Source organism: Dyadobacter sp., from assembly GCF_039919315.1.
In the GTDB taxonomy this organism is placed as follows: domain Bacteria; phylum Bacteroidota; class Bacteroidia; order Cytophagales; family Spirosomataceae; genus Dyadobacter.
Genome location: NZ_JBDSFX010000017.1, coordinates 1 through 57,671, shown reverse-complemented (window position 1 = coordinate 57,671; position 57,671 = coordinate 1). Strand labels below are relative to the sequence as shown.

The 57,671-nt window shown below is 45.0% G+C and carries 54 protein-coding genes; 28 read left to right on the top strand and 26 right to left on the bottom strand.

The genetic code is table 11. From position 1 onward, the window contains the following. Nucleotides 1–73: 73 nt before the first annotated feature. From ABIO93_RS04485 to ABIO93_RS04475, 3 genes are all read right to left on the bottom strand, one after another. The gene (locus ABIO93_RS04485) at nucleotides 74–409 is read right to left on the bottom strand and encodes a hypothetical protein (protein ID WP_348064870.1); all 336 of its coding nucleotides are present in this window, start codon (nucleotides 407–409) and stop codon (nucleotides 74–76) included. 274 nt (nucleotides 410–683) lie between these two features. Beyond that, complete coding sequence (locus tag ABIO93_RS04480) at nucleotides 684–1,106, bottom strand: Hsp20/alpha crystallin family protein (protein WP_348064868.1); 423 nt, start codon at nucleotides 1,104–1,106, stop codon at nucleotides 684–686. A gap of 254 nt (nucleotides 1,107–1,360) precedes the next feature. After that, nucleotides 1,361–1,636: a SelT/SelW/SelH family protein gene (locus tag ABIO93_RS04475; protein ID WP_348064866.1), complete on the bottom strand. Its 276-nt coding sequence runs from the start codon at nucleotides 1,634–1,636 to the stop codon at nucleotides 1,361–1,363. Between the two features lie 408 nt (nucleotides 1,637–2,044). On the opposite strand from ABIO93_RS04475, the gene ABIO93_RS04470 reads away from it, so the two are divergent. The 5 genes from ABIO93_RS04470 (at nucleotide 2,045) to ABIO93_RS04450 (ending at nucleotide 5,458) form a co-directional block, all read left to right on the top strand. Further along, nucleotides 2,045–2,455 carry a hypothetical protein gene (locus ABIO93_RS04470; protein ID WP_348064864.1) on the top strand — a complete coding sequence of 137 codons (411 nt, stop codon included), beginning with the start codon at nucleotides 2,045–2,047 and terminating at the stop codon, nucleotides 2,453–2,455. Between the two features lie 17 nt (nucleotides 2,456–2,472). After that, nucleotides 2,473–3,171, top strand: a complete 699-nt coding sequence (locus ABIO93_RS04465; protein ID WP_348064862.1) for a hypothetical protein — start codon at nucleotides 2,473–2,475, stop codon at nucleotides 3,169–3,171. Next, entirely contained in the window at nucleotides 3,158–4,021 is an 864-nt protein-coding gene (locus ABIO93_RS04460) for a sensor histidine kinase (protein ID WP_348064860.1), read from the top strand. The genes ABIO93_RS04465 and ABIO93_RS04460 overlap by 14 nt, the downstream gene beginning before the upstream one ends. Nucleotides 4,022–4,026: 5 nt before the next feature. After that, a complete protein-coding gene (locus tag ABIO93_RS04455; protein WP_348064858.1) occupies nucleotides 4,027–4,683 on the top strand; it encodes a response regulator transcription factor in 657 nt (218 codons plus the stop codon). A gap of 94 nt (nucleotides 4,684–4,777) precedes the next feature. Beyond that, nucleotides 4,778–5,458, top strand: a complete 681-nt coding sequence (locus ABIO93_RS04450; RefSeq protein ID WP_348064856.1) for a type 1 glutamine amidotransferase domain-containing protein — start codon at nucleotides 4,778–4,780, stop codon at nucleotides 5,456–5,458. Nucleotide 5,459: 1 nt separating this feature from the next. Here the strand turns inward: ABIO93_RS04450 and rfbC are convergent, their stop codons facing one another. Beyond that, a complete protein-coding gene (gene rfbC, locus ABIO93_RS04445) occupies nucleotides 5,460–6,011 on the bottom strand; it encodes a dTDP-4-dehydrorhamnose 3,5-epimerase (protein WP_348064855.1) in 552 nt (183 codons plus the stop codon). 102 nt (nucleotides 6,012–6,113) lie between these two features. Here rfbC and pyrF point away from each other — a divergent pair, with 102 nt between their 5' ends. The 4 genes from pyrF to ABIO93_RS04425 all read left to right on the top strand — a co-directional run bounded on the left by pyrF (nucleotide 6,114) and on the right by ABIO93_RS04425 (nucleotide 11,749). After that, nucleotides 6,114–6,941, top strand: a complete 828-nt coding sequence (gene pyrF / locus ABIO93_RS04440) for an orotidine-5'-phosphate decarboxylase (protein WP_348064854.1) — start codon at nucleotides 6,114–6,116, stop codon at nucleotides 6,939–6,941. A 48-nt stretch (nucleotides 6,942–6,989) separates the two neighbouring features. Then, the gene (lysA, locus tag ABIO93_RS04435) at nucleotides 6,990–8,219 is read left to right on the top strand and encodes a diaminopimelate decarboxylase (protein ID WP_348064852.1); all 1,230 of its coding nucleotides are present in this window, start codon (nucleotides 6,990–6,992) and stop codon (nucleotides 8,217–8,219) included. A 163-nt stretch (nucleotides 8,220–8,382) separates the two neighbouring features. Beyond that, complete coding sequence (gene clpB, locus ABIO93_RS04430) at nucleotides 8,383–10,986, top strand: ATP-dependent chaperone ClpB (protein ID WP_348064850.1); 2,604 nt, start codon at nucleotides 8,383–8,385, stop codon at nucleotides 10,984–10,986. Nucleotides 10,987–11,197: 211 nt separating this feature from the next. Then, nucleotides 11,198–11,749: a type 1 glutamine amidotransferase domain-containing protein gene (locus tag ABIO93_RS04425; RefSeq protein ID WP_348064848.1), complete on the top strand. Its 552-nt coding sequence runs from the start codon at nucleotides 11,198–11,200 to the stop codon at nucleotides 11,747–11,749. A 63-nt stretch (nucleotides 11,750–11,812) separates the two neighbouring features. Here ABIO93_RS04425 and ABIO93_RS04420 read toward each other — a convergent pair whose 3' ends face one another. After that, entirely contained in the window at nucleotides 11,813–12,454 is a 642-nt protein-coding gene (locus ABIO93_RS04420) for a hypothetical protein (protein ID WP_348064846.1), read from the bottom strand. A 217-nt stretch (nucleotides 12,455–12,671) separates the two neighbouring features. Between ABIO93_RS04420 and ABIO93_RS04415 the strand changes: the two genes are divergently transcribed. Continuing rightward, nucleotides 12,672–14,168, top strand: a complete 1,497-nt coding sequence (locus ABIO93_RS04415; protein ID WP_348064844.1) for an ATP-binding cassette domain-containing protein — start codon at nucleotides 12,672–12,674, stop codon at nucleotides 14,166–14,168. Here ABIO93_RS04415 and ABIO93_RS04410 read toward each other — a convergent pair. After that, on the bottom strand, nucleotides 14,165–15,943 hold the full coding sequence (locus ABIO93_RS04410) for a cytochrome c peroxidase (protein ID WP_348064842.1): 1,779 nt from the start codon (nucleotides 15,941–15,943) through the stop codon (nucleotides 14,165–14,167). The two genes, ABIO93_RS04415 and ABIO93_RS04410, sit on opposite strands and share 4 nt — an antisense overlap. A gap of 62 nt (nucleotides 15,944–16,005) precedes the next feature. Next, a complete protein-coding gene (locus tag ABIO93_RS04405; RefSeq protein WP_348064840.1) occupies nucleotides 16,006–17,469 on the bottom strand; it encodes a hypothetical protein in 1,464 nt (487 codons plus the stop codon). Nucleotides 17,470–17,645: 176 nt separating this feature from the next. Between ABIO93_RS04405 and ABIO93_RS04400 the strand changes: the two genes are divergently transcribed. The 4 genes from ABIO93_RS04400 to ABIO93_RS04385 all read left to right on the top strand — a co-directional run bounded on the left by ABIO93_RS04400 (nucleotide 17,646) and on the right by ABIO93_RS04385 (nucleotide 19,702). After that, nucleotides 17,646–18,179: a dihydrofolate reductase family protein gene (locus ABIO93_RS04400; protein WP_348064838.1), complete on the top strand. Its 534-nt coding sequence runs from the start codon at nucleotides 17,646–17,648 to the stop codon at nucleotides 18,177–18,179. A gap of 114 nt (nucleotides 18,180–18,293) precedes the next feature. Then, nucleotides 18,294–18,806 (top strand): hypothetical protein, encoded by a 513-nt coding sequence (locus ABIO93_RS04395; protein WP_348064836.1) that lies wholly within the window; start codon nucleotides 18,294–18,296, stop codon nucleotides 18,804–18,806. Between the two features lie 25 nt (nucleotides 18,807–18,831). Then, nucleotides 18,832–19,419 (top strand): hypothetical protein, encoded by a 588-nt coding sequence (locus ABIO93_RS04390; RefSeq protein ID WP_348064834.1) that lies wholly within the window; start codon nucleotides 18,832–18,834, stop codon nucleotides 19,417–19,419. Then, nucleotides 19,412–19,702 (top strand): transcriptional regulator, encoded by a 291-nt coding sequence (locus ABIO93_RS04385; RefSeq protein ID WP_348064832.1) that lies wholly within the window; start codon nucleotides 19,412–19,414, stop codon nucleotides 19,700–19,702. The genes ABIO93_RS04390 and ABIO93_RS04385 overlap by 8 nt, the downstream gene beginning before the upstream one ends. A gap of 9 nt (nucleotides 19,703–19,711) precedes the next feature. Here the strand turns inward: ABIO93_RS04385 and porQ are convergent, their stop codons facing one another. Further along, entirely contained in the window at nucleotides 19,712–20,773 is a 1,062-nt protein-coding gene (gene porQ, locus ABIO93_RS04380; protein ID WP_348064830.1) for a type IX secretion system protein PorQ, read from the bottom strand. A 102-nt stretch (nucleotides 20,774–20,875) separates the two neighbouring features. Between porQ and ABIO93_RS04375 the strand changes: the two genes are divergently transcribed. The 5 genes from ABIO93_RS04375 to ABIO93_RS04355 all read left to right on the top strand — a co-directional run bounded on the left by ABIO93_RS04375 (nucleotide 20,876) and on the right by ABIO93_RS04355 (nucleotide 29,044). After that, nucleotides 20,876–22,435, top strand: a complete 1,560-nt coding sequence (locus tag ABIO93_RS04375; protein ID WP_348064828.1) for an acyl-CoA carboxylase subunit beta — start codon at nucleotides 20,876–20,878, stop codon at nucleotides 22,433–22,435. A gap of 164 nt (nucleotides 22,436–22,599) precedes the next feature. Next, on the top strand, nucleotides 22,600–23,874 hold the full coding sequence (locus ABIO93_RS04370; RefSeq protein ID WP_348064826.1) for a Gfo/Idh/MocA family oxidoreductase: 1,275 nt from the start codon (nucleotides 22,600–22,602) through the stop codon (nucleotides 23,872–23,874). Nucleotides 23,875–23,956: 82 nt separating this feature from the next. Continuing rightward, nucleotides 23,957–27,394 carry a family 16 glycoside hydrolase gene (locus ABIO93_RS04365; protein WP_348064824.1) on the top strand — a complete coding sequence of 1,146 codons (3,438 nt, stop codon included), beginning with the start codon at nucleotides 23,957–23,959 and terminating at the stop codon, nucleotides 27,392–27,394. 165 nt (nucleotides 27,395–27,559) lie between these two features. Further along, the gene (locus ABIO93_RS04360) at nucleotides 27,560–28,393 is read left to right on the top strand and encodes an ATP/GTP-binding protein (protein WP_348064822.1); all 834 of its coding nucleotides are present in this window, start codon (nucleotides 27,560–27,562) and stop codon (nucleotides 28,391–28,393) included. A 42-nt stretch (nucleotides 28,394–28,435) separates the two neighbouring features. Next, complete coding sequence (locus ABIO93_RS04355; RefSeq protein WP_348064820.1) at nucleotides 28,436–29,044, top strand: RNA-binding protein; 609 nt, start codon at nucleotides 28,436–28,438, stop codon at nucleotides 29,042–29,044. 56 nt (nucleotides 29,045–29,100) lie between these two features. Here the strand turns inward: ABIO93_RS04355 and ABIO93_RS04350 are convergent, their stop codons facing one another. The 7 genes from ABIO93_RS04350 to ABIO93_RS04320 all read right to left on the bottom strand — a co-directional run bounded on the left by ABIO93_RS04350 (nucleotide 29,101) and on the right by ABIO93_RS04320 (nucleotide 37,649). Continuing rightward, nucleotides 29,101–30,291, bottom strand: a complete 1,191-nt coding sequence (locus ABIO93_RS04350; RefSeq protein ID WP_348064818.1) for an MFS transporter — start codon at nucleotides 30,289–30,291, stop codon at nucleotides 29,101–29,103. A gap of 51 nt (nucleotides 30,292–30,342) precedes the next feature. Continuing rightward, entirely contained in the window at nucleotides 30,343–33,006 is a 2,664-nt protein-coding gene (gene mutS / locus ABIO93_RS04345) for a DNA mismatch repair protein MutS (RefSeq protein ID WP_348064816.1), read from the bottom strand. 86 nt (nucleotides 33,007–33,092) lie between these two features. Continuing rightward, a complete protein-coding gene (locus ABIO93_RS04340; protein ID WP_348064814.1) occupies nucleotides 33,093–33,689 on the bottom strand; it encodes a pseudouridine synthase in 597 nt (198 codons plus the stop codon). A 37-nt stretch (nucleotides 33,690–33,726) separates the two neighbouring features. After that, nucleotides 33,727–34,311 (bottom strand): Uma2 family endonuclease, encoded by a 585-nt coding sequence (locus tag ABIO93_RS04335; protein WP_348064812.1) that lies wholly within the window; start codon nucleotides 34,309–34,311, stop codon nucleotides 33,727–33,729. A 43-nt stretch (nucleotides 34,312–34,354) separates the two neighbouring features. Next, nucleotides 34,355–35,119 carry an exodeoxyribonuclease III gene (locus ABIO93_RS04330; RefSeq protein ID WP_348064810.1) on the bottom strand — a complete coding sequence of 255 codons (765 nt, stop codon included), beginning with the start codon at nucleotides 35,117–35,119 and terminating at the stop codon, nucleotides 34,355–34,357. Between the two features lie 20 nt (nucleotides 35,120–35,139). After that, nucleotides 35,140–36,972: a hypothetical protein gene (locus ABIO93_RS04325; protein ID WP_348064808.1), complete on the bottom strand. Its 1,833-nt coding sequence runs from the start codon at nucleotides 36,970–36,972 to the stop codon at nucleotides 35,140–35,142. A 44-nt stretch (nucleotides 36,973–37,016) separates the two neighbouring features. Further along, on the bottom strand, nucleotides 37,017–37,649 hold the full coding sequence (locus tag ABIO93_RS04320) for a hypothetical protein (protein WP_348064806.1): 633 nt from the start codon (nucleotides 37,647–37,649) through the stop codon (nucleotides 37,017–37,019). Nucleotides 37,650–37,792: 143 nt separating this feature from the next. On the opposite strand from ABIO93_RS04320, the gene ABIO93_RS04315 reads away from it, so the two are divergent. Further along, a complete protein-coding gene (locus ABIO93_RS04315) occupies nucleotides 37,793–38,302 on the top strand; it encodes a DUF4494 domain-containing protein (RefSeq protein ID WP_348064804.1) in 510 nt (169 codons plus the stop codon). 49 nt (nucleotides 38,303–38,351) lie between these two features. Here the strand turns inward: ABIO93_RS04315 and ABIO93_RS04310 are convergent, their stop codons facing one another. Next, nucleotides 38,352–39,092, bottom strand: coding sequence for a hypothetical protein (locus tag ABIO93_RS04310; protein ID WP_348064802.1), 741 nt, complete (start codon nucleotides 39,090–39,092; stop codon nucleotides 38,352–38,354). A 59-nt stretch (nucleotides 39,093–39,151) separates the two neighbouring features. Continuing rightward, a complete protein-coding gene (locus ABIO93_RS04305; protein ID WP_348064800.1) occupies nucleotides 39,152–40,525 on the bottom strand; it encodes an OmpA family protein in 1,374 nt (457 codons plus the stop codon). A gap of 153 nt (nucleotides 40,526–40,678) precedes the next feature. On the opposite strand from ABIO93_RS04305, the gene ABIO93_RS04300 reads away from it, so the two are divergent. After that, complete coding sequence (locus tag ABIO93_RS04300; protein ID WP_348064798.1) at nucleotides 40,679–41,491, top strand: UDP-2,3-diacylglucosamine diphosphatase; 813 nt, start codon at nucleotides 40,679–40,681, stop codon at nucleotides 41,489–41,491. Between the two features lie 7 nt (nucleotides 41,492–41,498). Here ABIO93_RS04300 and ABIO93_RS04295 read toward each other — a convergent pair whose 3' ends face one another. The 4 genes from ABIO93_RS04295 to ABIO93_RS04280 form a co-directional block, all read right to left on the bottom strand. Continuing rightward, on the bottom strand, nucleotides 41,499–42,251 hold the full coding sequence (locus ABIO93_RS04295; RefSeq protein ID WP_348064796.1) for a carboxypeptidase-like regulatory domain-containing protein: 753 nt from the start codon (nucleotides 42,249–42,251) through the stop codon (nucleotides 41,499–41,501). A gap of 192 nt (nucleotides 42,252–42,443) precedes the next feature. Further along, complete coding sequence (locus ABIO93_RS04290) at nucleotides 42,444–43,277, bottom strand: phosphatidate cytidylyltransferase (protein ID WP_348064794.1); 834 nt, start codon at nucleotides 43,275–43,277, stop codon at nucleotides 42,444–42,446. Then, on the bottom strand, nucleotides 43,249–43,470 hold the full coding sequence (locus ABIO93_RS04285; protein WP_348064792.1) for a DUF2007 domain-containing protein: 222 nt from the start codon (nucleotides 43,468–43,470) through the stop codon (nucleotides 43,249–43,251). Before ABIO93_RS04285 ends, ABIO93_RS04290 begins: the two co-directional genes overlap by 29 nt. 24 nt (nucleotides 43,471–43,494) lie before the next feature. Continuing rightward, nucleotides 43,495–44,460: a CPBP family intramembrane glutamic endopeptidase gene (locus ABIO93_RS04280; RefSeq protein ID WP_348064790.1), complete on the bottom strand. Its 966-nt coding sequence runs from the start codon at nucleotides 44,458–44,460 to the stop codon at nucleotides 43,495–43,497. 117 nt (nucleotides 44,461–44,577) lie between these two features. On the opposite strand from ABIO93_RS04280, the gene dusB reads away from it, so the two are divergent. The 4 genes from dusB (at nucleotide 44,578) to frr (ending at nucleotide 47,463) form a co-directional block, all read left to right on the top strand. After that, nucleotides 44,578–45,567, top strand: a complete 990-nt coding sequence (gene dusB / locus ABIO93_RS04275; RefSeq protein WP_348064788.1) for a tRNA dihydrouridine synthase DusB — start codon at nucleotides 44,578–44,580, stop codon at nucleotides 45,565–45,567. Beyond that, nucleotides 45,561–46,091: an acetyl-CoA carboxylase biotin carboxyl carrier protein subunit gene (locus tag ABIO93_RS04270; protein WP_348064786.1), complete on the top strand. Its 531-nt coding sequence runs from the start codon at nucleotides 45,561–45,563 to the stop codon at nucleotides 46,089–46,091. Before dusB ends, ABIO93_RS04270 begins: the two co-directional genes overlap by 7 nt. Nucleotides 46,092–46,154: 63 nt before the next feature. Then, on the top strand, nucleotides 46,155–46,874 hold the full coding sequence (gene pyrH, locus ABIO93_RS04265) for a UMP kinase (RefSeq protein ID WP_348064784.1): 720 nt from the start codon (nucleotides 46,155–46,157) through the stop codon (nucleotides 46,872–46,874). A gap of 28 nt (nucleotides 46,875–46,902) precedes the next feature. Then, nucleotides 46,903–47,463 (top strand): ribosome recycling factor, encoded by a 561-nt coding sequence (gene frr / locus ABIO93_RS04260; protein WP_348064782.1) that lies wholly within the window; start codon nucleotides 46,903–46,905, stop codon nucleotides 47,461–47,463. A gap of 73 nt (nucleotides 47,464–47,536) precedes the next feature. On the opposite strand, the gene ABIO93_RS04255 is transcribed toward frr, so the two are convergent. After that, nucleotides 47,537–48,529 carry a UDP-glucuronic acid decarboxylase family protein gene (locus ABIO93_RS04255; RefSeq protein ID WP_348064780.1) on the bottom strand — a complete coding sequence of 331 codons (993 nt, stop codon included), beginning with the start codon at nucleotides 48,527–48,529 and terminating at the stop codon, nucleotides 47,537–47,539. A gap of 37 nt (nucleotides 48,530–48,566) precedes the next feature. Then, nucleotides 48,567–49,883: a UDP-glucose/GDP-mannose dehydrogenase family protein gene (locus ABIO93_RS04250; RefSeq protein WP_348064778.1), complete on the bottom strand. Its 1,317-nt coding sequence runs from the start codon at nucleotides 49,881–49,883 to the stop codon at nucleotides 48,567–48,569. Nucleotides 49,884–50,095: 212 nt separating this feature from the next. Here ABIO93_RS04250 and ABIO93_RS04245 point away from each other — a divergent pair, with 212 nt between their 5' ends. The 3 genes from ABIO93_RS04245 to ABIO93_RS04235 all read left to right on the top strand — a co-directional run bounded on the left by ABIO93_RS04245 (nucleotide 50,096) and on the right by ABIO93_RS04235 (nucleotide 52,752). Continuing rightward, nucleotides 50,096–51,262: an acyl-CoA dehydrogenase family protein gene (locus ABIO93_RS04245; protein WP_348064776.1), complete on the top strand. Its 1,167-nt coding sequence runs from the start codon at nucleotides 50,096–50,098 to the stop codon at nucleotides 51,260–51,262. Between the two features lie 142 nt (nucleotides 51,263–51,404). Next, nucleotides 51,405–52,316 (top strand): stomatin-like protein, encoded by a 912-nt coding sequence (locus ABIO93_RS04240; RefSeq protein ID WP_348064774.1) that lies wholly within the window; start codon nucleotides 51,405–51,407, stop codon nucleotides 52,314–52,316. 1 nt (nucleotide 52,317) lies between these two features. Further along, nucleotides 52,318–52,752: an NfeD family protein gene (locus ABIO93_RS04235; RefSeq protein ID WP_348064772.1), complete on the top strand. Its 435-nt coding sequence runs from the start codon at nucleotides 52,318–52,320 to the stop codon at nucleotides 52,750–52,752. Nucleotides 52,753–52,945: 193 nt separating this feature from the next. Here ABIO93_RS04235 and pafA (ABIO93_RS04230) read toward each other — a convergent pair whose 3' ends face one another. From pafA (ABIO93_RS04230) to ABIO93_RS04220, 3 genes are all read right to left on the bottom strand, one after another. Beyond that, a complete protein-coding gene (pafA, locus tag ABIO93_RS04230; RefSeq protein WP_348064770.1) occupies nucleotides 52,946–54,604 on the bottom strand; it encodes an alkaline phosphatase PafA in 1,659 nt (552 codons plus the stop codon). Between the two features lie 71 nt (nucleotides 54,605–54,675). Next, entirely contained in the window at nucleotides 54,676–56,349 is a 1,674-nt protein-coding gene (gene pafA, locus ABIO93_RS04225) for an alkaline phosphatase PafA (RefSeq protein WP_348064767.1), read from the bottom strand. A 127-nt stretch (nucleotides 56,350–56,476) separates the two neighbouring features. Continuing rightward, a partial coding sequence (locus tag ABIO93_RS04220) for a pitrilysin family protein (protein ID WP_348064765.1) occupies nucleotides 56,477–57,671 on the bottom strand: 1,195 nt, incomplete at its 5' end.

The following is a 57,671-nucleotide window of genomic DNA, read 5'->3' as shown; positions in this document are numbered from 1 at the left end:
CCGCAAATCAAGCGCATGCCAATAATGATCTGTAATCAGGATCTTTATTGGCATGATATTTCGCCAACTTCTGCTACTGAAACTCCTTTTTTACCTGATCGTAAATAGAGTACACTTTGTCGACCAGCAGTTGACACTCCTTGTCACTCAAATGGTCAATCGTGTTGCTCACTGCATTGGACACCACTTTGCCCTCATCGCTCAGCTTCGCTCCTTTTTGCTTGATGACACTAAGTACACTTTCCCACTCATTAATGAGCCCCTCAGAAAAATATCTGGGCTCAATGATATTAAAATAAGCGGATTGTGATTTCAACTTTTGCTTGAGTCGGCCTGATTCTCCGGCAACTTTGAGCTCCTCGACCAATTTGGTAAGTTCAATGTAAGCGAAGATGTTTGATTTTTTCATAACGTTGAGATTGGAGGAGTAATTTAATAATCTGACTGCTAAGATACAGACATGCAACTCCTTTTTTTAACAAATATTAGAATCTTTACTTTATCTTAATATATTCTATTAGAACTATCCTATTAGCTCTTTCTATAATTTCTCAAGAGCGCCTGTTGAGCCCCAATGTGCTTTCCGCTCACATTCTCATCAAAATGCACATTAAATATTCATTAAAAAAACCCACCAGTTGTGACTAGTGGGTGACTTTGTTAAATGCAAATTTCCAAAATAATTACCAGCGCTCGATATCTACCTTGCGATGGTAATCCCCCTGCTCGTTTCCGAACGGCAGAAAGAGGACGAGATGACGTAATGTGTCATCATATTTGGCCGATATGTTCTCTATATCCACACCGTCGGGAATTACGAAGGTGTTAATGAAACGAACTGTTTTCCACTGCTCTTCGTCGGGAAGGTTGTCCTGTGAAAATATGGGCAGCAAATGGAATAATTTAAGGTTATTAGAATTTTTCTTCCCCTTTACTATCTCCAATTGCAGATCTTCTACCTCAATGCCAGGAATTTTCACAACCACTTCAAAACCCTCCGATCCTCTGTCAAGCTTGATAGCGGGCTCACTCATTCCACCGTTGATGGTATTGATAAAATCAATATTCATCAACATTTCCTGTGGTATTTTTAGTTTGCTTTCCATAGCTATTGCGTTTAAGATTCACAAGTTTCCTCATAAACGAAAAACTACGTGCCAAAGATCATTTTTTGATGAAATTCGAAAATAAAATATTTAAATCTATTACCACAACACCCTGTAAACAAACACGTTAAGCAATTTACACAAAAAGTTGGGGCGATAATAGAAATTTCTACATTCCCCAACTAGCGCCAAAATTACAGGCTGCATACCCAGTAGGAAGACATTTTGTCCTGATTTAGCCTATCAGCGATGAATTATCGGTCATTATGCCCCAGATTTCGATCGGGAGCCAGGATATCTCTTACTAATTGCTTCATTTCCTTAGGTTCAGGAAAATGCCCTTCTCTCTTTCTGTCCCAAATAACTTGCTCACCTATACTGATCATGTATCTGCCTGCGACCTCAGAGGGGACCAGCTGCACAGCATGCAAATCTTCGGTAAATGTGGTTAACAGCTCCTGTGCCATCCATGCCGCCCGTAAAAGCCAGCCGCATTTGGGGCAGTATTCAATCGTGATTGTAGGTTTCATAAGCCAAAATGGTCATTCCAAATTGTTAAACACTACAAAGGAATTAAAAAAGCCGTGAAGGATGTCCCTCACGGCTTTCGAATGTTAACCTAACCCTTTAATCTTGATGAGAAAGCCTTGATAAGTTTCCCCTAACGCTTTACAAATGTAGGCAGCAGCACAACCGCTTTTTAGAGTGGAAAACCCTGATTTTACAACCAGGTAAGCTTACAGCCCATAGCCGGTAATACTCCGCGAAGTAGTAAGTAGAACTACGTGATTACCAAAGCGATAGCAAAAGTAATAGTTGATTTGCAGCCAGTTACAAAAAGCCGTTAAATCAATTGGACGCGCATTGCTTGCCGTTGACTGAAGTAAAATTTAACTTTACTTATAAACCATTTAACTAAATTTTCAAAAATTTCAGTCATGCCACAGTACAGAGGAACCGAAGGCCAGCTTATTTCAGTAAGGGAAGCAAAAGCATTTGCAAAACGTCACCAGAGTAGAAGAGAGGATGTTATAAAGGGGGGCCACAACTATGTGGAAGCAGAATTTTTCGGCCTTGAAACTTTTCAGCAATTGCTAAAAGAATGTGGTGGCAAACCTGTTGGATTCCGGGTATATTATGGAGTGAGAGACGAAGACCACGATGGAGACGAGCCAGTTGTATGTGTGGACGGAGATGGCAAAGGCAAATCAACACCTAGACTTATCATTGTACCGGTAGATGCTCATGGCGTTGACCTCTCGGGGCTGATGAGTGTTGGAGGACATAAAGATATGCCAGAAGATGGCAAGGTACTGGTAAACGGTCCGATCTGTCCCCGCCATTGTTAAAATTTAATATCAATCAAATGCTTGAGAATTATGTCTCTTATTTCCAAAGACAACCTTTTGCAAGTATTCCAGTTTTCTTAACCCTCCTGCCGATTTTTCTGATCTGGCGAAGAAAAGCATATCAGGATAGAACGTTTCTAATCCTGCTCATTTATTTGATTGTTAAGTTCGGGATTGATTTCATTATGTTTGATTGGGCATCCGAAAAGCGTAACACCGTTATTTTTTACAATCTGGGCGTCCCGATCAGGTACATTCTAATAAGTTGGATGTATTATGATAAGCTGGAAGCAAAGGCGCAAAAGCTGTGGGTTCTTGTCATGATGCCAGTATTCGTTATGTTTTCAATCTGGGACATGATTGATACCAATCCTTCCCTACAAGACCTGCATAACCACAAAATGGTTTTGTATTCGACCACAGTCGAGAGTCTTTTAATGCTATTTTGGATACTGTTATATTTTTACAACACGATAAGAAGCTTAAAAATACCGAATCTGCTCAGCTACCCTTTCTTTTGGATCTGCTCGGGATTATTACTGTATTATTCAAGTTTCCTGTTTATTGCACCGGTTCTACATTACGCGTCACAATGGGAACAGTGGTTGGAAATAGGGTTTCTGTCCCATATTCCGTATATTTTCGAAAGCGTGAGCATTATACTTTTTAGCATTGGAATCCTTCAATTTCCAAACGGACCTTATGCAAAACAATGAAGAACTAAAACTGGCATTACTGATAGCATTGATTGCAATGCTAATGATGGCATTTTTTGTGATCTCTTTTGTGATGTACTACCAAAAAAAGAAGTTTGAGGAAGAAAAGAAGATCAATGACATTGAAAAGAACTACAACCGCCTTCTTTTGGACACCGCGCTCAACTCCGAAGAGACTGAACGAAGGCGCATTGCCCAGGATCTTCATGATGACATCGGCACCATGCTTTCTCTCACCAAACTTAGTCTGAACCAGTTAAGTAAGCTGGTAAGCAAATCCGGTGATGAAAAGGAAGAGTCTATCATGAAGAAGTCCCAGTCGCTCGTCGAGGAGACGATTTTGCATGTACGACGAATCACCAGAGATCTTGTCCCCACGACTTTGGAACGCTTCGGATTGATGGAAGCAATTGAAGAATTCATCCATAAGCTGGAAGAAGACAATAACCTGGTCATTTCGTTTCAATCTAATACGGAAGAATTCCCCAGACAGGGCCAAAAACTCGAACTTACCCTGTACCGAATTATGCAAGAGTTGGTGAATAACGCCATCAAGCATGCGAATTGCTCTAAAATCGAAATTTCACTGGAAGTAAATGATAAATTGATTGGTCTCAGAGTGACAGACAACGGCGTCGGATTTGATCCCGAAAAAATTAAGGAAAACAATCTGGCGGGGTTGGGTTTGTTAGGTATTGAAAGCCGCCTTGCCATTGTGAACGGGTTTGTCCAATATGATAAACCAAAAAAAGGCGGTTCGAGCGCTTTCGCACAAATACCGGTCATGCCGGTTTCTGAGAATAAACCTGAACCATTACATCCATTCCGCAGGGAAAAAGTGAATATTTGAAACTTATGAAAACGCTTAAATTAGGAATAGCTGACGATCACGAATTATTCAGAAAAGGCTTCATCTCCATGCTAAGTGGCATTCCGGACTTTGAATTCGTTCTGGAAGCAGCAAACGGACAGGAATTGCTGGACCGCTTACCAGCCAACACGCCGGACATCGTTTTCATGGATCTTCAAATGCCGGTAATGGACGGAATACAAGCAACCGAGGCTGCATTTGAGCGGTTTCCGAGCATCAAGGTCATCGTAGTTTCGATGTATAATGAAGACCGGTTCGTTATACATATGCTCGAAAAAGGCGTTCAGGGTTATTTATTGAAGGATACCAGCCCGGACGAAGTAGAAAAAGCCATTCGCAGGGTAGATGAAGAGGGTTTTTATTACAACGACTTTGTTTCCAAAGCCATGCACCGTAAAATGGTGACCCGGCAAGTGAATAAGCACCCTTTTTTCCCAAATGCCTGTAACGTTGCCTTATCTGCAAGAGAAAAAGAAGTACTTCAATTAATTTGCGACGGACTTTCCACTGCCGAAATAAGCGACAAACTTTTTATCAGCATCAGAACGGTAGAGGGTCACCGTTTAAGGGTTTTAGAAAAAACCGGTACCAAAAGCACAGCCGCCGCAGTAGCATTCGCATATAAAAACCAGCTGCTGTAATTCAAGCCCCTCTCCTTCCGTTTCATTCTGCTATTGTTCTGGAAACTACTATGATTTTATAGTATCTTTCCCGACGTAATATCTTCGTAGCGCCATGAAAATCCTAGTTGTTTGCACCAATCACGATATTTATCCTACCAAATCAGGAAAAACAGGGTTATGGCTGAGCGAGCTGACCCATTTTTATGACGTGATGGTCAAAAGACGTATTTTAATAGACCTTGTCAGTCCGTTGGGCGGGAAAATACCTATTGACGAAAGAAGTATGGACCTGAAAGATGAATGCAACGCGCTTTATTGGTCTGACGCCACATTCAAGCAAAAACTCGAAAACTCATTTTCTCCTTCTCAGGTCCACGCGGACGATTACCGGCTCATTTACTTCGCTGGTGGCCATGGCGCGATGTGGGACCTTGCTGAAAACGTAGCATTACAGCAAATTACAGCCCGTATTTACGAGAGAGGTGGAATGGTTTCGGCTGTTTGCCACGGCGTATCTGGGTTACTGAATGTTAAGCTTTCGGACGGTTCGGTATTAATACAGGACAAATACCTGACCGGGTTTTCTAATGTCGAGGAGGCCCTGGCGAGTTTCGTCAGTGAGGTACCCTTTTATCTGGAAGACAAGCTGAAAGAGCGTGGTGCGCATTACACCAAAGCCATGATCCCGTTCATGGAGTTTATAGAACTGGATGAAAGACTCATTACAGGCCAAAATCCAAATTCGGCCCGTAAAGTTGCCTCAAAGGCGTTAGAAGAGCTTTTTGAAAAATAACTCAGGCCTTGATTTTCAAGTCTCCGAAAAGTGATTTGAATGTAGGTAAGATAATATCTTTCTCCGACACAATCGGGTGCTCCACTCCCCAATCGATACCCAGATCAGGATCGCTCCAAAGTATACCTGATTCGGAAGCTTTATCATAAACATTGGTGCATTTGTAGCTAAAAATACTGTCTTCGAGCGCTACAAAACCATGCGCAAAACCTTCCGGAATGTAGGCGATATTATTAATGTCGCTGCGGAGTTCAAAAATCTCGTGTTTACCGAATGTTGGAGAATCCGGACGAATATCTACTGCCACGTCCAGCACACGGCCTGAAATGACCCTCACCAGTTTTCCCTGCGCAAAAGGAGCGTTTTGGAAATGCAAACCCCTTACAACACCTTTTTTTGAAAAGGACTGATTGTCTTGCACAAAATGGGTTGGCAAGCCTAATTTTAGAAACACCTGCTCATTATAGGATTCAAAAAACATCCCGCGCTCATCTTCAAAAACACGAGGGAAAATCTCAACTAAACCGGTAATGGAAGTTTCTCGAATCTGCATGGAAATATTTTTGTATTAGTTGGTGGTGCAAAGTTTAATCTTCGGGCAAATTTATGAATCTATTTATAGAGGTTGTAATTTCGGCGCAATATTTCCAAAATCATGACTTACGAAGAGCTTTTTCAACAAATTTCCAGCAAAAAATCCTACCTGTGCGTTGGTCTGGATACAGACATTAGAAAAATTCCAGCCCATTTGTTGAAAACGGCCGATCCTGTTTTCGAGTTTAACAAACAGATCATCGATGCCACTGCCGATCATTGCGTTTCTTATAAGCCAAACATTGCGTTTTACGAAGCACAGGGAGCAAAAGGTTGGGAAAGCCTTCAAAAGACGATCGAGTACATTCCGAAAACACATTTCACAATTGCAGACGCCAAACGGGGTGACATTGGCAATACATCCGGACTGTACGCACGCACCTTTTTCGATCCTGTCTCTTCCGGTTTGGATTTCGATTCCGTAACGGTAGCACCTTATATGGGCAGCGATTCCGTAAAACCCTTTCTGGAATTTGATAATAAATGGGTTATCCTGCTCGCATTAACTTCCAATTTGGGAAGTTCCGATTTTCAACGATTGGAATTTGATGGTTCCGCGCTATATGAACACGTTCTGCGTACCTCCCAAACCTGGGCTGGCGCGGATAGGATCATGTACGTGGCAGGCGCTACGCAAGCCTCTGAATTTCAGAAAATAAGGACCATTATTCCCGATCATTTTCTGCTGGTTCCAGGCGTTGGCGCGCAGGGCGGAAATCTGGAAGAAGTTTCCCGGTTCGGTATGAATGCACATTGCGGCTTGCTCGTTAATGCGTCCAGAAGCATCATTTATGCGGGTAATGGCCTTGATTTTGCGCAAAGAGCCAAAGAAGAAGCATTGGTTCTCCAAAAAGAAATGGAAACGTATCTTAACAAATATTGCAACTGAGAAAGCCTCCTTTAATAAAAATACTTACAGCTAATTCATTCATTTTCAATGCAACTTTCTGACCAACATACATATTCAATTCAGGGAATCGATCCACACCAACTAGTTGAACAATTCGGCAGTCCGCTTTACGTATACGATGGCGCTACAATCCGCCGGAAAGTGACCGAACTTCAGCACGCGTTCCCTGGCGTTAATATGAAGATCAAATATGCATGCAAGGCCAATACGAATCTATCGATACTGCGATTAATGCGTGAAATCGGTGTTGAACTGGATGTAGTATCCCCTGGTGAATTAGAAATGGGAATGATCGCTGGCTACGAGGGCAACCAGATTACTTTCACCCCTAGCGGCGTACCATTTGAGGAGGTGAAGGAAGCAGTGGAAGCAGGTGCGATCGTGAATGTGGACAGTATTCCGCTTTTAGAATGGTTTGGGCAAACGTATGGTAATACCAAACCATGCCTGATCCGCATTAAACCCAATGTAGCGGCTGGCGGGAACGTTAAAATCATGACGGCCCATGCCGACTCCAAATTCGGGATATCGGTACTTCTTTTGGACCAGATACTGGAAGTTGTAAAAAAATATAACATTAAAATCATCGGTCTGCACCAACATACCGGGTCTGACATTAAAGATGCAGAGCCGTTTTTGAAAGTAGCCGATATCCTGTTTGAAACCGCTAAACATTTCCCCGACCTCGAAGTCATTGATCTGGGCGGCGGCTTTAAAGTCTCCTACCTGCCCGGTGACGCCATTACCGATATGGATCTATTGGGCAAAAAGATTTCTGAAAGATTTGAAAAATTCTGTTCTGAGTATGGCAGAAAGTTACAGCTTTGGTTTGAGCCCGGTAAGTTTCTGGTGAGTGAATCAGGTTATTTGCTGGTTAAAACCACTGTTGTGAAGGAAGATCCTGCGCGTCATTTCGTTCACGTTGATTCGGGGCTGAATCACCTGATCAGGCCGATGATGTACGGATCTTACCATCATATTTTGAACGTTTCCAACCCTGCTGGCGAGGTTAAACCTTATAATGTAGTCGGTTACATTTGCGAAACGGATACATTTGCTTCCGACCGCGACCTTCCTCAGGTACGCCCGGGAGACGTTCTCGCCTTCCTCAATGCTGGTGCGTACGGATTAACCATGAGCTCCAACTATAATGCCCGTTTTCGCCCTGCGGAAGTTCTGGTAGACCATGGTGTTGCAAAACTCATACGCAGGCGGGAAACGTTGGACGACTTGCTGAAAACTCAAATAGAGATTTAGGACTCCTACGCAATTACCTCCTTACTACATTCCATACCGTTTCAGAAAACGCCATTTTGTCGCGTAATTTCTGAAAATGTGTATTTCTATGTCAAAATTTCCGCTTTTAGCCTTCGGCATGCGTTTTTGGTGGTGTGTATATCATTAAAAACCAGTCATCGCCATGAATTTTAACCAATATACAATCAAGGCGCAGGAGATTATTCAGCATGCTGCGCAAATGGCCCAGGGCAATCAGCAACAGGCTATTGAAACCGGGCATGCGTTGAAATCGATTCTAGAGGAGGATCCAAATACAATGTTGTTTCTTCTCAATAAATTGAATATCAGTCCCGAAGTTTTAGAAAACCGATTACAGAAAGTGCTGGATGGCTACCCACGGGTGAGCGGCGGGCAACCTTATCTGGGAAATGATATGGCTGCGGCCACCGGAAAGGCGCAAAACTATCTGAAAGAATTCGGGGACGAATTTATCAGTATTGAGCTTCTTATTTTAGGGATATTGAGCGGAAAAGATTCCACAGCTACCCTGATGAAAGAGGTTGGATTTAAAGAAAAAGAGCTGATCAACGCAATTAAAGAACTCAGAGGAAAAAATAACCCGGTGAAAGATCAAAATGCAGAGGCTAAATACCGTTCATTGGAACGTTACAGCAAAAATTTGAATGAATTGGCCAAAGCCGGAAAAATTGACCCGGTTATTGGTCGGGATGAAGAAATCAGGCGCGTCCTGCAAATTCTGAGCCGCCGTACTAAGAACAATCCGATCCTACTGGGTGAGCCTGGTGTGGGTAAAACTGCGATTGTGGAAGGACTCGCCCAGCGAATTGTGCAGGGTGATGTTCCGGAAAACCTGAAATCAAAAATCGTCGTGTCCCTGGATATGGGCCTTTTGATCGCAGGAGCCAAATACAAAGGTGAGTTTGAAGAAAGATTAAAAGCCGTCATCAAAGAAGTAACTGACTCAGATGGTGAGATCGTGCTCTTCATTGATGAGATACATACATTGATAGGTGCTGGCGGTGGTGGTGAAAGTGCTATGGATGCTGCCAATTTGCTCAAACCCGCATTGGCCCGCGGTGAATTGCACGCAATTGGCGCCACCACGCTGAAAGAATATCAGAAATATATGGAAAAGGATAAGGCGCTTGAACGCCGTTTTCAGGCCGTCATGGTGGATGAGCCTAACATTCCCGATGCCATCAGTATTTTGCGTGGTATCAAAGAAAAATACGAGCTGCACCACGGTGTACGAATTCAGGATGACGCGGTTATTGCTGCTGTGGAGCTTTCGAACCGCTACATCAGCGACCGTTTTCTGCCGGACAAGGCCATTGACTTGATGGACGAGGCCGCTTCTAAGTTACGCTTGGAAATGGATAGCGTTCCCGAAGAACTGGACGAGCTCAATCGCCGGATCATGCAGCTGGAAATTGAACGCGAAGCCATCCGTCGGGAAAACAACAAGGAAAAAGAGACCGTACTGAATAAGGAAATCGCTGACCTGAGCGAGGACCGCAATACCCTCAAAGCGCAATGGGAGAACGAAAAAGGCAAAGTCAATGAGGTTCGTACATTGAAGGAGCAAAGCGAGCAGCTGCGCCTGGAAGCCGAACAGGCCGAACGCGCGGGGGATTTCGGAAAAGTAGCGGAGATACGCTACGGCCGGATTCCCGAGGTTCAGAACAAACTCGAAGAACTTCAAAAATCCGAAAGTGCCCAAAGCCTGATGCAGGAGGAGATCAGACCGGAAGATATCGCCGAAGTAGTAGCCAAATGGACTGGAATACCCGTCAGTAAAATGCTTCAGAGCGACCGTGAAAAATTGTTGCAACTGGAAGATCACCTGCATCACCGTGTTGCAGGGCAGGACGAAGCCATTGAGGTCGTTTCCGACGCTGTCCGCCGTAGCCGGGCGGGATTGCAGGATGCAAAACGTCCCATCGGCAGCTTTCTGTTCCTCGGACCAACTGGTGTTGGAAAAACAGAATTAGCCAAAACATTGGCCGAGTACTTGTTCAATGATGAGAATGCAATGGTGCGGATCGATATGAGCGAATACCAGGAACGCCACGCGGTAAGCAGGCTGGTGGGAGCGCCTCCGGGATATGTGGGTTATGATGAAGGTGGCCAGCTAACAGAGGCTGTTCGCAGAAAACCATATAGCGTCATTTTATTGGATGAAATTGAAAAAGCACATCCGGACGTCTGGAATATCCTTTTGCAGGTACTGGACGAAGGCAGGCTGACTGATAACAAAGGACGTGTAGCGAATTTCAAGAACACGATCATCATCATGACTTCGAATATCGGTAGTCACATTATCCAGGAGAAATTCGCGGAAGATGAAGGTTGGAACCATACATTGGTCGTCGAAGAAGCGAAACAAGCCGTTTTGGATTTGCTCAAAGCTTCGGTAAGGCCTGAATTTTTGAACCGTATCGACGAGATTGTTCTTTTTGAACCATTGTCTATGAAAAATATCCGCAAAATCGTGGATATCCAGTTCAAAGGAATTCAGAAGATGCTTTTGGAGCAAGGAATCACACTCGATGCGACCGATGAAGCTCTAACCAAATTAGGCGAAGACGGTTTTGATCCCGCATTTGGTGCCCGTCCTTTGAAACGAGTGTTACAAAGACGAATCCTAAATGAACTTTCGAAAGGTATCCTCAGCGGACAGGTTGCGAAAGACTCGGTGATCATGATGGAACTCAACTCAAAAGGAGATCTGATCTTTGAAAACGTCGGCGGAGTGGAAATTTAAGTCCAGGTAAAATCATAAATCAAAGAGCGGCCAGGCGGCCGCTCTTTTTGTTTCTACACATTGGAGAATTCCCGAATTCCGATTCCACAACTGTGGTAAGCTTGCTACGGCTTCCCCGGCTCAGTTAATCGGAAAATACGTCTCCATTTTTGGCATAATTTTTGTACAATTATTTATCTAAATAATCTAACCCTTATAATTTTACTAATTCGTGGTACAATCACTAAATTCATTCAAAGTTGCAATTCTGGTTGCTGATGGGTTTGAGCAAGTAGAAATGGTGTGTCCCAGAAAAGTTCTAAATCAAATTGGTGCTACTACCCATTTAATTTCTCCCAATAAGGATTTTGTCAAAGGATGGAGTCATTTGGATTGGGGAGAAAAACATAGGGTTGATGTTCCGCTTGATATGGCGCGTGCAGAATATTATGATGCACTCTTACTTCCTGGTGGTGTGATGGGGCTCGACGCTTTGCGGATCAATTACAAAGCAATCGAGTTTGTGCGGTCATTTTTTAATGCTGGAAAACCGGTGGCGGCGATTTGCCACGGCCCACAGATATTAATTGATGCAGATGTGGTAATAGGGAGGACATTAACTTCATATGCCTCTATAAGGCACGATCTTGAAAATGCGGGTGCGATTTGGGTCGATCAGGAAGTGGTTACCAATAACGGTTTGATAACAAGTCGCACAACCGACGACCTGTCTGCCTTCACCAATACAATGGTCAGGGAATTCAGTATGGAACTGCATCATTAGCAGTCAAATAGCGCTTGTTAGAAGTAATAAGATTAGGAGCACCTCTTGGACGAGGTGCTTTTTTTACGACTTGATTTTTAGTCCCAGTCTCAGCATCTGAGCACCCAGCAACATCAAAGTCATGGCAATGAATGGGCCCAGATCAAAGTATCCGCTGTCCGCAGGAGGGTTAGGAAACGTCATGGTATTTAAGATCATCAATCCTATTCCCATCACTCCCAGCGCCAATCCCCACCATTTGAGAGCTGCAAGTTTTTGAACCGAAATGGCAAACAAAACCAGATATGTACTAATGAACATATCCCAAGCCACATCAATGCCCAGATCAATTAACCTGAGAGACTGCTTTATCAATTTTAAATTTTGACTTTCCGCGCTTTTCGCAGATAGGTCAATTCCAGTCTGAACGGCCATCTGAGCACTTAACATGATCGCACAAACCGTAAATGCAAGACTACCAAATACGAAAGCCAGATTCGCAATGTGAGACGGAAACCAAATATTTACATACTCCTTGATTGAAAACAAAAAGACGATACCAAGAATTGGAAACATCATTGCCAGAAAAAAGACGATCGGGTCCGGCAAAGAAGTAAACGCAATGATGAGATAGGATGTCACTGATAGCATACCCGCTACTCCCCCGATCATTGTCAGGTTTTTGTTTTCCTGAACTGTAAATAAGCCCTTTTGTATTTCTTGCATGATTAATTTAAAATAGTTGCTGAATCTTATTCGACAATTAAAATAACCATTGCATAGTACAACTTCCGACCAAGTTACCATCCGGCATATATGATCCAGTTAACGGGCGTCAACAAGACTAGAAATGCCCAATTGCCCATTTTATCAAAGCAGAATTCTTATTGCTCGTTAAGTTTCAAAGTTGATATTTGCAGTTTAAAATGTTCCCGAACTACCAATGACATTCATTTCGCTTCAAAACGTCTTCGTACGCAAATATGATTCAACCGTATTGTCTGACTTCAACTGGAATATCGAAAAAGGTGAGAACTGGGCGATAATTGGACCGAATGGTTCGGGAAAAACAGTTCTTCTTGATGTGGTCACAGGCAAATGGCCCGTGGCATCCGGGAAAATCGCGTACGGCTGGACAGAGGCATTGCGCGACACCATTGAATTGGTCTCTAATGATTACTCGTTCAACAGGATTGTGAGTGCCGGTGCCGAGTATTATCAGCAGCGTTTTCATGCCTATGAATCAGAAAGAGCCCCTACCGTCCGGGCAATTCTGACGGATCAGCTCAAACCGGTCGGTACCGTTGATGACAAATCAGTGAATTTGCTACCGTCCAAAGTTAGCGAAGAGGCGCTCCTGGAAGTGAGTGAGCTGCTATCCATTACGCATTTGCTCGATCATCCCTTTGTAACGCTATCCAATGGCGAAACACGCCGGATGCTTTTGGCCAAATCGCTCTTGAAAAAGCCAAAGGTACTGATGCTCGACAATGCATTTAGCGGCCTGGATGTACATTCACGCGAGGTTTTAAGAGATGCACTTGCTGCACTATCGACGCAAGGGATAACGATCATCATGGCTACGACCGCTACCGAAATCCCGGCCTGCATTAGCCATGTACTGGAACTGAATGATGGAAAAGTTGAAAAACAATCTCCTATTGCGGATTTCAAAGCCAGACTGGACAACATCCATTTACCGAAACCTGATCCCGCTAAACTTGCACATTTCGGTCATCCTGAATTCACAACATTCGAATACGCGCTGGATTTACGTAACATTAAAGTAAAATATCACGATCAGCTGATCCTGGCCAATGTAAACTGGAAAATAGCAAAGGGTGAAAAATGGGCCTTATCCGGCGCAAATGGCTCTGGAAAATCAACATTGTTGAGTATTATCACCGCTGACAACCCCCAAAGATTTGCCAATGATTTTGATTTGTTTGACCAAAAACGAGGTGGAATTGGCGCTTCGATCTGGGATATTAAACAAAAGATAGGGCACGTTTCGCCTGAGTTGCATCTCTACTTTCCACGCAATACGACTGTTTTTAAAACCATTGCTTCCGGATTTTTTGATGCGACGGGCGTCTTTTTCAAAAAATTGACTGGCATTCAGATCGAAAGAGTACATGAGGTTTCAGAACTGTTGCACGTGCACCATTTGATAGAAAAGGACTTTTCACAACTTTCAAAAGGGCAACAGCGAATGGTATTACTGGCCCGAGCACTTGTCAAAAACCCGCCGCTACTCATTCTCGACGAACCCTGCCAGGGACTGGACAGCGAGGCCATTGAATATTTTAAATCAGTAGTAGACGCGGTTTGTGATACACCTGAGAGGACACTCATTTATGTCTCACATTATCCACAGGAAATACCAGGCTGCGTGACGTATTTTTTGAAATTGGAGAAGGGGGTGGTGGTTGACATTTAATCCGTCAACGCCTGCATAAACTCAATAACCAACGCAATCTCCTTGGGCGACAGGTTCAATTTATCAGCCGCTAATGTCTGGTTAGGCACTTCCAATCCCAACCCTGCACCACCGCCCTCATTATAGAATTCCATTACTTCCTCCAAAGTACTGAAAGCACCATTATGCATGTAGGGCGCTGTTTTTGCAATATTCCGGATGGTAATGGTTTTGAAAGCATTTTTCCATTGTGGAAACTGGTTATGGACACCTCTTCCCGGATCGTGATCGAGCAATGGATGTTTCAAATCAGCATTGGCTGTAACGCCCAGCACTTCCGATTCCGTCCGCTGGTAATCTGGCGGCACGGTACCATTAAACAGAGGCACAAAATGACAGGTACCACATTTTGCTTTCCCCATAAACAGATTAAAACCATTCACCTGGTTATCAGTTAAAGCCTTTTTATAACCGCGCATATATTTGTCAAAAGGGGAGTTGAAAGGATTCAGCGAACGCACAAATGCGGCAATTGAATTCTGAATGTACACCGGTTGAATATAGTCCAGCTCAGGGTATGCTTTGGAAAACCGCTTTTTATAATCACTATCCGACCCGATAAGCCTCGCAATGTCGTCCATCGAACCGTGCATTTCAGCTTTGTTATGGATCACATCCGCGGCCTGGTCTTCCAGCGACGGAGAACGCAGATCATAAAACAATGCCTGTTGCAAAGCTGCATACATAATGGTTGGTGCATTCCTTTTGAGATTCTCATCATCAAAACCTTTACTCGTTTTCAGGCCATCCGTAAACGCCAACTGAGCCTGATGACAGGAGCCGCAGCTCGTTTTACCATTGCCCGAAACGCGCGGATCGTAAAACAATTTTTCCCCCAATGCGATACGGTCCGCCGTGGAACTGAACTTGGTATTGGAAAGCAAAGCTTCGGGATCAAATGCACTTTTATCAAACAAAGTAGCAGCGTCTCCCCGCAAAAGTCTGTGGTCTCTGATGAAGGAAATGCCTGCCAATTTCTGATTATCGTGTAAATTAAGACACAGGGGATTGATGTAGTCTGCAATGAATACCGCCCGGTTAAATTCATTGAAACTCTTACTATTTTTTAAAAAACTAACAGTCGCATTCGTAAGCTTTGTAAGTTTCTCATACTGAGGCAAAATGTCTTTATACGCATCAATATAATGCTGAAACGACCCTATAACTACCCTGCTTTCGGCGATAGCATTCCCCGATGCAGGTGTATCAAAGCCTGAAATTCCAAGCGTGATCAGGCGGAACATTTCAAGGCGCAGCGCATCCAGTATCTGCGAATCGGTCAGCTGAATGTCCTTCCACAATGTCTGGATCCGTTTCATATTCACCTGCGTTTTGCGGATATGGCGGATTAGCTCTTCTTCATCAATCGGCTCTTCGGTATAGATTAGTTCCTCAATCACTTGGAACCCGCCCGGCTCAAATACTGCGTTCTCCTCGTCCTCAATCTCGTCCAGTGGCGCACCATTCACCAGCCGGATCGTGGTAGGAAAAAAGTACTCAGCAAATGCTTCCGTTTTCTTGTATTGCAGCCGAATGCTAATGAATTTTTCCCGCAGCACTTCTTCCTTTTGCCTGGATTTAGCTAATCCCAGAAGCTCTTCATTCATCAAAATCAACGAATCGAGATCCTGATTAAACTGGCTGTAAAGCTGATCCTTCGGGCTCTTTTTAGGCTGGCAGTAATTCAGCAGCAACACACATATCAATGCCAGAACAATGCGTAAAAATTTTTTCATCGTATAATAAAACAAGGAAGGCCCTCCTGAAAAGGCCTTCCAATATGATACAGCAGTATTTGTTATTTTTTGATCCCTTGAACGATGACCGTCTGGCCACCTTCCTTATTGGTCGAAATGCCGCTTCCGTCGGCACCTTTGTATTTATCATCCTGCCAGGTATGCGGGTGCAGGTTGATCATAAATGTTTCCGGAATGCCTACTACATCCGAAATATCGATCATCGCGCCGTACTCCCAGGTGCTTAGTGAGTTGTTACCTACCGAGTTATACTTCGCATTGAACAATCCATCGTCGCGTCGGTGATGCATCTGCAGCATTGCTTTGCTCTGCTTGGTAGCAAGGTTATACTGCCAGATCGTACCGTCGTGGTCATTGTTTTTATAGAATGAATCACCGTCTTCCTGCACGTACACATAGTTTTCCGTTACGCAAATGTTGTCCGGGTTCACGATGAAGCCACCTGGCTTATCCTCACCGTCCATGATGATTTGCAACTTGCCGATCAATGGATTCGCAGCATCGAATTTCAGGTTGTAAACACGTCCCCACATATTCTTACCAGCTACCGGAGTTACTTTATCAGCCTGGCTCACGCCTGTTGCTGTGAAGTAAATGTCACGGCCTGCACCATTGCCGCCTTTTTTGTAATCAATATCTTCAACGCGTGCAAACTGGATCATTTTCTTGTCCACCGTCTGTGCCTGCAATTGCGTTCCGGTACTAGTCTTCACATCATCAAACGGCACAAATTCCACGTCGTACACCTGGCCTTTTACCATATCGGTCTCCACACTTTCCTGGTTTGTGCGGCGGAGTGCGTACAATTTACCGTTATTCAAGTCTCCTACTACGTCCGAAACGTAGGCTACAAGCTGCCCGTTGGTATCATCCTCTCCGATGATAATCACAGTTTTACCAGGAAAGGCATCCTTAGGCAATGGTACCGCATTTTCAGCATTCCATTTACCGAATGCACTCACAGTTCTTGTTTTGTTCTTTTTGTCGGCAGGAGCAAAAGGATCGATCGCGTGCGTCATCGACTCTGAGCTACTTTCACCGGCTGTGAGGAAAACAGGGCCGAAACCATGTTCCTGAGGTGTGGCCAAAGTAGCAGAGCATAACCGCCATTGTCCGCCTTCCGCGTCCACAATGTATTCACCCTTAATTGGTTTCAATTCCTTATCCAGGTAAACCCGTGATACCGAAAAGTGGATTTCATGATTGTTGATCATCACATAGCCTTCTCCATTCGGGTTTTTCACGAATGCACCGCCGTCTGGCTGGGCGCCGTAAATGAAGTCAGGAGAATCCTGCAGCTTGTCGTCAGAACTGATTAAGGTTGTGATTTTCAGGTCCTCAAAGCCTGGTAAAGTCCTGATCAACGAAGGGTTAACGGATCTGTTGATTAATTTCGCGGAAGTTACCGGCGGCTCGTGGTCTTTGATACAGCTGGTAAAAGTCATCGAACCGCAGATCAGTACGGCCGCGGCTGTCCTTTGAATGAGAGAAAAATTGTTGTTCATGGTGAGATAGTTTTGAAAGATTACAAAGCTAACCCCGCCATCGCTCACCAATTTTAACGCATCATTAAGCAATTGTGAACAAAAGATAATCTGAAAATAACATTCAAATCCTTCCAACTTTTTTCCTGCGAAAAGTATCCCCTTAACTGCCTCACATCACAAATCAACGAACACCAATGAGCAAAAAAGTGATTCTTTACATTGCCGCCAGTCTGGACGGGTACATTGCTACAAATGATGATGACCTTGGATTTCTGTCCATAGTCGAACAACCGGGACAGGATTATGGCTATGGAAAATTTATAGAAACCATTGACACAGTCATTATCGGAAGAAAAACCTACGATAAAGTGCTTTCAATGGGTTTCGACTATCCGCATGCCGACAAGAAAAGCTACATTGTTACCCGTTCCGCCAAGCCGGACATTGGTAACATTCAATTTTTCACAGGCGATCTCAAAGAATTGGTTACCGACCTGAAACAGCAGGAAGGCAAGGACATTTTCGTCGACGGTGGCGCCGAAGTAGTCAACCTGCTGATGCAACACGACCTGTTCGATGACTTCATCGTTTCTCTAATCCCTACTTTTTTGGGAGACGGTATCAGGCTGTTTAAAGGCGGGCGTCCTGCACAAAATCTCGAATTCATCAGTTCCGAAAGCTTCGAGTCCGGGCTGGTTCAGCTACATTATAAAAGGAAAATCGCTTAGAACCTGTCAGTTACGTCCGGCAATGTACTTGTCGGATATTTTTTATTAATTTGGTTTATATTATAAACTAGTTTACATTTGAAAAATCATTTAACTAATCAACTCTCTTTTCAAATGAAAAACTTATTACTCATCTGCATTTTGCTTGCTGGCCGTTCTCATGCCATAGCACAAGAAACTTCCAATCCGGCTATTGAAAAACTGGCCTTTCTGGAAGGTAAATGGAGCGGCCCGGCCTGGGTTTCTCTGGGGCCTAACAATTCGAAGACTTTGGCTCAAAAGGAGGACGTAAAATTAATGCTCAACAAAAATGTGCTGCACGTAGAAGGCATCGGGTCTGAAAATGGTAAGGAAGTTTTTCATGCATTGGGGATCGTTTCCTATAATAAGCAGACCGAAAAGTATAACTTCCGTGCATACCGGGAAAATGGGATGAGCACCGACGCCTATTTTATCCCAAAAGGTGAGAAATGGTTCGAATGGGGCTTTGATATGGGTAATGGGGCGAAGGTGAGATACAACATTCAGATCAACGAAAAAGGGCAGTGGCATGAGGTCGGCGAGTTCAGCCCGGACGGTAACAAATGGTACAAGAACTTTGAAATGACATTGGACAAAACAATATAATCCAGCAATCCTACTCTCAAAAAAGATGGAAACCGAGCACCCTATGACAGAAAAAGAAAGCCTTCTGGTCATTCAACAAATGATAACTGCCACCAAAAAAGGCATTAATGAAGATGGATACCTGTATCTGTTGTGGGGCTGGCTGGTCCTTTTCGCGACGCTCGGGCACTACGTGCTCATGACGTTCACCGATTTCAAATATCCGTTCATTACCTGGATGAGCATGCCGGTAGCGGGCGTAATTGCAGGAATATATTTCAGCAGCAGGACCAAAAAGCGCCGCGTTAAAACCTACGTCGATGAGTTTATGACCTACCTCTGGGGTGGCTTCCTGGTATCCATTATGCTAATGCTCCTGGTGATGCCAAAAGTTGGAATGGACAAGGTATACCCTGTTTTGATACTGTTTTATGGGATAGGCACATTCGCTTCCGGCGGTGCATTGCGGTTCCGGCCGCTCATTATCGGTGGCGCGCTCAACTGGCCCATTGCCCTGGCTGCATTCTTCGCTCCGTTCCAGCAGCAGCTGCTTTTATTGGGACTAGCGGTTATTTGCAGCTATATTGTGCCCGGCTATCTATTGAGGGCGAATTTTAAAAGACAAAATGTTTGAAGAACTTGATCCATTGCTTCACCAGCAACTGCGATTGGCGGTCATATCCTTACTGATGAATGTTCGGGAGGCTGAATTTACTTATATCAAAGAAAAAACGGGGGCGACAGCCGGCAATCTAAGTGTACAGATCTCGAAACTGAAAGATGCCGGATACATTGAGGTCCAAAAAAGCTTTAAAGAAAATTATCCGCAAACCATGTGCAGGATCTCCGCAGCGGGCACCACTGCATTTGAGAATTATGTAAAAGCGCTGGAAAAGTACATTAACATCAGCAAGTAGCCGCCTACCCTATTTCATTAGCTTGCTCGCCGGCTCCTTCACAAAGCCATTCTTCAAATTCATCACGACCGAAAGCGAGCTGCTTCCAAAACCCGGCACGTACTGCGCCCGACCATAACCTACTTCAAATTTTTTGATCCTCAACCACGCCCCGAACGAAAATCCTGCCAATGCTCCGCGATTGGTAAGCCGTAATTCCTGCCTCCGCAAATGGTCGTATCCAAGCAAAATCCGGAAGTTGGGATGTATCAATGCCTCGGCTCCCAGCGAAATATGGCGGCCTAGTTTTTCGGCGACACCAATTTTTCTCGGGATTCTTTTGCCATTGATATCATACTTAAAAAACAGGTTGGGATCATTGTAAACCATATCAAATTTGTTGAGATGGTGAACCGTCATAGAAACACGAATCGGCATATATTCCGGTTTGAATGTCAGCCCTAACCGTACATCCAGTGGTAGTAACGGGTCATTGACGGCATTATAATTTTGTTTCAAAAACCCAAGGTTCTTGACGACAAACCCAGCCGTGAAATCCTTTTTCGGATGCTTGAAAACCCCACCCCAATCCAAAGACAGCCCCCAAACATTGTAAGCCTCGACAGACGCTCCGACCAGCTTCAATGTCCCGCCCAAAGTGAATGCACCGATCGTATGTCCGTACCCAGCCGACAAGCCATAGTCAGCCGCTCTGAACTCCCCGATCACATTCCCAATGTCGTCGGTCTCCACCATCGTGCCATAATTCAAATACTGCAAACCCACTGCCCACACACCCGTTGATTTTTTGATACCATGTGCATACGCAGCGTTAACAAACCTGGTATCAGCCAGATACGGCATGATATTTACGGATACATTGCTTGCCTTGGAAGAGTCCAGCAATGCCGGGTTTTGAAGAAATAATGCAGGATCATTGCCGGGTAAGGTAAAATGACGGGCTCCGATGGCAGTACTTTTTGCCTGGGTTGGCAGTTGTAGAAAATCGAGTTTACTTCGCCCGCCGGTAGCCTGCGCCAACACAATCCCCTGACATCCAAACAGAAGCGCTGCCCACAAATAAACACACATTCCAATCGGCCTCATAAGAATGCAATAATTTCCCGAATCAGTAAAATGACGCTATATTTATAATCTGTACAAAAACAAATGTAACCATATCGTCCGTATTACATGGAATCAGTATCTGCCGCAACTTCAAAAAAAGAACTTTTAGACCAGAAAAATGCAGAAGCCGATTTGGGCGGTGGTGAAAAGAGAATACAGGCACAACATGACAAAGGAAAGTTAACCGCCCGCGAACGCGTGGCGGTACTGCTGGACGAAGGCTCATTTGAAGAGATCGGGAAGTTTGTGATGCACCGCAGCAAAGACTTCGGGCTGGATAAAGAACATTACCTGGGCGACGGCGTGGTAACTGGTTATGGAAAAGTGAATGGTCGCCTCACTTACATTTACGCACAGGACTTCACCGTTTTTGGCGGTTCACTTTCGGAAACACATGCCGAGAAAATATGCAAGATCATGGATCTCGCTATGAAAAACGGTGCGCCTGTCATCGGCCTGAATGATTCGGGAGGTGCGAGGATTCAGGAAGGTGTGCTTTCATTGGCGGGATATGCGGATATATTTTATAAAAATACATTGGCCAGCGGCGTGATCCCGCAAATTTCGGCCGTGATGGGACCTTGCGCGGGCGGTGCTGTATATTCCCCGGCCATTACGGATTTTATCTTAATGGTTGAAAACACCAGCTATATGTTTGTGACCGGCCCTAATGTAGTCAAAACGGTCACGCATGAAGAAGTAACTTCCGAAGAGCTCGGCGGCGCGATGACGCATGCTACCAAGTCCGGCGTCACCCATTTTGTGTCACCCAATGAGGTAGAATGCCTTTTAGCGATTAAAAAACTCCTCAGCTACGTCCCGCAAAATTGCGAAGATGACGCACCCAGATATCCCTACACGATGGGAAACGAGCTGCGGCCAGCATTAAATACCATTATCCCCGACAGCGCCAATCAGCCCTATGATATGCGGGATGTCATTTCAGAATTGTCCGATGCGGACAGTTTTTTAGAAGTACATCAACATTTTGCAGATAACATTGTTGTAGGTTTTGCCCGCATTGCAGGCCGGAGCATTGGTATCATTGCCAATCAGCCCGCGGTCCTGGCCGGTGTCCTCGACATCCACGCGAGCCAAAAAGCAGCCCGATTTGTACGCTTTTGCGATTGCTTCAACATTCCGTTACTGGTACTTGAAGATGTACCCGGCTTCCTGCCCGGTACCGATCAGGAATGGAACGGAATTATCACTAATGGCGCGAAATTGCTTTACGCATTTTGCGAAGCGACGGTACCGCGTATCACCGTCATTACCCGCAAGGCGTACGGGGGCGCTTATGATGTAATGAATTCCAAGCACATTGGTGCGGATATGAACTTTGCCTGGCCCAGTGCCGAAATTGCTGTAATGGGAGCCAGCGGCGCGGCCGAGATTATTTTTAAAAGAGAAATCGCCCAGGCTGAAAACCCGGAGGAGAAGCTTCAGGAAAAAATTGATGACTATAAAGAAAAATTCACCAATCCCTACCGCGCAGCTTATCGTGGTTATATAGACGAAGTGATTTACCCGGAACAAACCCGTGAAAAACTGATCAGAGCTTTTGAAATGCTCGAAAACAAAGTAGATGTCCTACCCCGTAAAAAGCATGGCAATATTCCGCTATGATCAGCCAATGATTACATAGGAATGTAAGTCGAAATGATAGGCATTATTGGGTAATTCTGAATTAATGTTCACGAACACGCAGCTTGTTTTGCTACATTCCAACTATTGTCATAATTTCACAACTACTTATTAATAATTTGTATTTCCTAAAATATCCTTAACCAATGAAAGAAAAGAAAGGCACCTCTGCGTCCAGGAGAAAGTTCATCAAAGGCTCACTGGCGACGCTGGCCACATTTTCAATTGTACCGCGTCACGTCCTCGGCAAGGGCTACATCGCCCCCAGTGACCAGTTGACCAAGGCCATTATAGGAACCGGCTCGATGGGCCGCGGACATATTCCTTATGCAGGTACCAAAGTGGTGGCATTGTGTGATGTCGACAAAAAGCATCTGGACATTGCAGTGGGCATGGTGGATAAGGGTGTAAAAACCTTTTCGGACTATCGCGAGCTGATCCAACTTCCCGAGGTGGACATTGTGCACGTGGCTACTCCTCCGCACTGGCACGGGATCATTGCCGCCGACGCAGCGCGTGCTGGTAAGGATGTTTGGTGTGAAAAACCGATGACTCGTACCATTGGAGAGGGAAAGCGTTTGGTAGAAGCCGTTCAGCAGCATGGTAGAATATTTCGCCTTAATACCTGGTTCAGGTTTGAAGATAATTTTTACGGCATGAAAACGACCGTAAAACCCATTAAAAAGTTAGTTCAGAGCGGCTTGCTAGGCTGGCCATTGAAAGTGACCGTGAGCAAGCATACCGGTTTTGACTGGAAATTTTACTGGGTAGGCAAAACCAACAATGCGCCCCAGCCCGTCCCAGCGGAACTGGATTACGAAATGTGGCTGGGCCCTGCTCCCTACAAGCCGTACAGTGAACACCGCGTTCACCAGACTTTCCGTGGATATTGGGATTATGATGGCGGTGGGCTTGGCGATATGGGCCAGCATTATATTGACCCCATTCAATATTTCCTCGGCAAAGACGATACCAGCCCGGTAAGTGTCGAAATTGACGCCCCACAACAGCATACCGAAGCCGTAGGCACCTGGCGACGCATTACCTACACCTATGCCGACGGTTGCCAGATCGTGCTCGATGGGGAAGCCAAAGATGAAAAGGTAGCCTACATTGAAGGACCGAAAGGAAAGCTTTATCAGAATTTCCAATCCGACATTCCTGATCTTGAAAAGAAACTGGCTGCTTTCCCCGACCCGGAACCGCAGGTAACTGACTTTGTAGATGCTGTTAAAAACCGTAAAAAGTTTGCCCTTAACGAGGAAAATGGCCACCGGTCATGTACTATCGTCAACATGGGACTTGCTGCATTAAGACTGGGACGCTCATTGAAATTTGATCCTGAAAAACAGGAATTCATTGATGATGAAGGTGCGAACCGTCTGATCAACCAGCCCATGCGCGGCCCCTGGACGATTTAGAAAACATCCTATTCTATTAAACCGAACTCAAAAAAGCTAACAGCTAATAGCTAAAAGCTGTATGCCAATAGCTTCAACCCAAATGAAAAGAAAATTATATACCATACTGGCCCTCTGCCTGATCGCAATGCAGGTTATGGCCCAGACAGACAACTCGTTGACCGCCAAGGTGACGGGGTTATTGTCCAAATTCCCTTCGCAGAATGAAGCCGCATTAAAAAAGAACATGGAAGAGCTTGCCCAGCTTGGCAAACCAGGCCTGGTGCAGATCGCCTCCATGCTGACGCCGCTTGGCAAGGGAGATAATACCAAAATTCAGTATGCATTGGGTGGTTTTACCTACTACGCGTCGCAGGCAGGCAAAGAACCATTACGTCAGGCAGCCGCCGAAGCTTATGGTGAGGCGCTTTCAAAAGTGAATGATCCAGACAGCAAAAATTTCCTTATTTATCAGATTCAAACTGTTGGTAAGGACGAGTCTGTGAATGTTTTGAAATCCTATCTGACGGACGAGAGACTGGCAGGACCAGCTTCCAGGGCTTTGGCAAGAATCGCCTCGCCAGCAGCCGGAGCAGCGTTATTGCAAGCATTGGCCGGAGCCTCGGGCGCCAGCCAGATCGCCATTACGGAAGCATTGGGAGCCAGCCGCTACAAAGAAGCAGCAGGTACCATTGAAAAAACTGCGACCAATAGTGACCTCAATTTACGCAAAGTAAGTTTGTACGCCCTTTCCGAAATCGGCGTTCCTTCTTCTGAACCTATTTTAGCGGCAGCAGCTCAAAAAGTGGCTTACGGCTACGATGAAGCCGATGCCACAGCGGTTTACATTAAATATCTCGCCAGACTTGCAGAAAATGGAAGTGCTCCCGCAGCTGAAAAAGCAGCCTTGGCGCTCATCAAAAATACCCCGGACGCAAAGCAAAACGCTACCCGTTCGTCTGCATTGAAAGTTTACGCTGACATTAAAAAGCGTGAATCTGTTCCGGTGCTGGTCAATGCATTGCAAAGTACAGACGCACAATATCGTGCTGCAGCTTTGAAACTGGGCCAGAAATACCTGATGGCCGACGGTACCACGCCGTGGCTGAATGCATTGAAAAAAGCAAAACCGGAAGTACAGGCTGAGATCATCACAATGCTGGGCCGCGCCGATTCGAAAGATGCATTGCCGGTTGTTCTGAAATCAATGAATGCAAAAGATCCGAAAGTGAAGAAGGCCGCTATCTGGGCTGCCGGTAAAATCGGCCAAGAGGCAAGTGTAGCAGGTTTGTTGTCTGTTTTAAAATCCGGTACTGCGGAGGATATTGCGACCGTCAAAAGCAGTTTGCTAACCATCAAGGGTGACAAACTCGTTGACCAGCTTGCTACTGCGTTGCCAGGTTTGCCAGCTTCGGCCCAGCCTGCGGTTATTGATGTACTGGCTGCAAGAGCTGCAAGTTCGAAATTAGCTGTTGTGTCGGCGCTTTTGAAAAGTACTAATCCTGAGGTCAAAAAATCGGCATATGATGCATTGAAATCACTTGCGACCAGCAACGACCTGCCTCAGCTGTTTACATTGCTGAATGCTAGCGGGAGTGCAGAAGAAATCACCGCGGTTCAAAAAGCGATCAGTGCGGGTGTGAAGGGTTCCGGTGATGTGACTGCCCAAAGCGATCTGATCCTGAAACAAATCCAGGCCTCTCCCGCTGACAAACAGGCGAATTACCTGGCGGTACTGGCCAGTATCGGTGGCAAAAAAGCATTGTCTTCTGTCGTTTCGGCTTACGGAAGCGGCGATGCGGCTATTAAAAAGGCAGCGATCCAATCATTAGCTTCCTGGACGGATGCCAGCGCGGCCAATGAATTGCTAGCCATCGCAAAGAAAACTACTGACGCAGAAGAGCTAAATGCCGCATTATCAGGATATGTAGCGGCTACTGCCAAGTCCCCGAAAACGGCTGCTATCAAGGTCATTATGCTGCGTGAAGCGATGGCATTGGCCAAAACCGATGCTCAGAAGGAGCTGATCCTGAAAGAATTATCTAAATATAGAACATTCAATGCATTGCTTTTCGCAGGCAAATACCTCGACAATGCGGCTACGCAGCAAGCGGCTGCACAAGCTGTGATGACCATCGCATTGGCCAACAAAAACCTGTACAGCGCCGAAATCCGTGAGTTGCTTTCCAAAACGGCGACCATACTGACAGGCAAGGATAGCGATTACCAAAAAGAATCCATCCGCAAGCACTTGTCGGAACTGCCGACTGGTGAAGGTTTTGTTCCATTGTTCAATGGAAAAGACCTGGCTGGTTGGAAAGGATTAGTTGAAAATCCGATCGCGCGTGGCAAAATGAGCCCTGATACGTTGGCTGCCAAACAGAAAAAAGCGGATGATGCAGCTCATAAAGATTGGTATGCGAAAGACGGCGAACTCGTTTTCTCCGGTCATGGCGATAACCTAGCTACTGTGAAGCAGTATGGCGATTTTGAAATGTATGTCGATTGGAAGATTCTGAAAGACGGCGACGCAGGAATATACCTTCGCGGCACACCGCAGGTACAGATCTGGGATACATCACGTGTGAGCGTAGGCGCGCAGGTGGGCTCAGGAGGACTTTATAACAATCAGAAAAATCCAAGCAAACCAAGCAAACTGGCTGACAATGCGATCGGTGACTGGAACACTTTCCACATTACCATGATCGGCGACCGGGTTTCGGTGGATTTGAATGGTGAGAATGTGGTGGACAATGTGGTACTGGAAAATTACTGGGACCGCAATCTGCCGATTTTCGCAAAAGAACAACTTGAATTGCAGGCGCACGGCAACCAGATCAACTACCGGGATGTGTACGTTCGCGAAATCCCGCGCCCTGAGTTTGCATTGCCTGAGGCTGAAAAGAAAGAAGGTTTCAAGCTCCTTTTTGACGGTACCAATATGTTTGAATGGGTTGGCAATAAAACCGACTACTTCATTGAAAACGGCGAACTGGTCGTTGATCCCAAAAAAGGCGGCTCCGGTAACCTTTATACCAAAGATGAGTACAGTGATTTCGATTTTCGTTTTGAATTCCAGCTTACACCGGGAGCCAATAATGGACTGGGGATCAGAACTCCAATGGAAGGTGACGCCGCTTATGTAGGAACCGAAATCCAGATCCTGGACAATGACGCGGATGTTTACAAAGATCTGCATGAGTATCAATACCACGGCTCAGCTTATGGTATTATTCCTGCCAAAAGAGGATTTTTGAAACCACTGGGCGAATGGAACTATGAAGAAATGCGCGTTCAGGGATCTAAAATAAAAGTAACATTGAACGGAACAGTAATTCTTGACGGAGACTTGGCGGAAGCCAGCAAAAACGGCACGGTGGATCACAAAGAGCATCCCGGACTGAGCCGTACCAGCGGTCACCTTGGATTTTTGGGACACGGGTCGGAGCTGAAATTCCGCAACATCCGTATCAATGACCTGACCAAAACGGTGGAGGCACCCGTAGTTTCTACCAAGAAAAAAGCGAAGAAGAAAAAATAGTCAGAGTCCGGTATCATGCCAAATGAAGACCAATTGATCTGGTACCGAATTAAATAGTAAAAAAAATTAAAAAATGCCCGGCTTAATCAGTTTGGGCATTTTTATTTAGCTTTGGTTAATGATCGAAAAATAACTTGAATTCGATCTCCTTACAACTCAAACCTTATGAAAATCAAACACATTCTACTTTCTACATTATTATCGGCTTTTACGCTGGTAACTGTTCAGGCGCAGCATACATTAACACAACTTTGGTCTACCGACGGCTCATTGCCTATTCCCGAATCTGTTCTTTACAGCGCTCAGAATAAAATACTTTATGTAGCTCTGATTGACGGTAAACCCGGAGAAAAAGATGGAAAAGGCGGCATCGCGAAAGTAGGACTGGATGGCAAAGTGATAGCCAATGATTGGGTAACAGGCCTGAACGCTCCGAAAGGAATGGGCATTATCGGTTCAAAATTGTATGTCGCCGACGTAACAGATGTGGTTGAGATCGATATCAAATCAGGTAAGATCCTGAAAAAACATGAAGTTGAAGGTTCAAAGTTCTTAAATGATCTCACGATTGACTCCAAAGGCAACATTTATGTTTCCGACTCCGATACAAAAAAAGTACATTTGATTAAAGACGGCAAGGTTTCTACTTATTTTGAAGACCTGACCCGCCCGAACGGATTGCTGGCAGTGGGATCAGATCTTTTGATCGCAGATAGCGGAACATTGAAAAAATTGAGTGCGACCAAAGAAGTTACTATTCTTGCCGAGGGCATGGATAAAAGTACTGACGGCATTGAGCAGGTAGCGCCAGGCGAGTACATTGTTTCTTGCTGGGCTGGCCACGTGTATTATGTAAAAGCAGATAAAACGACGGAAAAGTTGCTCGATACCAGCGCTGATCAAACCAATTCGGCTGATATAGGTTACGATCCGATCAAAAAAATCGTTTATGTGCCTACATTCATGAAAAACAGTGTGGTAGCTTATCAGCTAAAATAAATATCTTTATAACCTAAAAATTAATTAAACACAGGCGTTTCCATGGACATTTTTGTTGGGAGTCTTTCTTTTAAGTTAAAGGAAAGCGAACTGCGTGAAGCTTTCGAAAAATTCGGCACAGTGAGCTCCGCGAAAATTATCATTGACAAGATTACACGTCAGAGCAAAGGCTTCGGGTTTGTAGAAATGCCTGATGAAGAAGAGGCAAGGCTAGCGATTAGCCAGTTGAACGGAGCAGATATGTATGGAAGGCCGCTCGTGGTGAATGAGTCTCAGAAAAAAGAGGCTGGTGCAGCTCCAAGAGGCGACTTCAAAAAAGAAGGAGGATTTAGCAGACCAAGACCTACCGAGGGCGGAAGCAGTGACAGACCAAGTAGCAGCCCTGGATCATCCGGCGGCAGCTCAGGAGGAGGTTACAGCGGAGGCGGAGGATATAGTGGCGGTGGAGGCGGCGGATACAGTGGAGGTGGAGGTGGCGGTGACCGTTATAAAAGCAGTGGCGGAGATCGCGGAGGACATGGAGGCGATCGTGGAGGACATGGAAAATCAAGGTCTGACGATCGTTCCGGAAAAGGCGGAGCCGATTATAAGAAAGGCGGAGGCGGATCCAAAAACTATGCTAGAAGCATCACGGATGACGACGACGATTAATCAATCGTTAAGATATAAAAATCCCTGCAAGTGTTCGCTTGCAGGGATTTTTCATTTTATGCAGTTGCCTTGATTTTATTGTCTTTGAAAAACAGCACAAAAAGAACCAGTACCACAGCTGCAATCCCAGCGGGTACCATCCAGATGCTGGTCCAGTTTTTCACATTGTCGACTGTGTACATGTCAGCCACAATACCGGCCAGCCATGATCCAATACCCATTCCGATCCCGTAAGTGGCAATTGAAATCAAGCCCTGGGCGGAAGATCTGTATTTTTCACCAGCCTTGCTATCGGTATAAATCTGGCCCGTTACAAAGAAGAAATCGTAGCAAACACCATGCAGTACGATCGCGAGATAAAGCAGCCATTCGTTGTTTATATCTCCATATCCGAACCCGATGAAACGAATAATCCAGGCAATAAGCCCCACTACCAACATCCATTTAACGCCCAGGCGGGTAAATGCAAGCGGGATTAACAGCATGAAAACAACTTCGGAAGCTTGTCCCAACGACATTTTGTTCTCTACATTCGTCATACCCGAATCCGTTAGAGAAGGGTTGGCCATGGCGTAGTAGAACGACAGGGGAATGCAGATCAGCAATGAGGAGATGAAAAATATCGCAAACGAACGGTCTTTGAAAAGCGTGAATGCATCAAGACCAAGGATGTCTGAAAAGGATGTTTTTGTACTTGGTTTTGGAGGGGTATCGGGCAAAAAGAATGAGTATACACCCAGGAATGCCGACGCTACCATCGAAATTTTAAAGATCATCACATTATCCCCGAAGCCATAGTAGCCGATAATATTGGAAACAACGATCCAGGAAACGGTTCCCATAACGCGGATTGCAGGAAAATCCTTTTCAGAATTAGTCACTTGCTGCATGGCGATGGAAGTCGTGAGCGACATCATGGGTGCAAATGAAATACAGTAAGCCAGGATAATCCAGAAGAAGTTATCGGGATCGTCGACTCCTGTGAGGACAAAAAGAAGCGCTGCACCCGCCAGGCTTAAAACACCCAGTACCTTTTGCGCGGCAAAGTAACGGTCAGCGATCATACCCACGAAAAAGGGAGCAATGATCTGCGCAATTGAAAAGGCTGCGTAAGCATTCCCAACCTGCCCTCCTGTCGCCCCAAGGGCCGTGAACAGGTACTTGCTCATTTGCCCATACCACGAGCCCCATATAAAATACAGGAGGAACATCATGGCCATCAGCTGAAAACGCGTCGTATTTTTCATAAAAAGGTTATAGGAGATTGAATTTAAAATATAGTTGGATAATTCATCAGGTTAATTCTTCATCATTTTCTGAAACTCATTCAATTTCAGTAATGCTTCAATTGGTGAAAGTGTGTTGACATCGACCAATGTGAGTTTCTCTTTCAATTCCTCCATACGCGGATCCGCAGGTTCGAAAATACTTAGCTGGAAGTTGTTTTTAGGAATCTCCCTCACCCTTTTTTTATGCTCATGCGCCACATGGTCCTTTTCCAGGTGCTGCATAATCTCGCTCGCCCGCAACACGATTGGCTGCGGCATGCCGGCGATCTGCGCTACGTGAATACCAAAACTGTGGGCACTGCCTCCCGGTTTCAGCTTTCGCAGGAAAATAACCCTGTTGTCCACTTCCTTGACCGCGACGTTGAAGTTTTTGATCCGCGGAAAATCGTCTGCCAACTGGTTCAACTCGTGGTAATGGGTTGCAAAAAGTGTTTTTGGCTTGTAATCCGGCTGGCTATGCAGGTATTCGGCAATGGCCCAGGCAATGGATACACCGTCGTAGGTACTGGTACCGCGCCCGATTTCGTCCATGAGTACCAGGCTGCGGTCGCTTAGGTTGTTCAAAATGCTTGCAGTCTCGGTCATTTCAACCATGAATGTACTTTCGCCCCGACTCAGGTTGTCGCTGGCCCCTACCCTCGTAAATATTTTATCAACAAGGCCGATATGGGCTGATTTCGCCGGAACATAGCAGCCCATTTGTGCCATGAGCACGATCAGGGCAGTTTGTCTGAGCAATGCAGATTTACCCGCCATGTTAGGCCCGGTAATGATAATGATCTGTTGGGTAGTATCGTCCAAATAAAGGTCATTGGGAACATAGCTCTCACCCAGCGGCAACTGCTGCTCGATCACCGGGTGTCGCCCGTCCTTAATGTCGAGCTCCATGCCCTCTGTAATGACCGGTTTTATATATTTATTTTTCCGGGCCGTGGTTGCAAATGAACTCAGTGCGTCCAATGTTGAAATAACCAGGGCATTTTGCTGAATCGTGCTTACGTATTCCGCAGCAGTCATCATGATTTCACTAAAAATCCGGAATTCAATTGTTGAAATCTTGTCTTCCGCATTCAGTATCTTCTCTTCGTATTCTTTCAGTTCCGGCGTAATGTAACGTTCAGCATTCACCAATGTCTGCTTTCTGATCCAGTCAACAGGTACCTTATTCTGATGTGCGTGAGTCACTTCCAGATAATACCCGAAAACTTTGTTGTAAGCAATTTTCAATGAACCAATGCCCGTACGCTCGATTTCCCTGTTTTGAAGCTTCAACAGATAATCTTTTCCTTCATAAGAAATCGCATGCAGCTCATCCAGCTCCCCATTCACGCCACTTTTGATCATCCGCCCCTGATTAGAAAGTACGGGAGCATCTTCACGCAGTTCGTTTTCTATTTTTTCAACCAGAAAATCGCAGGGATTAAGCTGATCGGCATATTTTTTCAGGATGGCGAGAGCCGGGTTTAACCCTTTTTTGCCGGATCCCTTCTTCCCTGATTTTGTTTCTTCTTCCTCTAAAAGCCGGGATAGCAGATGTTGGATAGGTCCTATCTGTTTCAAAGATCTTTTGAGCTGAACCAGTTCGCGGGGATTGATCCGCCTCACCGCAACTTTGGAAATAAGGCGTTCCAGATCTCCTATTTGCTTTAAATACTGGATAACCGAATCATGCAGGTCGTCATTATTCAGAAAATGCTCTACTGTGTTGAGCCTTTCTTCGATCGGTAGCTTTTCTTTGAGCGGCAAAACCATCCATTTACGCAAAAGTCTCGCGCCCATTGGCGTCACCGTTTGGTCCAATATCTGAATCAGCGGCACGCCACCTTCCTGCTGCGGGTATACCAGTTCGAGATTTCTTACCGTAAAACGGTCCAGCCAAACGTACTTTTCCTCTTCCAGACGGGTAATGCGGCCGATATGCGCAATTTCCTTGTGCTCTGTTTCATGCAGATAATGTAGGATTACGCCAGCTGCAATGATCCCCATCGGCAGCAACTCAATTCCGTACCCTTTTAATGTAGTAGTCTGAAAATGTGTTGTAAGCCGCTCATAACCATAGTCATAGCCGAAGCACCAGTCTTCCAGCTGGTAAGTATGGTACTTTCCACCAAAGAGTTGATTGAATTCTTGTCTGTGTTTTTTGCAAAATAAAACCTCCGCAGGACCGAAACCTTGAAGCATTTTGTCAACATAGGCAGCATTTCCCTGCGAAGTCATAAACTCTCCGGTCGAGATGTCAAGGAATGCGATCCCGTACAAATTGTCCGGCCCTACATGTACTGCCGCCAGGTAGTTGTTTTTGCGGATATCGAGGACATTATCATTGTATGAAACGCCGGGCGTAACCAGCTCGGTCACTCCGCGTTTAACAATGCCTTTTGCTGTTGCGGGATCTTCCAGCTGGTCGCAAATCGCCACACGCTCGCCTGCACGAACCAGTTTCGGAAGATAATTATCAAGGGAATGATGTGGAAAACCTGCCAGTTCCTCGTGCGATCCGCCATTGTTACGACGGGTAAGGACAATACCTAAAATTTTGGAAGCCCGGATGGCGTCTTCTCCAAATGTCTCGTAGAAATCACCCACCCTGAAAAGCAGCAGTGCTCCCGGGTACTTGGCCTTAATCTCGTTGTATTGTTTGTTAAGTGGGGTTTCCTTATGTGCCTTTGCCAATTAGTAGCGGTATTTTAAGAACAGGTTATGTACAAAATTAACCCTTCTCTCCGGTTTGGCAAGAGCGCAATGCTGTTTTGGTAGGATCAATCGTAAAAGCGCCGTGCTTCTTTGGCCGTAACTTCCCATACGTCCCCTGGGTTAGGCAAATTCCCGTTTTTATCGGCCAAAGAAATTTTCCCGATCGACCAGCGGGCTAATCGCAGCGTGGGAAAACCCACAGCCGCAGTCATTCGCCTTACCTGGCGATTTTTGCCTTCATGCAGGGTAAGGGAAACCCAGGAAGTAGGGATATTTTTCCGAAAACGGATATGTGGATCTCTCTCCGGGAGTACGGGCTCCGCAATGGATATTACCTCGGCAGGAAGCGTTTGATACCGTTTACCATTAATGGATATCGCCACGCCGGAGCTCATTAGCTTGCACGCTTCGGTTGTGACATCGCCTTCCACCTGCACATAATACGTTCTGGTATGTCGGTTTTTAGGTTCGAGGAGCTTTGTTTTTAGAAAATTGTCATTGGTCAAAAGCAGCAAACCTTCGCTGTCTGCATCCAGGCGGCCAACGGGATAAATGTCTTTGGGAAATTCAAAATCTAGATCGGCCAATGTAGCATGGTCGCCCTCACGGCTGAACTGCGAAAGCATGCCAAATGGCTTATAAATGAGAAAGTAACGAAACAATGCGAACAGATTTATGAGGAAGCGAAATAATGATAAATCATTTGATCACCGCTCCGAGATTCAATGTAAAACCAGGAAGTACAGCTTCTCCTGAAAGCATTACCTGTAGAGATTCATGTATAACAACTGACTTATCAGCGTTGTAAACATATACTTTGTCTTCAAACCTGTCGATCAGCCATCCTAGCTGACTGCCGTTTGCGATGTATTCCGACATTTTGTCCAGCAGATATTTCAGACCATCTGATTTAGAACGGATTTCAATTACAAAATCGGGGCAGATTGGTGCAAATCCTTCTTTCTGATCTTGGGAAAGCATATCCCAGCGTTCCTGTCTGATCCAGGATACATCCGGAGAACGGACTGCACCATTGGGTAATGTAAAACCTGTTGAAGAATCGAAAACTTCGCCAAGGCAGTTTTCTTCATTCCATAAATACAACTGCCCGGAAACTCTCAAATTTAAATTTCCCGTAAATGATCCTGTCGGAGACATCAATATAATATTTCCTTGTGAGTCCCTTTCGAACTCTAGTGTGTCGTTCATTTGGCAAAACTGAAAGAATTCCTCCTCACTCATCAGGTCGCCCATCTTCAAAGTTACCGGCATTGGCATATCCATAACTACGCGTTTTTGATTCTTGCTTTTATCAAAAATACAAAATTTACTGTATTTCCAGCCATACCGGACAGTGGTCGGAATGCACGGCATCATTATACTGTCTGCTGGCTACAATCCGGTCCTGAATTGTGTTGGACACAGAAATGTAATCGATCCGCCAACCCTTATTATTACCTCTGGCGCCGGCGCGATAAGTCCACCAGGAATACTCACGCAGATCGGGATTTTTAAACCGAAAAGCATCGGTGTAGCCATTCTCAAACCATTTCGACATCCACGCTCTTTCCTCTGGCAAAAAACCCGATGACTTTTTATTCCGTACCGGATCGTGAATGTCAATTTCAGTATGCGCAATGTTATAGTCACCACAAATGATCAGATTAGGCCGCTCCTTCCGAAGTTCATCGACCCAATTATACAGATCGGCGAGGAAAGCCATTTTTACAGACTGACGAATGTCCCCGCTGGTACCCGACGGGAAATAGCAATTGAGTACCGTAATATCTCCAAAATCAGCCCTCAGGACTCTGCCTTCCATATCATAAGCCGGAATGGAACAGCCCGCAATAACCTGATCTGGCTTGATCTTCGAAAAAATAGCGACGCCGCTATACCCTTTTTTGACCGCCGCATGCCAGCCAACAAGCTCATAACCTAATGCTTCGAAACCCGAAAGATCAACGACGTCGGGCGTTGCTTTTACTTCCTGAAAACAGAGGATGTCCACGGACTTTGAGCTAAGCCATTCTAATAAGCCGTTTTTCAAAGCTGCCCGGATTCCGTTCAGATTGTATGTAAGTATTTGCATAATGATAAAGGATGGGTTCTTTAATAAAACAATACCTTTTTTCCCGTAGGCAATGACTGCCATTTCCCGGGCCGTTGCGGATCAGGTGACATGATCCAGGCATCGTAAGTCCCGGCGGGCAGTTTTATTTTATAAAGCGAGTACTGGTAGTTGTTACTATAATAAGTGGCTTTTTTCAAAAAATCCTGAGGCGAGTTTGCTACCGGTACTGCTGGTAAAACTATCGTATGTTGTTTCGATGCCAGCACAAAGTAAGAAGGTTTAAAATTTTCCTCGTCAGGAATTACCTGAAATTTGAAGTACTTGGCTGGCAGATTACTTTCTCCATTACGGTACTGAAATTTAGCGTCAAACTCACCTTTGAATGGTTGGCTAACCTTACCCGTTTCCGAAATCAGCTTTTGATGATCCGGAATTGAATAGTTCTGATAAAAATCACTCAGTCCAGATGATTGCAGGTTCTTGATCAGGTCGCGCATTCTGGTAGGGTGGTTCCAGAAAGGGATGTCGCTGAATTTCTCTCCTACTGTCAAAAAAGTATTGTAGTTGTTCCAGTAGTAACTGTCAATTGCCAGCTCGTCGTGCAGTTTCCTGATTTGAAAAATAGACAGATAGTAGCTGACAAAATTCAGGCCCATGAATGCAAGCATTGCTATACCGGCGACTATCCTTTTCAAACTTCTGAAATCCTTTACCAGGATGACCAAACACACATAGACCGTTGCCAGCAGCGCGATCCCGAATGTCATGTACCGCCTGGAAAACACATTCCCGCCATACATGAGGTAGTTATTGATCGGTCGGCTGATTACGAACATCGCGCCGGTGCCCATTGCGAACATTAATGCTCCCCACAAAAACCAATCGCTCCATAGGAGTTTCTTTTTGATCAAAATCCTGAATAGCCAACCCGCAAAAAGCACGCCTATTCCTGCTCCCAGTACCACACACCAGATCAGATCTGTATGAAAGCTTGAAACGAGTGGGTGCCGAACATCCAGGTATAGCGCATTTCCCCAAAAACCGAAAATGGATACCAGGTTGAAGATTGGATGCACCCACACTTTTTCACCGGGCGAAGAAACAAACTGGTAGTCAAAAAGGAAGTAGAAAAGAATGATAGCGACCATTGCAGCCAGCCACCAGAGCAAAAGCTTAAACCGCTTTTGGAACAACAATATCACTAAACCGATAATGAGGGTAAGTAAGCCACTACCGCTGGTGAATGTGGTGACTAATGCGGCTGCCAGTCCTAAGTACCAGCCTTTCTGATCGCCTCTTGACAGCCCGTAGGCCGATAAAAAGGCGAAAAATATCAGCGGCGTGTTCTGCAATGCTGCAATGCCCCAATATGCATTCTCAAAGAAGATCAGGTTGAAGATCATGTAGGGTACCGGGATAAAATAGTACCATGAAATATTCTCCTTTTTGAAAGAAAGAAACAAAAGATAAAGAATGCCCAGCAGAAAGAAATTACCCAGAAAGATCTGCAATTTAATGTTCACGGTGCCCGTGAAGAACACCATGAGCAACATCACGATCCTTTCAAAAGCAAATCTGTGCTGATTAACCTGCTCAAAAAGACTCTTGATCGCACTGAGAAAATCGGGTGCATGCTTTAAATCATAGATAGTTTCAAGTAGATTGAAATCGTCAGTGAGCGGAATATTGAGCACATATGCATCCAGCAGTAGATAAAAATAGACGATCGGAACAATGATCAGCCCCAATCCAGACCACTTTCTGACAACGACCAGATTCTTGAAGAAAAAAGTGGCGCCAAACAGCAAAAGCAGGACGACGACCAGCCCGAAATATTCAAGTAAATGAGGGTTATCTAAAAATAGCTTCAAAGCAATGCGTTGTACTTGTTATCAATGTAGGATTTCTTAGGGAATCAGCGAGACCCTGAAATCATTTTGCTCGTTATTTCTTTTTCAAATGTAATGTAGCCTGGATAGTCAACTTGCTTTCCGGCCAGATCGAGCGTTGGTTTCACTTTAACCGTAAATTTCGTTGGCTTTGCGTCTGATCTGCCTGTTAATGACATAATCATATTCACAAACTGGTCGCGGGTTTTGTTGTCGTTGAGTAGCTGATATGCATTCGCCTTCAATCTTATTGGTACTCGTGTGCTTCCGGTGCCTGGTAACACTTCAATCAGTTGGCTCAGGTACCCGTTAAATATTTCGCTATCCGATAGTAACACTTTATATTCCAGCTGATTGATCGCCGCGCGTCTCTTGGTAGGATTGGTAATGTCAAGGTTTACACGCAAATCAAGCGGTACATTTTTTCTCAAAAGCCCCATGGCCAATCCCGGGTACCGGGCCAGATCCAGGTCGCCGAAACCTTTGATATTTTTGAATTCACGAATATCAATTCCAGCGAGATACACGCTGTCGACCGATGCAATATCATATTTACAATCTCCGAAAGTCTTCGCTTCCGAAACCTGGCGACCAACCCCACAGCCCGCTAAAACGCCCATTACCAGGAAGATTGCAACAAAACAAATGTTCTTTTTCATTCTGAATGTATTTTTCGCAAGTTAAACAGTAGGTATCAGAACGCATACACGGATCGGGGATTATTACTTTAAGGTTTTATTTTTTTGCAAGCATTGACCCAAGCTTCTACATTTGCAGACTTTATAAACAACCAATAAAAATTATGGCGAGCTGGTATTTAGGGAAAATTCGGTATCAAAAGGAGGATGAAGCGGGAAGCCTGAAAACAATCAATGAAGTGTATCTCGTGGACGCGGTTTCGTACACGGAATCCGAGGCGAGATTATACAAACAGATCGTGACTGGTGCCAGTGATTTCAGCGTGAGCAGTATCACAAAGTTTCGTCTCGCGGACCTGTTCGCGTATGAGGAGGGAGAACAATGGTTTAAAGCGAAGGTGATCTATTTTTCGGTAGACGAAAAAAGCGGAAAAGAGAAGAAAATCGTAAATTATATGCTAGTCAATGCGGACGGAATTCAGCAGGCATTGGACAGGATCAATGAAAGCATGCGCAACTTCCTGATTCCTTACGAAACCACGGATATCACACTGACACCTATTCTGGATGTGTTCCCATATACCGCTGAGGAAGAAGCAGAACCGGTCATTCCGGCTAATATGAGGCCATTATCCGAAGTAATGGCGGAACGCACAGAAGCTGAAAATGCATAGAAAACTATTCATGAACCAGCATTCAAACAATGCTGGTTCATGAATTTTATCAGTCATTAACCTTCACTTCCTGGTATCCTTTTGTGATCGCTGTGAAAGGGTCGCGGCCAAAGCTGCTCAACTTCAATGTGGCATCTTTCGCATTCAATTCGGTGATCAGGTCGTTGGGTGGAAGGAGGTACATATAATCAAATGAGACTGGCAGACTGACCGTACCTTCCACAAATTCAATTCCATACAGCGCATAAATGCTAAAAGGCGTTTTGGTAAGCCATAATTTGTCCTTGGTCTCAGAAGTGGCGTAACTGAGGTCGTATTCCGCACTTTCCAGGTCAAAATCTTGACGCTTGTTGCCAGTTGGAACGCAATAGGTAATAAAATCTTCCTTTTGCTGCGTCTTGGTATCAGCATCAGGCTTGAATTCCTTCACCATTTCAGTCACTTTTATTTTCTTGCCTTTTTCGTCTGCACCGCAGTAAATGTACTTTCCGTCAGGAAATCCGATGATAAAATCATACGCTTTGCCGCTTTGACCGAAACTGCTTTCCTTCCTGAAACACATTGCCCCTGTTACCGGGTCCACGTAAATCTTCAATGTCCCTTTTGTCTTATCAGCCTTATTTTCATAGTCAAAAACAAGTGAATGGCTGAAATAATACTGACCATTTGCAGGCTTCCATTGAACAGCACGCTGCTTGTCCACCGCAATTTTCTTCACATTTTGCGCGCTTGCCCAAGTTGCAGAAAGCAACAGTGCAAACACTACTATTAAATTCAAGTACCTTCTCATCTTAGTTCGGTTTTAATGGCCGCAAGCTAGAAAGAGACACTTTAAAAACCATATTTGCATTACATTTTAACAAATTCAACCCGCCGGTTATTTGCTTTTCCTTCTGGCGTGGTATTGGGTGATGCAGGCTCCCCCTCCCCTTTTCCGTCGGTTTCCAATCTGGCGCTTTCTATTCCGAAGTCTTTCGATAATGCTGCCTTCACCGCCTCTGAACGCTTTTTAGATAATGATAAATTGCCTGAGTCATCCCCATCAGAATCGGTATGGCCAATGATTTTCACCTTGACATCTGCATTTTCAGTCAGTACATTCGCTATCTCTTTCAGCACGCCGAAAGACTCGGGTTTGATCGTGGCTGAATTGATGTCAAACAAAATACCAGTCGTCGAAAACTTGCCTTCGGTGATCAGTTTGCTGCGGGTATCAGGCGCTCCGACCGCTATTCTCAAATTATTGATGAAGTAGCGGTTGTCCCCTTCATAGGAATGGTTAGAAAAGCCTATGAAGTTATATTTCCGCTCGGGGTTGAATGCCCTGGGCAAATCCCAAACTTTATAATCGTCTACATATAATCTAAAACGTCCTTTTTGACGCCAAATGGACACTTTTACAACGTTATGGTCCGGCACGTGGAGAGCAGGAATGCTTTTTTCGTTTTTCATGAGCGAAGTAGATGGTTCATCAGTAAAGACATTAAAAAATGACATTCCCTCTGTTCCGCCGGCATTATATGGATGCAAACCTATTTCCATTCCATTGGCCTTGTCACCGTCATACCATTTCCATTTGGTGAAGTCTTTGGAAGCATTTGCTACTTCGGCAATGATAGTCCGGAGGAAGCCTGAATAAAAACTAAACTCAGAAGTGGTCGCTAAATTGAATTCAAGTGTAAAATTCTCTGGTAAACCATTTACAAATTCCGGATAAAAGACGCCCTCGGGGCCTAGCATCAACCATTTTCCTTCCGTTCCTTCAATAGTCACCACTTCGCCAGCAGAATTGGTATTCCATTTGGCAGGAAAATCGCCCACTGCATCCTGCGAAAAATCCTCCACCGCTACGACTTTCTCTCCCGGGATAAAATCAAACTTGCTGTAAGATTTCAATGTAGCTTTTACGGGTTTCTGAGCAGTTTCCTCATTTCCTACGTTTGCCGGTTGCTCACTTGCAGTACCCGCCTTGCCAGCTTCCGGATTTGTAGTACCATTGTTTTCATTACTTTTCTTATCCTTCTTCTTAAACAGATTTCCAATCCCTTCTTCAAGCGAATCAAAACCTTTGTCAACTGCCTGATCCACTTTTCGGTTAGCCCTGTTTTCAGCCTGTCTTTCCACTACTTTCCCCGGGTCATTGATTCGGATTTGGGCAAATGTCGTCATTGAACAAAGCGCCAGCAAATACGTAATGCCTGCTACTTTTTGGAGATTTCTCATAACCTGTGTGTTTAGAAGATTGAGCGTATTGACATTACAAATGTATATAATGAACTGAATATTATACGATTAAAAAGCACTACACGATGATGTGATATAATCGGGCATCATTTGCGAGGAAGATTGTAAATTGCAGTCCAATTGCAGCAATCCATGAATCCCCAATTCGAGCAAAAATCTATTACCCTGCAGCCTGGAAGGCGTGTTTATTTTTCATCTGATTTCCACCTCGGCGTGCCGTCGCTTCCCAAGAGCCGGGAGCGGGAAAAACTCATAGTACGCTGGCTGGAATCGATTGAGCATGATGCACAAACCATATTTCTGGTCGGTGATATTTTCGATTTCTGGTTTGAATACAAAAAAACAGTCCCCCGCGGCTTTGTGAGGTTACTGGGCAAATTGGCAGAGCTATCCGACAAAGGCATTGAGCTGATCATCTTCACAGGCAATCACGATATGTGGATGTCCGGCTACCTGACCGAGGAAGTTGGCGCAGCGATTTACAGAAATCCAGTAGGCTTCACATTCCATACCCATGCAGGATCAAAAACAATACTGATCGGGCACGGCGACGGACTTGGTCCGGGCGATAGTACTTATAAATTTTTAAAGAAGGTCTTCGAAAATCAGTTCTTTCAAACTATTTTCAGGATAGTCCACCCTGATGTCGGCATGTGGATTGCGATGGAATGGTCGAAAAGAAGCAGGATCGCTAATGTCAACAAAGGCGAGGAGCGATTTTTAGGAGCAGATAATGAATGGCTATTCCAGTATTGCCGCGAAATTGAGTCAAAACAACACCACGACTATTACATCTTCGGCCACCGCCACCTGGTACTCGATATGGATGTAAGCGCTCGCTCCAAGTACATTAACCTGGGAGAGTGGGTCAGTCAGCAGCATTACGCTGTCTTTGACGGAGAAATAGTAGCGTTATTGAGATTTACTCCGACGCCAATCCTTTAAAACGAAATTAGTTATTCCCGTTTTTCTTGGCATCATTATTAATCGGAACAGGCGCTATAAAATCCTGTTTGGTAATATTTTCTCTGGGAGCAGCATTCAAGTCTTTCCGCCAGTCTTTTTGTTTCAAATCACCTTTCTTAACCGATTTGATAAAATTAGCCCAGGCAAAAGGATTCAAGAATGGGAACGTGGTAGCAAAACCCTTATTGGCCGCAGATTCCCGACCGAAGAGTAGCTGGTCCATGGAATAACGGTAATTCGTTTGGGCATTATTAGGCACCTGCGCCGCCATTCTGTTAATATAGTCGGGATCAGTGCTCTTTGCCAATGCATCGCGGTCAGCCTGATCAGGTAATTTTAATGCTAGAAATGCTCTTTTGAATTCTTCCTCAGTCGAATAGGGATAGATCGTTACGCCTGAAAGTGTTACGACATCCTCACGCAAGGCTACAATGGCAGAATAGATGTCTGAGTTATAATTTCTTGGAACAACATGGTATTGCTTCTTGAAACCCACGTAGCTAAATACAATGCTATCGCCCGGAAACACCGGAATTGTAAATGAACCATCGCCTTTCGCCAATGTTCCGCGACCCGCATTGACAATAAAAATAGTAGCACCAGGTAGTCTTTCGGTAGATTTACCACCGACTACCACACCGGAAAATATGATTGCTTTCTGTTCACCCTGAGCATATAAATCCCGAACACCCAATATTCCCGCTAGCGCCAAGAAAAAAATTAAAAAACTCCTTTTCATTCGTTCCAGATTATGCTTCAAGACCCTTATCAATGTTCAATCCGGCCTGCGAAGATTAAGTTTACCAAGATTATTAATACGCTATTTTTCTTTCAAAACACTCATTGCGAACAACATATCAAAATCTGTTCCCAAGTTACAAACGACCCGATACCCTAGGCATTGCCTGTACTTACTATAAAGCTGCTTTGATCAGGAAAATAACTTCAAAAAAGTAACTATAAATGGTGCTGATAGCAATAATCCGTCGAAACGGTCTAAAAAGCCGCCATGACCCGGTATGCTGCTTCCCGAATCCTTAATGGCAATACTACGCTTGAACAAGGATTCGACCAGGTCGCCATAGGTTCCTACCACCACAATAATCGCTCCAATGCAATACCATTTCCAAGGTTCGAAGGTACGGAAATAATGCCCGAGGGCAAATGCAATGAATGCTGCAAACACTGCGCTGCCCATCGCTCCCTCCCATGACTTCTTAGGTGAAATGCGTTCAAATAGCTTCCTTTTCCCGAATTTGGTCCCCGCAAAATAACCGCCTATGTCCGAAGCCCACAATAACAAGAGACTCCCCAGGACGATTTCATAGTTATAAATTCCCCCACGCATGGCCATCACGATGATCAGCGCAAATGGCAAAGCGACGTAAATAATCCCCAAAAAAGTAAACCCTATGTTGGTAAAAGGTTTCAGGTCATTCTTTTTATAGAGCTTGATAAAGAAGATCATGGACAGCAATGGACTGATAATGAAATAGTTTTCAAATGCCACGATCTCTTGCTCTATCAGATACGCAAGTAATATCATTACTGTGCCACAGAATGTACCATAATATGTTAAAGGTTGGTTTCCGTCCAATCCAAGCAGTTTATAAAATTCCAGCTGGGTCAGGGAACTGATTGCGCAGAAGAGCAATAAAAATGTCCAGTCACTGTAAAGGATACAACTAATGATGACGAATACTCCGGCAAGCCCAGTAATGGTCCGTTGCTGTAAGTTATTCAGATTGTTTAAGCGCTTCTTCATTAGTTAGTATTGTTTGGGCCTGAGACAGGTCACTTGCGGGCACATGGACTTCACACATTCCAAAAATTGGATAACTGCTGTCCTTTTTATTTACGATTACAGCGGCAATTCCGTTTTGCTCCAATATTTCCCGTGCTATTTCAGCACGGATCATTTGCTCGCTCTGATATGCTTTGGCCCAATTCTCGTCCATTCGTATTTCTTTGATTAATTTAAATTAATGTTCAGTCCCCATCTGCACTTTGCGCGCTGCACCGGCCTGCCATATGGATCTCAAAATGCCAACAGTAAGGAATAATGATGAAATGATCAGTATTCCCGGCAATGTTTTAGTCTCTTCAATGTTGGTTTTCACCACGTGGATATTATGCAGGTACATCATTACCAGTACAAATCCGTTGTTTACAAAATGCGCCAGCACGGAAACCCACAAATTACCAGTCCAGTAATATAGGTAACCAAACAAAGCGCCCAACATCATTCTGGGAATAAAGCCGTAAAACTGAAAATGTATCGCACTGAAAATAGCTGCTGACACCCAAATAGCCAGGTGAATATTGCCCCAGTGCCGCGCCAGTTTGGTTTGAATAAGCCCCCTAAAAAGGACTTCCTCTCCCAGCGCAGGTAGTAATGTAACCACAAACAATGCAATCAGCAATTGTGAGAACTGGGTATACCCCGTCAGAAATGCGGTCATGACGGACAGCTGGTCCTCTTTCTCACGCATCCACATTTCCAGTCCCGACAATGCTTCCGGCAGTTTCATCGCCGCGTTCCACTCAATGAACTTGCTATTGATGGGGATAAATATCAAAACCAGGAGAAATGCCTCTATCCAAACCTTAGCCGGTTGTTTTTTATCCGAATTAAAATGCTGCAATGTACCGCGTTCAATGTAGAACCAATAAAGTAGTGATGGCAGCAGGTACGAGAAGAAATGGACAGTCCCTTGCAGGATCATCAATGCGTACCAGCCGTTCGGTACTTTGCTAGGGTCAGAAATAAGCAGGTTGAGCATACCTGAAACGCTGTCAGCGTCAGTGGAAGTAAAAATCGCGAGGATCATTACAGCCAAAATGTTACCCACAGCCATTCCAACAAGCACAAAGCCAATCAATACTAATAAACTGCCCCATGTGCCAGGTACTCGGGAATCCACCAGATTCGGGTTACTATTTTGCATAATTGGTGTAAATTTACAGTTTATTATCAATTTAAAAATACGGAGTTAACAAGTAAAACGTGACCGCAGGGGTTAAAACCCGCATTCAATTGACTTGAAAGCTTCTATGCATTTGAAATGGTTAAGATTGGAAATATTGAACTGAGTGATTTCCCGTTGCTGCTGGCACCGATGGAAGACGTGAGTGATCCGCCTTTCCGCGCTGTGTGTAAGGAAAATGGTGCGGATTTGATGTATACTGAATTTGTTTCTTCCGAAGGGTTGATCCGTGACGCGGCTAAGAGCGTGCAAAAACTGGATATTTTTGAATACGAAAGACCTGTTGGGATACAACTGTTTGGAAGTGACGTAGAAACGATGGGTTCTTGCGCTGAGATAGCCTCACGCGTCAACCCCGACCTGATCGATATCAATTATGGTTGCCCGGTTAAAAATGTGGCATGCCGTGGTGCGGGCGCAGCTTTGTTACAGGATGTCCCCAAAATGGTGAGAATGACGGAGGCTGTGATCAAATCCACTCATTTGCCGGTCACGGTTAAGACACGCCTCGGCTGGGATGAAAGCACCAAAAACGTTCAGGAAGTAGCAGAACGTTTGCAGGACATTGGTATCCAGGCACTTTCTGTGCATGGCCGTACGCGGGTTCAGATGTACAAAGGTGACGCAGACTGGTCCCTGATCGCCAGGATCAAAGAAAATTCCAGGATTACCATTCCTATTTTTGGAAATGGCGATGTGGATTCACCTGAAAAAGCAGTAGAATATAAAAATAGGTTTGGCGTCGACGGCATTATGATCGGCCGGGCCACAATCGGTAATCCGTGGATATTCAATGAGATCAAACATTTTGTGAAAACCGGCGAAAGGCTCGCGCCCCCTACTATGGAGCAGCGCGTGGATGTTTGCAAAAGACACCTTGAATTTTCTATCCGCTGGAAAGGCCCTGTGGCTGGCGTTTTCGAAATGCGCAGACATTATACCAATTATTTCAAAGGACTTGATCATTTCAAACCTTATAGAATGCGGTTGGTAGAGGCGATGACATGGGATGAATTGAATTTTGTTCTAAAAGAGATCACCAACGATTATAGTGAAGCGGTATGTTAAAAATAACTGTTGCAGATTCTGCCGAACCTGTCGAAAATTCCGGAGCAACGGAAACTTTTGACGTCCACCAGGAAAAAGAAGCGTGGTTTATCGGTGAAGATCTGTTCGACGGCGATATGGTAGCCCTCGATAGAAAACGCTTTCATGTGATCTGGAAGAACAAATCTTTTAATGTGGAGGTGATCGGGCAGGATGCTGCTCTTAAAACAGCTCACTTACTTATCAATGGCGTACATTACCACACCAAAGCGAAGGATCGTCTCGATCTTTTGTTGGAAGGTATGGGGTTGAGCAATGGCGCAGATCAAAAATTAAATAATATTAAAGCCCCAATGCCCGGATTGATCCAGTCGGTAGCGGTTTCAGAAGGGGACCTGATCAATAAGGGGGATACATTGCTTATATTGGTCGCTATGAAAATGGAAAATGTGATCAAGTCATCGGGAAGCGGCGTCATTAAATCATTAAAGGTATCATCCGGTGAAATTGTTGAAAAAAATCAGGTATTGCTGGAGTTTCAATAAATTACTTGTTAATCTGAACTTCCTACCCTTATTTTTACGGACGAAAACACCTACATCACCATCATGCCGGAACCAAAATATAAACGTATATTACTTAAACTGAGCGGAGAAGCGCTTAACGGAGGCGACAAAGGTCAGGTTATTGACTTTAACATCCTTGATAATTACGCCAGAGAGATTAAAAGAATTTCAGAAGTAGGCGTTCAGATTGCCATTGTTATTGGAGGAGGAAATATTTTCAGAGGCGCATCCGTTGAAAAATCCGGTATCGATCGCGTTCAGGGTGATCATATGGGAATGCTTGCCACTGTCATTAACGGCATGGCGATCCAAAGCTCTCTCGAAAAACATGGAATGAATACCCGGCTGATGTCTGCTATTAAAATGGAGCAGGTTTGCGAACCATTGATCCGTCGCAGAGCTGTCCGTCACCTTGAAAAAGGGCGTGTGGTGATATTTGGTGCAGGAACCGGTAATCCTTATTTCACAACCGATACAACTGCCGGATTAAGGGCGATCGAATCTGAATCCGAAGTAGTACTAAAAGGAACGCGCGTAGATGGTGTTTACACGGCAGATCCGGAAAAAGATCCTCTTGCCGTAAAATATTCTCAATTGACTTTTGATGAGGCCTTATCCAAGAACCTCAAAATCATGGACCTTACTGCCTTCACGCTCTGTAAGGAAAATAATGTCCCGATCATCGTTTTCGATATGAACAAGGCGGGTAACCTTTATGACCTGGTCATGGGAGAAGAAGTGGGAACGATGATCTCGAATTAATAGCAGTACAATATCTTATTTTAAAACAATGGAAGAAATAGAATTATATCTGGAAGACGCCAAGGATACCATGGAAGGCGCAATCAAACACCTTATTATCGAATTAGGTAAAATCCGCGCCGGGAAAGCATCTCCTCAGATGCTGGAAGGTCTTCAGATCGATTACTATGGTTCAATGACCCCTTTGCAGAATGTGGCTACCATTAACACACCGGACGCAAGGACCATTGCCATCAAACCCTTTGAAAGAAAAATAATCAATGATATTGAAAGGGCCATCCGTAATGGTAATCTGGGTTTTTCTCCTTCCAATGATGGTGAAATGATCCGGATATCAGTTCCCCCATTGAATGAGGAACGCAGGAGAGAACTGGCTAAGCGCGCTAAAAACGAAATCGAAACGGCCAAGATCAACATCCGCAACATTCGTCAGGATGCCAATAACTCACTTCGTAAACTGACCAAAGAAGGCATCGCCGAGGATTTGATAAAAATAAGCGAGGACCGTGTGCAAAAATTGACCGATGGGTTTATTTCAAAAGTAGAGCAAATATTCTCTGCCAAAGAAAAAGAAATCATGGAAGTCTAAAATTCAAGGTTTTTATATAAATAGAACAGCCCGCAAGTTTCAATTTGCGGGCTGTTCTATTTATAAATCTCTATTACTTAGCATCACTGAATCCTTCAAAACCTCTGTGATTGGACTCTTCATATAGTCTTTCAGTAGGCAGGTTACGGAAGTAATCATAAGTAATTTTCAGACCTTCCTGACGTGAAACCTTTGGCTCCCAGCCCAGAAGTTCTTTCGCCTTTGTAATATCCGGCTGCCGTTGTTTTGGATCATCCTGCGGAAGTGGCTTGTAAATAACCTTCTGGTCCGTTCCCGTCAGTTTGATAATTTCCTCAGCAAACTCTCCGATGGTAATTTCAGAAGGGTTACCAATGTTGACCGGCAATTCGTAATCGCTCATCAGCAAACGGTAAATACCTTCTACCAGATCGTCCACATAGCAGAATGCACGTGTTTGAGATCCGTCGCCAAAAACAGTGATATCCTCGCCACGCAATGCTTGCCCTATGAACGCAGGCAGTACACGTCCGTCATTGAGGCGCATCCTTGGACCATATGTATTAAAGATCCTTACAATTCTTGTTTCGAGATTGTGGTAGCGGTGATAGGCCATCGTAATGGCTTCCTGATACCGCTTTGCCTCATCATAGCAACCTCTCGGTCCGATCGGGTTCACGTGTCCCCAGTAGTCTTCCGTCTGCGGATGAACGAGCGGGTCACCATATACTTCCGAAGTAGAGGCAATGATGAAACGTGCATTTTTTACGCGTGCAAGACCAAGCAGGTTGTGCGTTCCCATCGCTCCTACTTTCAGCGTCTGAATTGGGATTTTCAGGTAGTCGATCGGGCTGGCCGGTGATGCAAAATGCATGATATAATCAAGCTCACCAGGCATATGCACAAATTTGGTAACGTCATGATGGTTGAACTCAAAGTTCGGGTCCGGCATCAGGTGCTCAATATTGCGCATGTCTCCCGTGATCAGATTATCCATCCCGATCACATACATGCCTTCCTTCAAAAACCGCTCGCAAAGGTGCGAACCTAAAAAGCCCGCCGCTCCGGTAATTAGTACACGTTTCATTAACTATGAGATTGATTAGATAATATATTTAATTTTCTCAGGCCGGAACCACTTTTTCCCTGCCGATGCTGTGATAGGTGTAACCCATTTCCTTCATCTGATCAAGTTCATAAAGGTTTCTTCCGTCAAAAATTACCTTATTTTTTAGCAACTTACCCATTTTTTCAAACTCGGGCGTACGGAATTGCGGCCATTCGGTGAAGATCATCAGGGCATCTGCGTCATCCAGTGCTGCGTAAGGTGTATGGCAGAAAGTAACCTTATCTCCCAAAATCCCTTTCACGTTGTTCATCGCTTCCGGATCGTAAACCGTCACTTTTGCGCCAGCTTCCAGTAGTACATTGATGTTTTCAAGTGCAGGAGCCTCGCGGATATCATCCGTATAAGGTTTGAATGCAAGTCCCCATACTGCGATCGTTTTTCCTTTCAAGTCTCCGTCAAAGTAGGCCTCAACCATCGGAAGAAGTTTTTTCTTCTGATCATCATTCACCGCCATTACCGATTCCAGAATGCGGAAATCGTAGTTATAATCCTTCGACGTTTTGGCCAAAGCCTGTACATCTTTCGGGAAACAGCTTCCACCATATCCGATCCCAGCAAAAAGGAATCTTTTTCCAATCCGGCTGTCCGTTCCGATACCACGACGGATATCATCTACATTGGCACCTACTTTTTCACAAAGGTTAGCAATTTCGTTCATGAAAGTGATTTTCATCGCCAGGAATGAATTCGCTGCATATTTGGTCATTTCAGCAGAGCGCTCATCCATAAATATTACAGGGTTACCCTGTCTTACCAACGGAGCGTACAGTTTCTCCATTACTTTCTTCGCCTTTTCAGAAGAAGTTCCTACTACAACGCGGTCAGGCTTCATGAAATCCTCAACGGCAACACCTTCCCTCAAAAATTCAGGGTTTGAAACCACATCAAAATCCACTTTAGCGTTTTTCACGATCGCTGCATGTACCTTTTCGGCAGTACCAACAGGCACAGTGCTTTTATCGATAATCACCGCGTATTTATCCAATATATATCCGAGATCGTCGGCTACTTTCAGGATGTACTTCAAATCTGCTGATCCATCTTCGCCAGGAGGTGTCGGCAATGCCAGGAAAATCACCTGTGCGTCTTTAATCCCTTCTGCAAGGTTCGTAGTAAATACCAGACGACCTTCTGCTACGTTACGATCAAAAAGCACATCGAGCCCCGGTTCGTAAATAGGTATCTCACCTTTTTGCAGACGTTCTATTTTTTTGACGTCAATGTCAACACAAGTAACCTGGTTGCCGGTTTCGGCAAAGCAAGTACCCGTCACTAATCCAACATAACCTGTTCCTACAACTGCGATTTTCATAAAATGTGATAATTATTATATAGCTGTTACGGTACTTATTTATTTATAATCAAAGAATTGTACTTTACCAAGTCCATGGTATTCGAACCTTTGCAAAAGTAATTTTTTTACGCGAATCTTCACCGCTCCCGCCCTCATTTGTTCGTTTGTGGTTAGCGAATTTGTTCGATTCTCATTAACATTGGCTAACACAAATATAATCATCAGCAATTATGGACATAGCAAAATCAGATTTAACTCAGAGCCAGCGGGAGGAAACCTGCGTTCTGATCAGGGAAACTGTAAAGGATTTTGCAGCGCACTATATTAAACCTAATATCAGGGCCTGGGATGAAAAACAGTACTTTCCCAAGGATGTCTTTCACAAGCTTGGCGATCTCGGGCTGATGGGAATGCTCGTTCCCGAGCGTTTTGGCGGCTCAGGGCTCGGCTATATGGAATACGTAACCGCCATTATAGAACTCTCAAAAGTAGACCCCTCAGTTGGACTTTCGATGGCTGCGCACAATTCATTATGTACAAATCATATATGCATGTTCGGCAGCGAGGAACAAAAACAGTCCTATTTACCAGGCTTAGCATCCGGCCAGCTGGTCGGTGCGTGGGGCTTGACGGAACCGAATACAGGCTCCGATGCGGGTAACATGCAAACGGTGGCCGTCAGGGACGGAGATGACTGGATTATCAACGGATCGAAAAACTTCATTACGAACGGAAAAAGCGGCGATGTAACCGTCCTCATTACCAGAACCGGTGAGCCGGGAGACAAACATGGCGCTACCGCTTTTATTGTAACGCAAGGGACGCCAGGCTATACCAGCGGCAGAAAGGAAGATAAGCTGGGCATGCGGGCTTCCGAAACCGTGGAGCTTTTGTTTCAGGATTGTCGGGTCCCTGACAAGCAGCGGCTGGGCGATGTGGGTGATGGTTTTGTACAGTCATTAAAAGTCCTGGACGGCGGCCGCATCTCCATCGCAGCCCTCGGGGTAGGGACTGCACTGGGCGCTTACGAGGCAGCATTGGCCTATTCCAAAGAACGAAAGCAGTTTGGCAAAGCGATTTGCGACTTTCAGGCGATCGCATTCAAGCTTGCCGATATGTACACCGATGTACAAGCATCCACATTGCTGACATTTCATGCCGCTGCTTTGAAAGATGCCGGTGAAAAAGTGACCCTGCCGAGTGCTGTGGCTAAATACCACTCATCGGAAACGGCCGTGCGCGTGGCCAATGAGGCCGTCCAGATATTTGGCGGATATGGCTTTGTGAAAGATTATCCGGTGGAAAAATTCTATCGCGACAGCAAACTTTGCACGATAGGCGAAGGAACCAGTGAAATTCAAAAAATGGTTATTTCAAAAGAAATATTGAAAGATTAACATTTCAACACGATCATCCCGTCCAATAACCATCCATCCCAATGATAAGCCGACGAGCCAGTTTCCGTCTCGTTGATCCAAGAAGTATAGGAAGCGAGACAGGTTATGGTTATTTTCGCAATACACCATAACCTGACTCATTATGACCCCACTCTTGGTATTGCTGGTCCTCGTTGTCCTGACCATTTTGATGACTGTAAAAGTCGTTCCGCAGCAAACTGCATACATACTGGAACGATTAGGCAAGTTTTATGCCGTATTACAACCGGGTATCAACTTTATCATTCCTTTTTTTGACAGGATTGCTTACAAATACACACTTAAAGAAACTGCCATCGACATTCCTGAACAGATATGTATCACTCGTGACAATGTGCAGGTACGCATGGACGGTGTTATTTTTATCCAGGTCATTGATCCCAAAAAAGCAGCCTACGGAATCGCTGACTACACTTTCGCTGTAATCCAGCTGGCACAAACTACTATGCGCAGCGAAATCGGAAAATTAGATCTTGACAAAACATTTGAAGAACGAATGACCATTAACCGTGCCGTGGTAGAATCCATTGACGAAGCGGCTATCGGCTGGGGTGTTAAGGTATTAAGATATGAAATCAAGAACATTACCCCTCCTCAGAGTGTGCTCATTGCCATGGAAAAACAGATGCAGGCCGAGCGGGAACGCCGGGCAGTAATCCTGCAATCGGATGGTGAAAAACAGGCTGCTATTAATGTTGCAGAAGGACAAAAGCAAAAAGCCGTACTCGAATCCGAAGGTTTGAGATTAAGGCAAATCAATGAGGCGGAAGGTGAAGCTGCTGCATTGCGCTCAGTTGCCGAAGCAACAGCTGAAAGTATCAGGCTGGTAGCCCAGGCCATTCAAATGGAAGGCGGAGCGCAAGCGGTTCAATTGAAAGTAGCGGAGAATTATGTAGAACAATTTGGCAAACTGGCCAAAGCAGGAAATACGCTCATACTGCCCGCAAACCTGGCCGATATGGGCGCCCTGATTGCCACAGCTTTAACTATTGCCAAATCAGAACCGAAAAAATAGTATGGATTTGTCGTTGCCACAGATATGGCTCATCGTTGGACTGATCATGCTTTTGGCAGAGTTAGTCAGTGTTTTACTGGTTTTTGTATTCTTTGCAACCGGTGCATTACTTACCTCGCTCCTAACAACCATAGGACTCTTACCGACTACCGAAAGTCAGATCCTGGCGTTTTCCGCCATCTCCCTGATCTCTCTATTAATACTAAGAAAACATGCACGCAGACTTCTGGAACGGCGTACAAACCCTGAGTACAGTGAGTTTGTCGGCGAAACGGCTATGGTTATCAAAGATATCCCCGGGAATGGCGAAGGCAAAATCTACTACCGCGGCGCGGAATGGAAAGCGCTTTCATCTAAGCATACCTCAATTTCGGCGGGAAGTAAGGTTGTGATTATGAAAACTGAGGGGATTTCGTTGGTGGTTGAGGAATCGTAGGTTGGCGATATTATTAATGTTTAAATGAAGTGATTGTTTGGCGTAGTCTGCGACTACGTCAGTGCGTAGGCCGGTCTCCGACCGGTACGTGAATTACGGTTTTTTGCAGCCGGTCAGAGACCGGCTAACGCTCGGACGTAGTCGGAGACTACGCCCAACATCCAACTCTTAACGTTATTATATATAACAAAAATCACTTCTTCAAAGCCTCCTCCACAGCATTCCCAACATTACCACTACCTGGCAAAATATGCAGTAACGACGAAATCGTCGGAGCAATGTCCGATACGTAGGTACGGCGCAGTGTTTCTCCTTTCTTAATTCCCCAGCCAAACATTACGAAAGGCACTTGTGTATCATAATTGTATGGCGTTCCATGAGAAGTACCTGTTGAGGTTCCATAAAACCAGCCCGGCAGGGAAAGGATCTGAATATCACCGCTCCTTTTGGCATTGACATTGTTCTTGTACAATTCCAGCTGATAGGTATTCAAAGGTGCTTTTCCCATATCCGACAGATCAATTACATCAGCTATGCCAGGCACTTTCAACGCGGCTTCCCGCACTACGCTGGTGGCTTCTGCCAACGTTATTTTTTTCTTTTTCAACAAATCATGATCCAGATAAAGCTGGTTATTGTCAGTCGCGATCACATATTTATCTTTCCCAAAAGCTTCATTCAATGCGTCGGTAACAGAAGCCGTCAGTACCTTTCTATCGACAAGGCCGGAAGGTAATTTATGCTCAGCGGCGAAACCCGGAACATCCACCACGCCGTGATCAGCTGTCAGGAAAACGGTATATTCACCCTTACCAACCCAGGTATCCAGAAAGTTGAACAGATCCGCGAATTCACGGTCCAGGCGCAAAAAATCATCCTGCTGTTCAATGGAATTAGGCCCTACCCTATGGCCGATTTTATCTGGTGAAGAAAAGCTGATCGCCAAAAAATCGGTATCCTTTCCTTTGCCCAGATTTTCCCCTTTGATAGCCTCAATGGCCATTTCCTTGGTAATCGTATTTCCCCAGGGCGTATCGGTAACTACTCCAAATGCGTCCCCTGCCAAACCAGCCAGTTCATAAGGAAAAACAGGTTTTTTCGATCCCGGCAATTTGCCTTCCCAAGCCACATCGTCGGGAGAGCTTTGCGTATAACCGTCAGCCGTTAACAACAATTCCCATCCTTTTTTCAGGTATTCAGACGGCATTTTCTTTGCATTATAGTCCTTCGCCCATTGTGGCAGGTCGTCCATATAGTAAGTACTGCTCACCCAGTTTCCTGTTTTGGAATCGAACCAGTAAGCTGCATTCGCCGCATGTCCAGCTGGCAGGATTGACCCTCTGTCTTTAATAGCTACGCCAATGGTTTTGGAACGAAAATTGGTCGCAATCCGCAGCTGGTCGGTCACGGTGCTGGTCAGCATATTGCGCGGCGACATTTTCCCTACTGTTGGATTATTACTGCCCACTGTTTTCACAGTACTGTCTTCCACACAATAAACATCCTGCTTTTTGATTGGATCAAACCATTCATTGCCTATGATACCATTGATAGCAGGCACCGAGCCCGTGTAAACAGACGCGTGCCCAGCAGCTGTGACCGTCAAAGCATAACTGTAATGGTTATTTCGGCAGTTGAAGCCTTCATTCATCATGCGTTTAAAACCACCTTCCGTATATTGATCATAATAGCGGTATAGATAATCGTAACGCATTTGATCCACCACAATGCCGACTACCAATTTGGGACGTACTAATGTGGAAGATTTAGGGGTAACTTTCTTAGTAGTCTGAGCATTTACCGAAAAAACAGAAACAAGCAAACACAATGTCCAGAAGGGTAATTTTCTCACGATTTAGGAATTTAAATAAAACAAAAAACAGGCAGGAAATTGATTAATCCTGCCTGGCAAAATGATTAATATTATTTTTTCAAAGCCTCTTCCACAGGATTACCCACATTGGCGCTCGGCGGCAGAATGTGAAGCAATGCAGAGATCGTCGGTGCAATGTCGGCAATGGTAGTGCGTCGCAAAGTTTCGCCCTTATTGATCCCCCAACCATAAAGCAGGAAAGGTACATGGGTGTCGTAATTATAAGGAGTCCCATGGTCTGTACCGGTGCCATAGGAAGCCGCAAACCAGCCTGGCTGGACGATCAGCTGCAAATCGCCGCTCCTTTTCGCATTGATATTATTCTTATACAGTTCAAGCTGGTAAGTATTGAGCGGCGCGCGGCCAATGTCTGTGAGATTGAGCACGTCGGCAACACCTTCAATAGGCAGCAATGCATTTCTCAGAACCTGATACGCATCAGCCACAGTGATCTTCTTCTCTTTCAGCAATTTATGATTCAAATAAATCTGATAGTTCTCGAATGCAGAAACATACTCACCTTCACCGTAAGCATCATTCAACGATTTCACAACAGCCCGTGTCAGCGTCGTGGAATTCATTAGTCCGGCGGGAAGTTTATGTTCCTTCCAAAACGCTGGAACATCCATGGCACCGTGATCCGCCGTTAGGAAAACGGTGTAGTTTCCATTACCAACCCAGCCGTCCAAAAATCCGAATAGCTCTGCAAAATCCTTGTCCAGTTTCAAATAGTTATCTTCCTGCTCAACCGAGTTCGGGCCGAATGCGTGGCCGATCCGGTCGGGCGATGAAAAGCTCACAGCCAGAAAATCTGTATCGTTTCCTTTACCCATATTTTCACCTTTAATCGCAGCAATGGCCATTTCCTTAGTCAATGTATTTCCCCAGGGCGAAGTAGTAAGCGGCAAATAAGCGTCGCCAGCCGTACCGGTAATGTCGTGCGGGAAAACCGGTTTTTGATCGGCAGGTAACTTTCCTTCCCAGGTCACATCATCAGGTGTACTCTGCGTGTATTGGTCAATCGGGTATAATGTATTCCAGCCCTTCCCCATGAATGCAGCAGCCATTTTTTTGCTGTTATAATCACTCGCCCACGTGGGTAACGACTGCATATAATAGGTACTCGTCACGAAATTGCCTGTTTTGGAATCAAACCAGTAAGCGCCGTTGGCAGCGTGGCCCGCCGGAAGGATCGAAGCCCGGTCTTTAATTGCCACACCCACCGTCTTAGACCTGAAATTGGTCGCTATCCTCAATTGGTCAGTGACGGTACTCGCCAGTAAGTTGCGCGGCGACATTTTCCCCACAGTTACATTGCTGCTCCCGACCGTTGCCACTGTACTGTCATCAGTACAATACACATTTTTGCCAGCGATCCGATCATACCAATCATTACCGACGATACCATTCACAGCCGGCAAAGCACCGGTATACACCGCTGAATGTCCCGCCGCTGTGACCGTCAATGCATAATGGTAGTGATTGTTACGGCAGTTGAAACCGTCATTTATAAGCCTTTTCAGCCCACCTTCCTTGTATTTATCGTAATAGCGGTACAGGTAATCGTAACGCATCTGATCCACCACAATGCCCACTACCAGTTTCGGGCGCGCCAATTTGGAAGGATTAGAAGTTGGCTTGGGCTTCGTCTGACCATAGATTGATGGGCTTAGAATCAATGCGGCCAGCAAAAATTTCATGGCCAGGTTGGGTATCAATTTCATTTTTGAAGCTATTGCGGTGATAGAGATTCCAATGTGAATACTGGGCAAAGATAAAGATGTACTACGTTTAAAAGCTGAAAACCGGCCTGCAATTTGCAGCCGGTTTTCAGTTACTTTCAAGTCCTGCTTATTTTTTCTCGCTTCCGCCCAGTGGTGCAGGGGCACCGGCAGCAGGAACGCCTTTTTTCGCTTTCGCAAAATCACCTGCCTTCACGATCACCAGCTTGTTGTAATCAATGTATTTATTGAATGCAGCCTTGATCTGTTCCGGCGTCAATGATTCAATTTTTTTCTCAAAATCCGCGTCCCACTGCATGGTACGGTTCAGGTAAAGATTGTTCGTCAATGTATTGGCCAGAGACACGTCCTGCGACCTCGCTACCTGCCGTGACTGCAAGTATCCCGACTTGGCGGCCTTCAATTCTTCTGCCGTAAATCCTTCCTTCAGAGCTTTGTCAATCTCTTCCTTAAATGCTGCTTCCAATTTTTCCGCATTTTGAGGTGCATAAATAGCATACGACATAAATGTGCCGTTTTTATCCAGCGAGCTTGCCGAGAACTGCGAACCCACACCATAGCTAAGCCCTTCTTTCTGACGGATTCTGGTCGCCAGTCGCGAGTTCAAAAATCCACCGCCCAACATGTAGTTGCCCATCACCAAAGCAGGATAATCAGGATCCGTATCCTGCAATGGCATTCCCAAACCCGCGACAAACATGGCATTAGCCTTATCGGGTGTTTCCAGCGATTTGTTCTCCGCTTTTACAGCTTGATAAGGCGACGCAATTCTTGTAAATGGCTTGGCGCTTTTCCAGGTGCCAAATTCGTCATTTAGTATTTTCTGAATCTGAGCTTTGTCAAAGTCCCCTACAACCGTTGCAGACGCATTGTTAGCTCCATAAAATTCTTTGTGAAACTCCTTGATCTGCGCAATGGTGGTTGCTTTAATACTCTCCACGTCCTCATCGAATGTTCCTACATAACGAATGTCGCTTTTTGGATAGGGTGTGACGATGCGACGGTATTGGTTAAATGCAATGGCCTGCGGCTCGCTTCTCTGCGATTCAATGCCCGCCAGTTCTTCCTGTTTCAGCTTCTCAAATTCATTTTCATCAAATGAAGGCGTTTTCAAGACTTCTGCAACCAGTTTCATCACTGCGGGCAGGTTTTCTTTGGTCGTTTCGATGTTAGCTCCTGCCTGGTTATTAGCTCCAAAGAAACTAACCCTCGCTTTCAGTTTATCAAACTCATCTTTCAGTTGCTGACGAGTTTTGGTTTTAGTCCCCTTATCCAGCATCGAACCCGTAAGGTCCGAGATAGTT

What these genes read in the sequence shown, in the direction of transcription:
- ABIO93_RS04315 (WP_348064804.1), top strand. Translation starts at nt 37,793, where the DNA reads ATGGCGAGCTGGTATTTAGGGAAAATTCGGTATCAAAAGGAGGATGAA.
- rfbC (WP_348064855.1), bottom strand. Translation starts at nt 6,011, where the DNA reads ATGCAGATTCGAGAAACTTCCATTACCGGTTTAGTTGAGATTTTCCCT.
- ABIO93_RS04240 (WP_348064774.1), top strand. Translation starts at nt 51,405, where the DNA reads ATGACCCCACTCTTGGTATTGCTGGTCCTCGTTGTCCTGACCATTTTG.
- ABIO93_RS04295 (WP_348064796.1), bottom strand. Translation starts at nt 42,251, where the DNA reads ATGAAAAGGAGTTTTTTAATTTTTTTCTTGGCGCTAGCGGGAATATTG.
- ABIO93_RS04360 (WP_348064822.1), top strand. Translation starts at nt 27,560, where the DNA reads ATGAAAATCAAACACATTCTACTTTCTACATTATTATCGGCTTTTACG.
- clpB (WP_348064850.1), top strand. Translation starts at nt 8,383, where the DNA reads ATGAATTTTAACCAATATACAATCAAGGCGCAGGAGATTATTCAGCAT.
- ABIO93_RS04320 (WP_348064806.1), bottom strand. Translation starts at nt 37,649, where the DNA reads ATGAAAAAGAACATTTGTTTTGTTGCAATCTTCCTGGTAATGGGCGTT.
- ABIO93_RS04350 (WP_348064818.1), bottom strand. Translation starts at nt 30,291, where the DNA reads ATGAAAAATACGACGCGTTTTCAGCTGATGGCCATGATGTTCCTCCTG.
- ABIO93_RS04385 (WP_348064832.1), top strand. Translation starts at nt 19,412, where the DNA reads ATGTTTGAAGAACTTGATCCATTGCTTCACCAGCAACTGCGATTGGCG.
- ABIO93_RS04415 (WP_348064844.1), top strand. Translation starts at nt 12,672, where the DNA reads ATGACATTCATTTCGCTTCAAAACGTCTTCGTACGCAAATATGATTCA.
- ABIO93_RS04290 (WP_348064794.1), bottom strand. Translation starts at nt 43,277, where the DNA reads ATGAAGAAGCGCTTAAACAATCTGAATAACTTACAGCAACGGACCATT.
- ABIO93_RS04330 (WP_348064810.1), bottom strand. Translation starts at nt 35,119, where the DNA reads ATGCAAATACTTACATACAATCTGAACGGAATCCGGGCAGCTTTGAAA.
- ABIO93_RS04460 (WP_348064860.1), top strand. Translation starts at nt 3,158, where the DNA reads ATGCAAAACAATGAAGAACTAAAACTGGCATTACTGATAGCATTGATT.
- dusB (WP_348064788.1), top strand. Translation starts at nt 44,578, where the DNA reads ATGGTTAAGATTGGAAATATTGAACTGAGTGATTTCCCGTTGCTGCTG.
- ABIO93_RS04470 (WP_348064864.1), top strand. Translation starts at nt 2,045, where the DNA reads ATGCCACAGTACAGAGGAACCGAAGGCCAGCTTATTTCAGTAAGGGAA.
- ABIO93_RS04450 (WP_348064856.1), top strand. Translation starts at nt 4,778, where the DNA reads ATGAAAATCCTAGTTGTTTGCACCAATCACGATATTTATCCTACCAAA.
- ABIO93_RS04410 (WP_348064842.1), bottom strand. Translation starts at nt 15,943, where the DNA reads ATGAAAAAATTTTTACGCATTGTTCTGGCATTGATATGTGTGTTGCTG.
- ABIO93_RS04400 (WP_348064838.1), top strand. Translation starts at nt 17,646, where the DNA reads ATGAGCAAAAAAGTGATTCTTTACATTGCCGCCAGTCTGGACGGGTAC.
- porQ (WP_348064830.1), bottom strand. Translation starts at nt 20,773, where the DNA reads ATGTGTGTTTATTTGTGGGCAGCGCTTCTGTTTGGATGTCAGGGGATT.
- ABIO93_RS04465 (WP_348064862.1), top strand. Translation starts at nt 2,473, where the DNA reads ATGCTTGAGAATTATGTCTCTTATTTCCAAAGACAACCTTTTGCAAGT.
- ABIO93_RS04245 (WP_348064776.1), top strand. Translation starts at nt 50,096, where the DNA reads ATGGACATAGCAAAATCAGATTTAACTCAGAGCCAGCGGGAGGAAACC.
- ABIO93_RS04405 (WP_348064840.1), bottom strand. Translation starts at nt 17,469, where the DNA reads ATGAACAACAATTTTTCTCTCATTCAAAGGACAGCCGCGGCCGTACTG.
- pyrH (WP_348064784.1), top strand. Translation starts at nt 46,155, where the DNA reads ATGCCGGAACCAAAATATAAACGTATATTACTTAAACTGAGCGGAGAA.
- ABIO93_RS04235 (WP_348064772.1), top strand. Translation starts at nt 52,318, where the DNA reads ATGGATTTGTCGTTGCCACAGATATGGCTCATCGTTGGACTGATCATG.
- ABIO93_RS04305 (WP_348064800.1), bottom strand. Translation starts at nt 40,525, where the DNA reads ATGAGAAATCTCCAAAAAGTAGCAGGCATTACGTATTTGCTGGCGCTT.
- ABIO93_RS04310 (WP_348064802.1), bottom strand. Translation starts at nt 39,092, where the DNA reads ATGAGAAGGTACTTGAATTTAATAGTAGTGTTTGCACTGTTGCTTTCT.
- pafA (WP_348064767.1), bottom strand. Translation starts at nt 56,349, where the DNA reads ATGAAATTGATACCCAACCTGGCCATGAAATTTTTGCTGGCCGCATTG.
- ABIO93_RS04375 (WP_348064828.1), top strand. Translation starts at nt 20,876, where the DNA reads ATGGAATCAGTATCTGCCGCAACTTCAAAAAAAGAACTTTTAGACCAG.
- ABIO93_RS04355 (WP_348064820.1), top strand. Translation starts at nt 28,436, where the DNA reads ATGGACATTTTTGTTGGGAGTCTTTCTTTTAAGTTAAAGGAAAGCGAA.
- ABIO93_RS04335 (WP_348064812.1), bottom strand. Translation starts at nt 34,311, where the DNA reads ATGGATATGCCAATGCCGGTAACTTTGAAGATGGGCGACCTGATGAGT.
- ABIO93_RS04300 (WP_348064798.1), top strand. Translation starts at nt 40,679, where the DNA reads ATGAATCCCCAATTCGAGCAAAAATCTATTACCCTGCAGCCTGGAAGG.
- lysA (WP_348064852.1), top strand. Translation starts at nt 6,990, where the DNA reads ATGCAACTTTCTGACCAACATACATATTCAATTCAGGGAATCGATCCA.
- ABIO93_RS04270 (WP_348064786.1), top strand. Translation starts at nt 45,561, where the DNA reads ATGTTAAAAATAACTGTTGCAGATTCTGCCGAACCTGTCGAAAATTCC.
- ABIO93_RS04250 (WP_348064778.1), bottom strand. Translation starts at nt 49,883, where the DNA reads ATGAAAATCGCAGTTGTAGGAACAGGTTATGTTGGATTAGTGACGGGT.
- pyrF (WP_348064854.1), top strand. Translation starts at nt 6,114, where the DNA reads ATGACTTACGAAGAGCTTTTTCAACAAATTTCCAGCAAAAAATCCTAC.
- ABIO93_RS04280 (WP_348064790.1), bottom strand. Translation starts at nt 44,460, where the DNA reads ATGCAAAATAGTAACCCGAATCTGGTGGATTCCCGAGTACCTGGCACA.
- ABIO93_RS04395 (WP_348064836.1), top strand. Translation starts at nt 18,294, where the DNA reads ATGAAAAACTTATTACTCATCTGCATTTTGCTTGCTGGCCGTTCTCAT.
- ABIO93_RS04365 (WP_348064824.1), top strand. Translation starts at nt 23,957, where the DNA reads ATGAAAAGAAAATTATATACCATACTGGCCCTCTGCCTGATCGCAATG.
- ABIO93_RS04475 (WP_348064866.1), bottom strand. Translation starts at nt 1,636, where the DNA reads ATGAAACCTACAATCACGATTGAATACTGCCCCAAATGCGGCTGGCTT.
- frr (WP_348064782.1), top strand. Translation starts at nt 46,903, where the DNA reads ATGGAAGAAATAGAATTATATCTGGAAGACGCCAAGGATACCATGGAA.
- ABIO93_RS04285 (WP_348064792.1), bottom strand. Translation starts at nt 43,470, where the DNA reads ATGGACGAGAATTGGGCCAAAGCATATCAGAGCGAGCAAATGATCCGT.
- ABIO93_RS04370 (WP_348064826.1), top strand. Translation starts at nt 22,600, where the DNA reads ATGAAAGAAAAGAAAGGCACCTCTGCGTCCAGGAGAAAGTTCATCAAA.
- ABIO93_RS04480 (WP_348064868.1), bottom strand. Translation starts at nt 1,106, where the DNA reads ATGGAAAGCAAACTAAAAATACCACAGGAAATGTTGATGAATATTGAT.
- ABIO93_RS04390 (WP_348064834.1), top strand. Translation starts at nt 18,832, where the DNA reads ATGGAAACCGAGCACCCTATGACAGAAAAAGAAAGCCTTCTGGTCATT.
- ABIO93_RS04485 (WP_348064870.1), bottom strand. Translation starts at nt 409, where the DNA reads ATGAAAAAATCAAACATCTTCGCTTACATTGAACTTACCAAATTGGTC.
- ABIO93_RS04420 (WP_348064846.1), bottom strand. Translation starts at nt 12,454, where the DNA reads ATGCAAGAAATACAAAAGGGCTTATTTACAGTTCAGGAAAACAAAAAC.
- ABIO93_RS04255 (WP_348064780.1), bottom strand. Translation starts at nt 48,529, where the DNA reads ATGAAACGTGTACTAATTACCGGAGCGGCGGGCTTTTTAGGTTCGCAC.
- ABIO93_RS04455 (WP_348064858.1), top strand. Translation starts at nt 4,027, where the DNA reads ATGAAAACGCTTAAATTAGGAATAGCTGACGATCACGAATTATTCAGA.